Raw genomic sequence first — 57671 nt, 5'->3', positions numbered from 1 at the left:
AGCAGGCGTCGAACTGTGTGATCGCGTTCATCGGCGCAGCGATGGCCCCGGTGCGCTACGCGCAGCAACCGCACACGTTCTCGCGCCGGCAGGACGACCTGAACGAGGTCCTCGTCCATGTCGGGCTGCGGGTGAACGACGAGGGGCGCGTTGCCAGAGGGCCGGCGGCGGCCACGTTGAGCGAGGCCGCCCGGCACGCCAGTTCGCTGCGGTCGGAGCTGCGCCGACGCTCCACGCATCCGGAGGTGCTGCGCTACTGCACGCTGGAGATCTTGGCCAAGAACTCTTTTCACGCCAGCCTGGAGGCGGTCAAATCGGTGGCCGCCCGGCTGCGTCAACTCACCGGCCAGGGCCTGGACGGAGCGCGTCTGGTCGAATCGGTGCTCATGCCCGGCCAGGGCACGGCCCGGGTGGCCATCAACGCAAACGTCACCAGTCCGGAGCTGGATGAACAGAAGGGGCTGGCAAACCTGGTCAAGGGACTGTTCAGCATGTACCGCAACCCTGCCGCGCACGAGCCGCGGCTTCACCGCACGGTCACCGACGAGGAGTTGCTGGAGCTGCTCACCACTCTGTCGATGGTGCACCGACGGCTCGACGGCGCGCACGTCACCCCTTGACGCCGCCTGCGGGCCGCCTCAGCTCGCGCCTACGCGGGGTCGCCGTCGCCGGGCTGCGTGATTCGGCACTCTGCCCGAGACGGACCTCCTCCGTATCGCTACCAGTCGGCCACAGGCCGAAAGGCCAGGGCGTCGGAGGTACGCGCGTACTCCCATGAGTAGAGGTGGTACACCTCCTTGGGCTCATTGAGCTGGTGGTGCGACCGCAGGGAACAGACGATCAGTTCGCTCTCCGCGACCCGGCCCGGCCATTCATCCAAGTGAGGCCGGGCCTCGCCTCGGTGCGGATTTCTCACCATAAGGCCCGTGACCCACTCTGCAGGCGCGTCATCGCAGTCCAGCAGGTCCAGCTCGCTGTGCGAGACGACGAAACCGACGACCTCCAGGGGCACCCTCTGCTCGGGGTGGTGCCGAACGACTGCGGGGCTGTTCAGCGGACGGAAGTAGCTGAATGCTGCGGCGTCGAACTGTTCGAACAGGTGCCGGATCGGCTGGAAGTCCACGGGGACTCCGGGCAGTTGGAACGACAGGTGACAGTCGTAGACCGCCCGGGAACGGTGGCTGGCGATGCTCGCGGTGAGGGTGTAGAAGCCTCCGCCCTGGCAGGTGTCGAAGTAGGCGACCTGCTCGGTGTGGTGAGCGTCCTCCAGGCTCGCTTCGCGCTTCTTCCAGGTACGCAGCGCCTCAACGAACTCCCGGGCCCCGACGCCGTGCCAGGTCGCGCCGGACTGCTGGATGTTCCACTGCGGTCCGGCACTGGTCCAGCCCATCGAGTCCAGCCCGTACAGCAACTCCACGATGCCGTCCTCGTTGTACGGCCTGACCGGGACGTCCAGAGAGACGCCGCTGCCGCTGCCGAACGCCCAGTCCACGTCGGGCAGTTCCGGCACGAAGACGAACTCCCCGAATCCGCCCCCGGACGTGACGTACGGCAGCGGCTTCAGGTCGAGGTCGAGCAGCCGTGCCTCGGCACCCGGCAGGCCGGTGGTCGGCCGGCGCCGGCGCCGGGGCTTGGGGGCAGCGGCGAGGTGCACCCGGCCGTGTGTGATCAGTTCCTCCCGCTTCACCTGCAGGAGGTTGACCAGCGACCTCGGTGTGCTCAGGACCTGCGTCAGTTCGTCTTCGCCGAACAGCAGGATCGGTCCCCGGTCCCGGCGTACCCGCAGGTCCTCCACCGCCGGGTCGGTGAAGCCGTTCACGCTGATGATGACGCCGATGACAGCGGGTGAAGCGGCCCGCTCCATCCGTGACCGGACGGAATCGAAGACGTTGATGTCGGCCGGCTCGTTGTGCCACTTGGCCTCGATCAGATACCAGGTGTCCCCGTAGCGGGCCACCAGGTCCGTCTGGCGCGGTTTCGCGACGGAGGCGTTGCGGTCGACCCTAAAGTGCGCCCGCCTGAACAACTGTTCCAGCAGCACTTCCAGCTGGTAGCCCCGCTTGTGCGCAGACGGCATCGCCCCGAGCTGCTTGAAGTCCGCCAGCAGCGAGGACCCTCCCGCCCTGACGCGTTTCCCTTCACCGGCAGCCATGGGCTCCCTTCCTATCCTGATCCTCGACGATGGGCTCTCTCAGCTCCGCCACGGGGTCGGAGCCGCTCCCGCCGCCATGCCAATTCTCCCGCTTCCGGCCGAGGTCGAGGCCACGCTCAAGGCGGCGGTGGAAGCCAGCTGCTGAGGGACGTGCCCAGTGTTGCTCCCACCGCAACTCGGCGGTCTGTCCGATCCCCTCTGCTGGCTCATCACCGTGAGGGCGAGGGGCAGAATGGTGGCATGGACGACGTGGCGCGGGCATGCACGGCGACTGGCCGCGTACACGGCGGGCGGGGCAGACCGAGCGAACCGGCCAGGTGCGATCGCCGCGGTCAACAAGGTGATGTGGGTGCCGGGTTCGGTACCGCGGTCCCTGTATGCAGGGACCGGGCGGGAGGTGTGGCGTGAGGCCGTGAACGAGGTGCTGCGCGCGCGTGGCCTGCCCGAGGCGGCCGACCACAAGTTCCACATCGCGCCCGAAGGCGGCCTGCCGCCCGGCCGGATCCGTGGACCTGGGCGACCGCGCACGCCGTGTCGAAGGCGAAGTGCTCGGGCACGGTCCACCAGGTGGTCTTCGACCGGGGCAGCATCACCTACCCCGACCATCCCCCGAACAACCTGCAGGACGCGGCCTGCTACCGCTCTCCTCACCTGCGGGCCGTCGATGAGGCCCGTCGAGCAGCAGGCCCTCTGCCGTACTTCCCCCTCGGCCACTTCGCCCAGCCTGTCCGCGTGGTAGCCGCTGGAAGTTCACGGATGGCCCTGGCGCCGGGTAAGCGGCCTGCTCGCCCTGGACATGACGGCCTGGTCCGTGCCGAAGTCGCCTCCGCCGGTCCCAGCGGCGCAGAGTGGACGATCCACTCCGACCTCGACCGCACCGTGCTCCACGCCTGACGGTCATCGGGCCGTTGGCCGTTCAGAGAGGTTTGGGAGCGAATCCCGCCCTTGGCTCTTCATGGGTGGCTGTGTTCCGGGAAATCGGCCCGCACCGCCGCCGACATCTCTATCCTGTTATTGAGCTGGGTGGGAGCGCAATACAGGGCTGGGGCTTGAGGGTGTGGTGGAGGAAAGATTCCCGGAGGGGGCAGATAGCTCCGGCAGTATGGCTGTGGTCATGTCGATGTCCATGTTCCGACTGCCTTCCGCTGTCGATGACGACGAGTCCGAGGACCCTCCAGAGCGCTCCAGTTGGCCTGACCTAGACTTCGCTACGGAGCTGGGTGAGCAGGTCACCAAGAATTTGGCACCGCTTCTGCCCGCGTTGCCAGCTCATTTTGTGGACCTCGACAGCACCGCGCTGAATGACCTCACCGCGCTGGTGCAAGAGGGCGTCAAAGAGGGTCAGCACGCCCTCGTCCACGTCCTCAGTCACGGATTTCTTTTGTCAGGAAGTCAACAAGATCTGCATGTCGTCGCCAAGGACACTTTGAGGCCCGATGAGGGGGACGTCACTCGGAAGGCACTCGACGTCAGGCAGTTCCTCAAAGGTCTACATGGCCACCCAGGGTCCCTCCTGCTGCTTTTGGACGTCTGTCATGGCGGGGCCGGGATCGACTGGACACGGAACATCGAGTACGGCGAGCGGCGGGTGTTCGTGATCGCTGCCTGCCCCCCGCACACTCAAGCGTGGGGCGGCCGCTTCTCGCAGGCCGTGAGCGATGTCCTGGAAAGACTGGCCCAGGGCCACAGTGGTATCGACACGACAGAGAAATATGTTCGGTTGACTTGGTTCAAGGAAGAGGTGCATCGCCGGGTGTTGCGCCTCTGTGAAGAGGAGAAAGCTCCCGTTCAGGAGGTCATTTCCAGCGAGCTGACAGCACCGAATATTCCTTTTCTGCCCAACCGATGGTTTCGTGAGGACCCCGCCGAGGTCTTCGAACTGAAGAGCTACTGGGCCTTGCAGGACTTCATTGGCAGCGTTCATCCCTCACTCGATGTGGATCACTACGTGTCCCGTGCTGCCGGACGGGACATTTCCGAAACCCCCCGAACGGCGTGTCACTTCTCAGGGCGAGAAGAGGAGCTGGAGCGTGTTGGCGACTGGCTCGAGGCAGGGGCCGAAGGCGGGGGAACACTGTGCGTCGTCACCGGGAGCCCAGGCGTGGGCAAGTCCGCGCTGCTGGGTGTGGTGGTCTGCTGTATCCACCCTCAGCTGTCGAAGGTGCTGCAGAGAAACTTCTCACAAGGCGCTGCCCGGGCTCTCAGGCCGGAGCCACGAGAATGGATTGCAGCAGTACATGCGCGGGGAATGACGTTGGGGCTGGTCCTGGACGCCATCGCAGCACAGCTCGGTCTTCAGCCGCCTGCGGAAGGCTGGAGCGCGCAGGGACTCGTGGACGCAGTCGCGGGGCTGTCCGAGGAGCCGCTGATTGTGGTGGACGCCCTCGACGAGGCCACCGAGAGTGAGCAGATCGCGGTGGAGTTGTTGCTGCCGCTGGCCAACCGGGAGTATCCGGATAGCCCGCGTCGGCGGGCTTGCCAGCTGCTGGTAGGCGTCAGACCTTATTGGGACAAGCTCCCTCAGATGGCACAGGCCGTTGAGGACGCGGACCAGATACTCATCGATCTCGACACCAGTCACCGCGGCCGTCTCGAATCGGCCTTGGCCGAGTACGTCGAACTGCTGCTGGGCGACACTGACACCTACCGCACGCGTCGACCGCTGCGGCGCGCGATCGCTCGCGGAGTGGCCCACCGGGTCGAAACAGCCACTGTCGGCGGGGAGTTCCTCAAGGCCCAGCTGTCCGCCCGCTTGATCGCGAAGGCAGGTCCACTCACCGAAGTGGACGTGGAGAGCGCTCTGGCGCGTCTGCCCCTGACATTTGCCGCGCTGCTGGAAGCGCAGCTTGACGACGAGCGAACGCATCCCTTGGCGCGCGCCGTCCTTGCGGCCCTCGCCTTCAGCGCGGGCAACGGCATGCCCGCCAACCTCATTCGGGACGTCGTCGCCGCCTCTCAACCCGAGGGAGCACAGCCGACCGTCGAGGACATCGAGTCAGTCCTGACTCTCATGTCGTTCTACCTGCGCCGTGACGTGGACCCGGTGTACGGCACCACCCTGTACCGGCTCTTTCACCAGGAGCTCGTAGACCGCCTGCGCCAGTTCCCCCGCTCCGTCGACACAGGGGGCGCATCATGAATGCCGATTCCGAAGAGGCCGTCTTCCGTAGCCTCCTGGCCGGTCTGCCGCGCGCCTACGGTGCGCCGCGCTGGGACCTGGCGGACCCCTATCTGCGACGGCACGCTGCCGAGCATGCGGCCCGTGCCGGACCCGAGCTGCTCGTGGAGTTACTCTCGGACCGCGAGTACCTCGTGAATGCCGACGCCTGGTCCGTCGCTTCCGCGTTGTCGCCATTCCGGGACGCCTACCCGCGTATGACACGGCAGATCCTTGACGTGTACTGCGCTTCCATCAGCTGGCATCAGCGCGTCGGCCCACGAGCGAGGCGCCAGATCCTCGCTCTGGACGCCCTTCGGCTGGGTCACCGGGAGTTGGCGGCGAGCATGGAACGCATGCCCGGTGGCGCTCCGCTCCCCTGGCACTGCGTCTGGTCAACGGCCACCAACATCTCCGCTTCCGCAGGCGCGACCATGACCGGTCACGCCGAGTCGATCAACGCCATGACCGTGGTCGATGTCGGCGGCACCCCCATGGCTGTCACCGGCAGCCGGGACCGCACGGCACGCGTCTGGGACCTCACCCAGGGCCGTGCCCGGCACGTCCTGCTGCACACAGCGCCCGTAACCTGCGTGGCCACCGCCGAGGTACACGCCCGACCCATCCTCCTGACAGGCGGAGACCGCCTCTACCAGTGGGATCTCCTCACCGGAAGACCGGTGTCGTCCGTGTCGGTTGGATCCACCCTCAGACAAATCGCCGTTGACCCGTCCGGCCTCGTGGTCCTGGCCACGGCCGGTTACCCGTACATGGCCGACCTGCACGCGCAACCCATGATTCCCCGGCCTGTTCCCGGAGCGGGGCGGGGTGTGAGATTCGTGGCCGTCTGCCGCGAGGGCAGTGACAGGTTCGGACTCTGCGTCAGCGAGGGCAGTTACCTGACCGCGTTCACGCTGCCTCACGGCCGTGTTCTTCATCGAACAGTTCCGCGGCGGGTCGCCGAGAGCGCTGACAGGATCACAGCGGTCTCGGTCAAAGACATCGGTGACCAGACACTCGCGATCCTCGGACATGCGAGTGGCGCCTGCACTGTTGTCCATGCCCGCAGCGGCACCGTCCTGGCTTCACTCACGCACCCTGGCGTCCCGCGAGGGCGACCACCCCGCATGTATCGAGGCTCGGTCGACGCGCTGGCGATCCAGCTGACCGGTTCCGGCTGGATCGCCGCTGCTGGGCATCATGACGGCACCCTGCGCATCTGGGATCTCGGTTCAGGCGAGTCCCTCGGGGAAGTGCCAGCCCACGCCGGACCCATTACGGAGATCGCCATTACCTCCGTGGAAAACCGGTCCATGCTGTTGACGGCCTCCGAAGACGACACGATCCGTTGTTGGGACGTTGAAACGGGCACGCTCATACTCCGAGACGTACTCGCCGGTCACACGAGCGATGTCATCGGCGCCGTGCCGACTACGGTGGAGAACCGCCCCGTTGCGGTGACGGTTTCCAAGGACCTGACCGTACGCACGTGGGACCTGCGCAGCCCGCGGCCACCGGCCGAGTTGGCCGGTCACCCCAACTGGGTGCGGTCGCTTCAGCTCCATCGCATAGCCGGACACCTGTACGCGGTCACCACGTGCCGGGACCCCATCGTGCGCGTCCTCGACGCAGTCAGTGGAAACGTGGCGCTTGAGCTGGAGGAGCCGGAAGGCCGGCCCCTCCAGACTGCCAGCGTGTGCACGGTCGATGGCGCCACACTGATTGCCGCAGGAGGAGAGCAAGGCGCGGTGAATCTCTGGGATTCCGCCACCCGGCGCTTGATCGACAGCGACAGCATCGGCTCCGCACTGATCAACGCCATTGCTGTCCATGTCCACCCCGGTGGAGATCTTCAGATAATTGTCGGCGCCAACGACGGCAGCGTGTCCGTGTGGCATCCCAACACCAGCCGCCCCGTCCGGCTCCTCAGCCCGCCCCGCCGTGACGCAGGCATTGCATCACTGGCCGTAGCGACGATGCCGAGCGGCGCCGTGATCATCACAGGTGACTTCGACGGCACGTATCAGGCACTGTCCCTGGACAGCGGGCGCTTGATGCATCGTCGTGACCACCCCGCCGCCATCAAGGCGATGGCGATCGGCGACATCGCCGGAACCCGCTGCACGGCGGCTGGAGATGACACCGGGCAGATCGTCCTCCGCAACCTCAGCGACGCCACGGTCCTGCGAACGTTGCACGGCCACACCGCGGCCGTACGCTCCGTTGCCTTCTCAAAAGTCGATCACGACGAGGTCCTGATCTCCTGCAGCACCGACGGAACTGTACGGATCTGGGATGCCGCCACTGGAGCCCAGATCCACCGCATCGATCTGCCGGATTTCGTTCAAACCGTCGCCTACCACGACGGCGCCCTAGCCATCGGCTACGGCCGAGAAGTCTCCGTATTCACCCGAGCCAGCTAGTCAACACAACCAGGGAGCAGCCTGTGCCCCGCGTTCTCGCGATCCACGGAGTCAACCAGTACGACCCCGCCCGCACGCCAGAAGCCGCCGCCGCACGGCTCGGCGGAGTCTGGACTCGGGCTCTCAACGACAAGCTGCCCGTCCCGCTGGAGGCCGCAGACATGCGGTTGTTGTACTACGCGGATCTCCTTCAGCCGACCGGCCCCGCTACTCAGAGCTCAGGTGACGATCTGGACCACATGTCGGCCGAAGCATCAGACGCGGTCCGGCGCTGGGGCGAGCTGCACGGAGTCGACCTCAGCCAGGCCCAAGGACGCGCCCTCACTCCCGCGCGCTGGGTCGCGGACGCTGTTGCTCGTCGGAAGGGACTGGACCAGAAGCGCGTCCGCAAGTTCGTGGCCGACCACTTTCCGGAACTCGTCAGCTACTTGCACTCCCCGGCCCGTGACGCCGTACAGCAGCGCTTGGCAGACGCCATCACTGCCGAGAAACCACGAGTGCTGATCGCACATTCGCTCGGTTCTGTTGTGGCCTACGACACGCTTTGGCGGCACGCCCAGGAGGTCGATGTGCTAGTCACCATCGGATCGCCACTGGCCATGCCAGACATCGTCTTCCCTCACCTCCAGCACACGCCGAAGAACGACAAGGGAAGCCGCCCTCAAGGCGTGACTCACTGGATCAACATTGCAGACCCAGGGGACCTGGTTGCCATCCCACAACCGCTGACGCACCGATTCGACAACGTGACATCCAACCTGTCGGCGGGCATCGGGGCGTTCAGTTTCCACCAGGCGGTCAGCTACCTCAAATGCTCCACCACCGCGAAGGCACTGACTCCCTTCCTCTCGTAGCCACCACGGTCGTACTGGGCCCCTCTCTGAGGTCGGCTGCGTCCGCAGCACCCGGCTGGGTGGTCATAGGACCGGCTCACTCTCGGGTCTGGAGGACGAGGCCTCCGAAGAGCTGCCGGGCCAGGGCGTCCGGGGCGATTTGGGTGGCGGGAGCGGTGGCCTGGTTGCCTTTGCCAAGGCGCAGCACCAGGGTGGCTTTATCGACGCCTCACGACAGCAGTTGTTGACGTCTGCGGGAGGCGCCTGCCGCGCTGGGATGTCGTTGTTGAGGAGCACGGGAGGCACCCGTCGGCACCCGGCAACGGAGCGGTACAGGCGGCCACCGGCGCCCGTAGCCAGCGCTTTTCCCCCGAGCACGAGACAGGCGGTCGACGGCGTCTCGCCGGTCACCACCGAGCTGCTGTCCGAAGCCGTGCACATTCGGCGCGGGCAGCGCCTCCCTATCTGCCAGAGAAGCGCTGCTCTTTCGTCATCGACAGAGCCACTGCTCGTTGGTCCTGAGTGTCTGAGGCATCGCCCCTCCTTCCAGAAACGCACTGCATGGTCGCGCCAAAGCACAGGAGGACGTCGAGGTGCACCCTGGCCATCCTGCATCTGGCTTCCACAGCGTGCGCTGGGGTGCCGAGCGCCGCTTTGGGCCGGTCAGGCCAGCTGCGGGCGGTCGTGTCAGGCGCCGATGCCGATGTAGGAGACGTAGGTGTAGGCGCCCCAGTCGGAGTCGAGTTCGGCGATGATGTCGTCCCAGAGGTCTTCCATGGTGTCCAGGTCGCTGGCGACGAGGGCGTCGACGGCGTCGTCCCAGATGTAGCGGACCTGCCGGTGCTGGATCCTCAGGTTGTCGCGGCGGCGTGGCTCGTCGACGGTGGTCTGGTTGACGGGGTGGATCTCGATGCGGGTGCCGCGGCCGTTGCGGTTGAGGTGTTGCTTGAGGGCGCCGGGGTTGGTGAGCACGTTGTGGGCTCGTAGGTTCCAGTAGGCGGTGTCGATCGCTTCGAGGTTGGCTGGGCGTGGGCGTTGAGTGCCGCGGGTCCAGGCGCGGATCGTTGTGGGGGTGGCGTGGATGCCGGCGTCGGCCAGGGCTTGGGGGCCGCCTTTGGTGGTGGTGAGGTAGCGCATGCGGGCTTTCAGGCCGCGGCGGGTGCTGACTGGGGATTTGATTCCGCCGTCGATGATCATGCGTTCGAGGGCGTCTTCGAGGGCGCGGGCGAGGGCGACTTTTCCGTGGACGTTTCCGGGGTCGCGGTCTGCGCCGTAGTTGCCGAAGTTCTTCCATCCGTCGGTCGACATCTATCGGACGCTCTTCCTGGGCAGGGGGTACTGGTCTTTTTGTTTCATCTGGGTGGTGAGGCGGCCTTCGGTGAATACGGTGCGCCAGTCGCCGGCTACGTGGATTTCGTCGGTGCCGCGGACGCGGACGACGGTCAGGCCGTTGCTGTGGGCCCGGTGGGATTTGTACCAGAGGTTGGCGAATGCCTGGGAGCGGATGATGTGCATCCAGTCAGGTCGGCGGATGTCGCGGTTGACGCTTGATTCTCCGATGGTGGAGGTGAATTTTGAGTACATGGATTTAATGTATTCAACGGTCACCGTGTCATCGGCCTTGATGGCGTTTGTGCGGGCCTCGGTCAGGACGCGGCGGAATTTTTCCAGGAGGCCTTCGCTGGTGCCGGAGGTCCAGCGCTCGGTGATGTGTGGAGCCTCGCACAGGCCGAGGCGGGCGCAGCGGATGAGGAGGCGGATGGTGGCGTCGTCGAGGAGGACGGGGCCGTCTTCGCGGCGGTTGCCGATCGGGTCGGGCAGGTTGGGGTGGTGCCAGGTGGGGCGGGTGGGGAGGTGGTAGATGCCGGAGCGTTTGGGGTCGAAGCCTCCATTGGGGTCGTGGATCAGGGTGCCGATGGGCAGGTGAGTCTTGAAGGCGGACAGGAAGCTGGCGTTGGTGTCGAGGGCGTTGACGGTGATCGGGGGGTGGGCGCCGTCTTGGAGGGCTTCCGTGAGGTGGGTGTTGGTCCAGTTGTGGCGGCCTTCCCAGATTTCGTCGGCGCCGTCCTTGGTTTTCTTTCGGAGGAATTCGAGGGTTTCCGGGTAGACGGTGTGTTCGTAATTTCCGCCGACGCGGGTTGCCTCGAACAAGGTCATTGCGTTCGGTACTGCCTTTTTCACCAGGGCTTCGGTTGCGGCGGTGACGTCACCGTCGTGGTCGTGGAGGGCTTCGTCGACGGCGCGGGTGATCATGCCGGTGAAGTAGCTGTAGTCCCGGTTTGCGTAGCCGCCTTCGCGCGGGGGTGGGGCGGTGCGGCGGGGTGATGGCCTGGGTGTGGCGGCGGTGTGGGTTGTCGGGGCAGGCTCGGCGGGCGTGGGGTCCGGGGGCGGGTTGGTGAGGGCTTGGAGGGGCGCCTGCAGGGTCTGTGCGGGGGGAGGCGGAGTCGCGGCCGAGGGGGTTGGGGGTGGTGTCTGTGGCGCTGGGGTGGTGGGGCTGGCGTAGGGGGTGGGCGGGTCGGTGATGCGGGCGTGGGCGAGGTCGGCGTGGAGAGTGAGGGTGGTCTGCGGGCCGAGGTCACGTTCGGTGATGGTGGCGTGGATCTGGTCGGCGTCGCGGGTCAAAGTAATGGTGATGTCGAGGCTGAGTGCGGCGATCAGCTGGGGGTCGTCGGAGTCGACGGCGGCGAGGACGGGGAGTTCGTGGGTGCGGGCCAGGTGGGCCAGGGCCTGGGCGGCGTCGGTGATCTGGAGCGGGCCAGACAGCGGCAGCCGGGGGTCTTCGGTGGTCTGCAAGCGGTCGACCACGACGAGGGCTAGGCCCGGCAGATGCGGGACGCTCTCGGTGATCGCGTCGGTGGTCAGGTCGGATCCGTCGTCGATGTACAGCGGGGCTGCGGCCAGGTGGTGGTGGAGGGCTGCGGTGTCGTCCTGTTCGGTGGGGGTAAGGCGGCCGGCTCGCAGGCGGCGGTAGTCGACTGGCAAGTGCGCGGCAACGATTCGGGCGGCGATGTCCGCGCGGGTGAGTCCGGAGGCGGCGTACAGGACGGGTTGGTGCTGGTCGAGGGCGCTGGTGCGTGCGGCGGCGGTGGCGATCAGGCTGGATCCGGCGCCTGGGGCGGCGGCAACGAGGTAGAAGCGGCCGGGCTGGAGGCCACCGAGGGCGTCGTCCAGGGTGCGAATACCGGTCGACAGGCCCATCAGGGGTGTGGGTGTGGTGGTTTCACCGGTGGGGACGGTGGTCGGGAGGACGGTGTCCAGGGCTTGCGCGAGTGCGGCCAGCCGTCGCGGAGTGAGCGGCGCAGTGATGGCTGGTGGGCCGCTGGCCGGGATGGCGGTCTCGTAGCCGGTACCGGGCGTCGCGGGAGTGGGGGCCGGCGGGCCCTGCTCAGGTGGGGCCGAGGGGGGTACAGGGAGGGCGGTCGACGGTGTGACCGTGTGCTGGAGTGCCAGAGGGCCGGGTGTGGGGGTGGCCGGGGTTGGAGCGGTAGCAGCTGGCAAGCCGGTGGGGATGGTCGGCGGGGCCGGGATGATGCCGGGTGAGGCGGGGGGTGCACTGGCAGACGCAGGAGTGTCTTGGGCTGCTGGCGTCGGTTCCGGGTGTGGTTCCGAGGGCGCGGTGGGTGCAGTGGCCGCTTCGGCAGGTGGAGTTGTCGGCGCGGGTGCGAGGTCTCTGGCGGTCTCGGCCTCGGCTGCTGTGGTCGGAAGGGGGTTCTGGACCGCTTGCTGGCCCGCAGGGGGCGTGGTGGTGGAGTCCGGGGCTGCTGTTGCAGCCAGAGCCGCTGTGTCGGGTGCGGGCTCGGTTTGAGGTGCGGGCGGGGCGGAGGTGCCGTCCGCGGCTGCGGGGAGCAGTACGGCAACGGGGGTGTTGTGGCGGCACAGCACCTGGGGGTGGCCCTCCGCGCCGTGCTGGATCAGGTCCCCCAGCGTTTTGCGGGCGCCCGCGAAGCTATGGGTGGGGGCTTGGGTGAGGTCCCAGCCCAGTTCGGTTGCGTGGGCGGGGGTGGTGAGCAGTGCATGGTGCGGGCCGCGAGTCAGGGGTGTGGGTTGCCCTTCGATGGCGGCGTTGATCAGCTGCTTGAGTGTGCTGCGGGCCTCGTGCAGGGTCGCCGGGCCGGTGCGCGGCAGGGAGTGTGGTGTTTCCGCTTCAGGGGCGGTGGAGGTTGTTTCCGGCTTGGTCAATGGGTCCTCAACTGACTCGGGTTGGCTGTCCTCGCTGTGTCGGCGGCTGGCGTCTTCGGAGGCTGTCTTGGCCGCTGCAGACCGGGTGGGAGGTGTCGGGAAACTCAGGGGCCAGTTGCCCGCCCAGCGCGGAGCCTGGTCGGACGGCTCCGTTGAGGCTGCAGGCGGGGCAGTGTGGGCGGGGTTGTCCGGCACGGCAGCGCCGGAAGACGCCTCACCGGCGGTGTGGGATGAACGCGAGGAGGACACCCGGGGACTCCAAGGGCAGAAGCGGCAAGCGGGTTGTGAGAGGAAGAGGAACGTCGGGCAGTCGGCTCGGCAGCGTCCGCCGGTAGGTGCGGAACAACCGGACCGCCAAAAATGTAACGCTGCTACCCAGTCTAGCTGACGGTACATAACATTGGCCGGAGTTATGTAACGCCGGGGTGGGAGTCGCGGGTGATCACGCCCGATCCTGCCCGGGAGGATCGGTGGCGCTGGGCGGAAGACGGTAGGCCGGTAGAGCTGTCAGGCGTGATCGGCAACCTGTCCCGTGGAGGTGGTGCGCTCTGCCAAGGCCTTCAGCTGGGCTCGGAAGGCGGCCTGCTCAGCGGCCCGTGCTTGCCTCTGGGCCTCGTCCTCCGGCTCGTCGTCGCCCTCGGGTTCGTCGTAGTCCTCGTACAGCCAGTCGTCCGAGGTCTGCTGCTGGAACGCCCTCTCGCGCATCCGTTCCTCGTAGTCCTCGTACGTCTCGTCCGAATGGATCTGCCCGGTACGGCGCTTGATCTCCTCGTCGCGCTCGCGGCGTTCGAGGTACTCCTGCACGGCCGGGTCGTCGTCCGCGCACGCGTACCCTCCCTCTCGCCAGGGCGGCTGGGGCGGTCGCCGGCGGTCCTCGATGCGGTCGAGGACCGCTTGCCACTGGGCGGCGTCCGCGACGCCCACGTCGAAGGCTTTCAGGAGCGCGGACAGCTGCTCTCGGCTGGGCAGGACCGTCCCGTTGAGGATCAGGTGGGCTGTCGAACGCCTCAGGCGCAGCCGCGTCAGTTCCTGACCCAGAGAGGCGGGGGTGCGGACCTGCCGGGTCCGTCGGCCGCGACCGGCCAGGTGCGGGCGGGCCTTCTCGATCGCAGCTGCCTTCCACAGGCTCAGGGCTGTCGCTTCCCGCCTCTGCGTGGAGTGGCTGCCGGGGTCGCCGGCAGCGCGGGCGTAGGCGAGAACGGTCTCGAGCGGGGGCAGGTGGGTGCCGCGGGCGGCCTGGCTGAGGGTGGAGGCTCCGCGGTACCCGGGCGCGCCCGGTGGGCCGGTGTGCTCGGACAAGGTGGCGTAGGTGGTACGGGTCTCGTCCTTGAGCTGGCGTAGGTAGACGGCCAGGGCCCGCAGCCGGGGGCTGGTGCCGGCGGCGACAGGTTTGGTGGGGCGGCCCATGTCACCGGCTGCGGCGGGAGGGTTTGGCGACATCGCTGGAGCGGCGGCCGGTGATCAGGTCGGCCACTGCGGCGGCCACCACGACCAGCGCGGCCGGGACGGGCCGGTTACCGGCGGCCAGTCCGGCCGATGCCAGGACGACCACGACGATGACCACGACCTCGGGGATGCCCAGCCGACTCGGCTGGGTGCGGGCAGGGAGGTGGCTGGCGCAGAACGCCGGCGGCTCGGGGCTGGCGGCGGGCAGGGGAAGGGCGGACATGAGCAGCTCCAGGAAGGTAGGGGTGAGGTCCCCAACCTGGTTAATTCGGGAAGGGATTGGTGCGAGGCGTATCCCGCCGTCGATGCCTCAAGGTTCCCTCGCCGACGCTCCCAAGGCCAGCCTGATCGGCGCCCGTTCAGGCTGACGTGTTCACCGTCGTGAAACGCAGGTACGTCGTTCGTACCTGCTCAGACCACCTGGAAAATCGGGTTGACCCGAAACCGTCCAGTGCCTGCATCGTCCCCTGGTACAGCTGGCCGAGAGGTGTGTGAAGCGAAATTCCCGACTCCGGACACGAGGTCGAGTGGGCGACAAGGGCGTCTGGTTCCCCTTCTTCGGCCGGCAGCAGTCGGCCGGGGTGGGTGACGGAGAGCGGAGTACATATCCGCTTTCGGGGTGCAGAGGAGAGTGTGGCTGCGACAATGAAGTACCGCAGGGGGCGGGTGGGGCAACTTCGCTGTAGGTGAGGGTGCAGGCCTCTTTTTTGTGTGAAGGGGGAACGTGGGGGCGTGGTTTGAGCGCATGGCGGCTGTCCCTGGCCTTGCCTTTGCCGGGAGCCCGGGTGTCATGCGGGAGGCGCTGCCGGGCGCAGGGGTTCGTCCGGACGAGTCGTACGGCTCGCCGATGTGGCCGACCGCCGAGGGGAGTACGTCTGCGACACCGGCCAGCCGGCATGTGCCGTTCGACGCGCGCGGCGCTGAGCTGATCGCCCGTGTCTGGGAGGCGCTGGAGCTTCCGGGCTCAGCCAGGGACTACCACTTTGTTCTGCAGAGCGCGGTCGATCGGCTGTGGAGTACACGTCGTGCGGAGCCTGGGGCCCTCGCCGCGCTTGAGGTGTTCGCCCTGCTGGACTTGGAGTTGATGGAAGCAATCCCGCACGCGGTGTCCTTCGACACCACTGATGCTCCGGCGGCGTTTGTGCGGGTGTCCTCGGTGCCACGGTTGATCGGCCTGCTGGAACGCGAAGGCGCCTTCACGGAAGCACTTGGGCTGGCGCGGCGGTTGGCCCGTTTCGGGCAGGGCGAGGATGTGGCGGCCCGGCTGTCGGAGAAGGCTCAGGCTCTGGTTGCCGAGGCTGCGGCACAGGGTGGATCGTCATGAGTGCGGGTCTGGAGCGACTGATCCCGGCTGCCTCCTACTTGGAGGAGGCGTTCTTGCGGTGGGTGCTCACGCCGGCCGTGGACGCGTCGATCGTTGCGCGGGTGCACAGTCAGCACCCGGTCACCGTCAACGAGCGCGCTTACCGGCTGGACTACCTGATCGCAGGTGAGGCGCTGCAGTTGGCCGTCGAGCTCGACGGGTTCGCCTTTCACAGTGACCGGGCCGCGTTCACCTACGACCGGCTGCGACAGAACGATCTGGCCGCGACCGGTCTGACGGTGCTGCGGTTCTCCTACGATGCGGTGCGGGCGGACACGGCGCGCTGTGTGGCCCAGTTGCAGGCGATGCTGAGGCAGGATCCGCTCCTGGCGCCGCTGGTGACAGCCATGCCGCGTATCGAGATCCCGGACATGGCCGGCGATCCGATGCGGGCGGCCGATCCGCCTGGCGGTGCCGAACTGCCTTCAGGCGGGGCGTACTTCGCCGGTGTGCGGGCCAGGGTGGACCGGGCGCCGTTGCGGGAGTGCCAGAACGAGGCGTTGGCCGCGTTGGCGAACTACTACGCCTCCGGCGGCCGGCACGCGGCTGCGGTGATGGCGGTGGGGTCGGGCAAGACGGCCCTGGGGGTGGCGGCCGCGTTGTCGTTCAGCCGACGGCGGGCGCTGGTAGTAACCCCGGGCTCGGTCATCCGCGGCACCTTCGCCAAGGCCCTCGATGCGGGGATGCCGGGCAACGTCCTGTATGGGCTGGCGGGCGGGCCGCTGCTGCCCGGCGCTCGCCCGCCGGCCACGCTCGTCCTGGACGCGGACGACGGGCAGATCAGCCAGGTCAGCCGTGAGCGGCTCCTGGACGCGGACATCCTGGTCACCAACTTCCATGCGCTGGGCACGGGTGACAGTGACAGAGACCTGCTGGCCAAGCTGGAGCCGGAGGACATCGACTTCATCGTCGTCGACGAGGCGCACATCGCGGCCAGCGCCTCCTACCAGCGGCTGTTCGCCCACTTCCAGGGTGCGCGCACACTGCTGATGTCGGCGTGCTTCCAGCGTTTGGACGGCAAGCCGATCGACGCCGATGTCGTCTACCGCTACCGGCTGGTCGACTCCGTCGCGGACGGGTCGGCGAAGAACCTGCGGGTGCACCGGTTCGCCCCCGAGGTGGCGTCGACGGTGTATGAGGCGGTGTGGCCGGACGGGCGGCGCGAGCAGATCGTGGGCCGTGATGCTTTGCTGGCCACGCTGGGCGACGAGCGGAAGATGGCACGCATCACCGCACAGTCCGAGGCGCCGATCCGCCAGGTGATGGCCGTGACGCGGGCGTGTCTGGATGCGCAGGCCAAGCTGCTTGCACCCGTCAAGCCGAGGGTGCTGTTCGCAGCGATGGGCCAGGCGCATGCTGAACAGATCGCGCGGATCGCCGAAGAGTACGAAATCCCCAGTGCCACGCTGCACCACAGCATGCCCGCCTCCGCGATCGCCTCCACCCGGCGGCGCTTCGAGTCCGACGCCGGGGATCTGCAGGGCATCGTGCAGCTGCGGATGCTCGGCCAGGGCTACGACTTCCCGCCCATCACCGTGGTCGTGCCGCTGCGCCCCTATGGCAGCTTCGGCGAGTTCTACCAGTTCGTCGGCCGCGGTGTCCGCGTCCTGCGCCATCCCGGACCGGCCGCCGACCAGCAGTACCTGGACGTGGTCTGCCATGCCGAACTCGGCCTGGAGGAGCGTCTGGAGGCCATGTGTGCGGACAACGACATGGATCCCGCTGTGCTCCTGGATGTCCCGCTGATCGACGCCACCACCATGGAAGGGGATCTCCCCGGCCCCGGCGCCGCGGAGGGGGCCGGTGGGGGTCTGGGCGGGGTGGACGCGTTCGTGCTGTACGAGCGGGGACGCGTCGAGCAGCGCGTGGTGCACCAGCTGGACCGTGTGGAGGCCCGAAGGACGGAGCGGGAGATGCAGCTGATGGCCCAGCGCTACGCCGTCTATGCGCAGAACACCGCTGCGCCGGTGCCGTTTGAGCAGTTCGTCCAGTACATGCGGAGGCTGACCGGTGGCCAGTGACCCGACACGCTGGTGGCAGCCGACCGTGGAATGTAGTCCCGAGCAGGCGCTCGCCGTGGAGCGGGCGGCCGGGCAGCAGCAACGGTTCGCCGACATCGACGCCCTGGCGGCCAGACTGCTGGCCGCAGGGCTCGCCGGACGGCCGGTGGCCACCGTCGTCCCCGGCCGAGGACGCCACACGCCGGACACCGCCAAGGTGACGGCCCTCACCCGGGAAGAGGAAGTCTTCTGCGCCAACGCCTTCGGGGTCCAGGAGCAGCAGCGGTTCGGAGCGTGGTACCTGCCCCAGAAACTCTCGGTCAAGGCAGGGGCAGTCAATCTGCCGTATCTGCTGCGGGAACGCCCTGGCCACGCTCTGACGCTGGCCGCCGATGACACCGCCCGCCTCACCGCTGTGGAGGACTGGGACACGGTGCTGCTGTGGGCGCTGCTGGTGCCGCTGTTCGAGACACTGCTTCAGCCCATCCGTCTGCGGGCGGCAGGAGAGATCTTCCCTCGCACAGAACAGCAGCGGTTCTGGACACTCATCGAGGAGCGTTACCGGCTGCTGGGCATCGACGAGAGCGCGCTGGAAGCCTTCCGCTTCGGCGGCGGCTGGCACCAGCTGGACCGTGCGGGACAGCAGCAGGCCCGCCTTCGTTTGCTGGACACCCTTGCCGCCGCCGACCTCGTGCAGATTGCCGCACGTCACCGGATCCAGCGGTTGCAAGGGCTGATGGCTGGTTTCGCCAAGAAGGCCAAGACGGGAACAGCCCTGGCGCGCCGGGTGCTCACCAAAGAGCTGCAGCCGGTCGTCTCCGCATACTTCGGGGGCGACTGGCTGGCTGTGCTGGACTACCTTCAGGCTCCCCCTCACTCGGATGAGGAGATCATCACCGCTCTGCCCGAGCCGCGTCTGTACGTCGGCATGGCCACGCAGACGGCCGGCATGGCTGCCGAGGCGGGCATCGCGGAAGACGAGGTCCATGCGATGCTCGCGGCCTTCCTCGGCGGCGGCAGTTCTCTGTCTCCGGTGGAGGAGCGGGCTGCGGCCCTGCGCGGCTGGTGGGCAGGCTTCGACCAGGCGCATGCCGACCAGTCACGGGGAATGCCGTCGTTGTGGGGGCTGGTCGATCAGGATCTGATGAGTCTGAACCAGACCGAGCAGGGGCTGACCCCCCAGTTGTACCGGCAGCATCTGCCCGCCGATGTCCTCGAACGGGTGGGGCAGCTGTGGGAGACGGTGACGCTTGCGCGGTATCCCGGCAGCATCGTCAGCAACCCGCGCCCGCACCAGACCATGGCCGAAGCTCTCGGTCCCGCGGCCGAGTTCTGGCACGGCGTGGGCCTGACCGCCTGGTTCGTGTGCGAAGGCCCCTACTCCCGCACCACCTTGGACCGCGTCGACCGCTACTACAGCAGGCCGCTGGCCGCCCTGCGCGCGGCCGGATGCCCGGTCGACACCGCCTTCTTCCGCGAACTGCAAGCCGCCGAACAACTCCTGGGGCCGGAGGAGGAAATCACCGACAGCGAGGACAGTACGGTCGAGACCCCGTACGGGCAGATGACGTTCACCTCCAGCATGAGTCACGGCGCCCGTCGGGACGGCTTCGAGCGGGTACGGGACCTCATCACACGGCACCGGCGGGCCTGGGCGGAGCAGTATCTCGGTGCCTTCGTGGAGGGCCGCTGGCGCTCCGAGTTGGAGGAGGTCGCCCACCAGCATCACCGTATCGTCGCCGCCAAGGGGCGTCCCCCCACGCTGCCCCAGTTCGCCCGGTTCGCTACCACGGCAGCCAACCACTGGACGGGCGGCGACCTGGGGGCGCTGTACACGGCCATCGGCGAGCCGGCGTCTTCCCCGCAGGAGCGGCCTACCCGCCTACTGACTGAGGACGGCTACGACTTCGCCCGCCGGGTGTACCAGGAGCTGGGCGGCAAGCCCGTCGACCACGACACCTGGGTGAACAGCCCGGAGGAGACCCAACGGCAGTGGCAGCTCAGCCGCCTGGCCACCGAAAGCCTGCGCCACCTCCAGCTACAGGAAGCACTCGGGCGGCCGCCGACCGCCAAGGAGTTCGGCGCTCAGCGGCTGACCTGGCCCTGGCCTGGCGAGGAAACCGAAGGCTGGCCCGTCCTCCAGCATGTCATCGCGGCTCTTACGGGTACCAGCCTGCCGCCGATCGCACCCCCCTCCCCCGCCGTCCCGGCCCGCAACGGGAAAAACCCTGCTGGGCAGTTGCTGGCCAAGGGTGCCAACACGGCCGTGGCCACGGAGCCGACGACGGTCCGCATCACCTGTACCGGCGCACCCGTCGACGTCTCCGCTGTACTCCTCACCCGCAACGGCGGGGTACGCAACGACCACGACCTCGTCTTCCACAACCACCCCAGTCACGACGGGGTCAGTGTCGGAGGAGACACCGTCACCGCCGATCTGAATCTCATCCCCGACGACATCACCTCCATCGCCGTCATCGTCAGCATCGACCTCGAGGCCCAGCCCGCCGCAGTCTTCGACCAGCACACCCAGTGGCACGCAGACATCACCCAGTCTTCCGGCGCCCAACTGGCCTTCGCGCCGGGGCCGTTCTCCTCAGGCGAGACCGTCACCGTCGCAGTGGAGCTCTACCGCCACACGGCCGGATGGAAGGCCCGCGCTGTCGGGCAGGGCTACAACACCGGCCTCGCGGGCCTGGCCACCGACTACGGCATCAACGTCGAAGCCTGACGCCCCCTGTCTGGTACGCGAAGCCGTCGACGACCAGGTAAGTGCGGCCGGCGTCGTCGATCTCGCGTGCGAGAGCCGCTGCTGGTGCCCAACCTTCCAGGTGTTCCCGGGTCAGCTGGATCTTGCACACACGATCTCCCCTTGGGTTTCCGTTCCGTCCCGGTACGTCAGGGAGGTTAGGGTGACCGCGACGCGCACCATGGGGGGTGCCAAGTGAGCAAGGCACGCTGGAGGTGAGCATGGGGCTGCGCCCGACACACCTTGGCTACGCCTACCAGGACCTGCTCACCGCGCTGCGGCTGGTGGACCTGGCGGTGGGACGTGCGAATTCCCTGCTGGTCGACACGAAGATGTTCACCGGGGACCGATTCGATGACATCACGTGCGAGTGGGGCACCGGCAGCCGCGAGCGGCTGCAGATCAAGCACACGGATCACGACCGCGCGTTGTCGCTGGAGAGTTTCACGAAGGACAAGCGAGGCCTACGCCTGGATCTGCTCTTCTCCTCCATGGACCACGACTTCACCTCGGATCCGGGTGCCTCGCACCGCCTCGTGGTACGCGACACGGAGCCGGAGGATCCCGAGCTGACCCGGGTGCTGCGCCCGATCCACGCGGGCACCGATCCCGGGCCTGCACTGCACGGCTTGAGCAGCAAACGGTTCCGTTTCGACGCCGCTGCGCTGCGTGCACACGCTCCGTGGAAGGAGATGCTCGCCCAGGTCAGTGATGACCTGCTCAACTGCGCTTGCGCATCCCTGGTAGTCGACACGGATCTTCCGGCGTGTTCGCTCAACATTCGCGAGCCCGGTCCAGCCGAGGCGGCCTTGCTGCACCGCATCACCGAAGAACTCGGTGCCGGACGGCCGCCGAACCGGCACCGCACGCCCGAGGAGGTGGCGCTGGCCCTGATCGAGGCGGCCAAAGCGGCGCGCAGCCGGGCGGGGACCGTGATGGTCGAGGACCTGCTTCCTCGTCTGAGTCTGGAAGTCGACTTCGGAGCGGTCCGTGAGGGGCACCCCGTGGACCGTGCCACCGAGGTGAGACGTCCTACGGTGCTCACGGGCGTGGTCGCGGCCGTGAAGGACGCTGCTCAGCAGGGGGGTGTCGTGGTGGTCACCGGTGCTCCCGGTATCGGCAAGTCGTGGTTGTGTGAGCAGCTCGGGGATGCGCTGCGGGAGACCTGGCTGGCGGTGCGGCATCACTGCTGGCTCGGCGCTGCGGACATCGACCGTGAGCAGCGTGTGCTGACCGAGGTCGTGATCGGCAGCCTGCTGAAGCAGCTGGGGACGGCCGTTCCGGAGGCGCTGGCGCAGGTCAGGCCACGCTACGCGGCCACGCCGGAGACGCTCACGGCCGCGGTCACTGCCGCGCGCGGCCTGGCACCGGACCGGCCGATCGCGCTGATCGTGGACGGTATCGACCATGTCAGCCGGGTTCTTGGATCCACCACCGGCAGCGCCTTTCGTCCGCGGGTGGACCCGGCGGCCTCTCTGATCGCGGACCTCTCCGCCCTGGAACTGCCGCACGGTGTCGTGCTCGTCCTGGCCAGTCAGCCCGGCCCTCACCTCGAGGCCGTCGACGCCGGTGCCTCCCGTCTCACCGTTGCCCCGCTCAACTGCGCCGAACTGCATGCTCTGGCGGACCGTCTGGGCGTGTTGACGGCCCTGGCGTCCTCCCCTGTCGGTGAGGGGCTTGATCCCGCTGCGCGGGCGGAGGCCGCGGTCGCACTGATCGAGGAGCGCTCTCGAGGCAACGCCCTGTACGCCACGTATTTGTGCCGACAGGCCGTTGGTCCTGCCCCGGGCCTGGGAGCGGCGCCGGCGCCGGATGGTGCCGACGATCCTCTGGAGAGGTTGCGGACGGTGCCGTCGTCGGCGCACGACCTCGACGACTACTACGCCTATCTGCTGGCCGGTCTGACCCCCGGGCAGCGTTCTGCTGTCAGCATGCTTGCGGTCTGCGACTTCGCTGTGACCGCATCGGAGCTCGAGGAGATCTTCCCGCTGCCCGGAATGCAGCTCGGTGCCGCGCTGACCAGCGTGGCGCCGATCGTCGCGCAGCAGCCGGGCATCGGCGGACTGAAGATCCATCATGAGAGTTTCAGCCGCTTCATCCGGCGGATCGACGGTGACCACGGGTGGGTCGACCAGGTACGGGTCCGGGCTGCCGAGTGGCTCTCCGAGCGGGGGTTCTACACGGACCCTCGCGCCTTCCGGCACCTGCCCGAACTTCTGTCCGCTCTGGGCCGCGACGACGAACTCGCTCTGCTGATCGGGCCCGATTTCCTCTCCCGCGCAATCGCCGGGCTGCAGCCCCCGCAGGCCGTCGTCCACACCCTGACCGTGGCCGCACGGCGGGCGGCGGCACGCAACGACTGGCCCACGCTGGTGCGTTGTATCGAACTGACCCGGGCGCGGGCGACCTACGAGGACGAGGGCCTGCCGGGCTCCCTGGTGCCGTATGCGGATGTGCTGGTGGCGCTGTCAGGAGCCGACCGCGTGGCGGCAAGCCTGATGTACGAGGGTGTGACCACGATGGCGGCGCGGTGGGGCCTGCAGCTGTGTGCGGCGGTCGACCGGGCAGGTTACGCCGCCCCATGGGAGGCGTACCTGACGGCCTGGGACGAGGCACGCAAGGATGAGAGTACCCACTACGGTTCCGACAGCGACGAGTCCCTCTTCCTTGCGGAGTTGCGCGGACGGATCCGGCTGCCGGACCGCGATACCGACCGCTCTGCCCCCGAACGCCCGCTCGCGCGGCGGGTGGCTGAATTCCTTGACCAGGAGAACCCGCCGCCGTTCGAGCCTGCGCTCGATGTGCTGCTGGACTGTCTCGGTTTCGTTCCGCTGGTGGAGAGCGTCGAGCTCATCGACCGTTCCGACCGGCGCACCGCACTTCTGCTGTATCTGGCCGATGCCCGCGACAGCGCCGGCGGCGAACTGCCGTCGGCGCGCACGCTGGCCACGGCGGCCTGGGCGAGCGGCCCGTGCGACCCGCGGCGTCTGCTCCGTCATGGTCTGGCAGCGGCGGACCTGGCCGAGGAGGTCTTTTCCGGAGACATCAGCGCTGTTCTCACTGAGGCAACTCGCGAGGTGCTGACCGACCGTGCCAGCGGCCTGTCGGAGCCGGTGAGCAGGTGGCTGGCACTGCTCACGGTGGCGCACGCAGCCGATCCGCAGGCGCCCGTCCGGCTGCTCCCCCTTCTGGACGGCGAAGGTTTCTACCGTGCCTGGCTGCGCTTCGCTCTCGCCACTGTCGGCCTGCACCGTGATGTCGGGGCGGGCACCCTCCCGGCCGAAACCGCGTCCGCCACCGTGCGGGTGGCACTCGAGCAACTGGCCCAGCACGCGCACGCGTTCACGGGCCGGCCGCGGGCCTGCGATCTTGCGGACATCCACCGGCAGGTGCGGCAAGTGCTGCACGACGGCGTCGCGCTGCTGCAGGGCAACGACGTCGCGCTGGGCATCACCTCCCTGCAGACCGTCAGCCGCGGCACCACCACCTCCCTCATGGGCATGGCCGGAACCGGACCTCTGGTCACCACGGAGCTGCTGTCCCTGCTCACGGCGAGCGTCGGCCAGGCCGGGGCCGATGTCGTGCGCGAGCTCATGGGCACGCTGCGCACGGCGCAAGCCGAGCGCCGTGCGCTGTACGCGGAGGACACCGACTTCGAGCTTGAGATAGCCCGCGTGAGTCTCGCCTGCGACGATCCACACGAGGCACAACGCTGCTGGGAACGCGCCGCCCGCGACCTGGGCGCCTACGGCAGCCACAAGGACATCACGATCGAGGAGCTGCTCGATCCGCTGCCCCAGCTGGTGCAAGCCGATCTTGCCCAGGCGCGTGTGCGGCTGTCGCGTACGCAGCCTCTTGTCTATCTCGTCGCGGACCGTACCGACGGGCGGGGGACGGCGGGAACGCCTGCCGAATGGTGGCGCTTGCTGACGCGCCTGGATCCGCAGGCTGCCGCGCAGTTGGGCGCCGAGGTGCTGCTGACCGAGCCCGGCCTGCCCGATGGCCGGGTGGACGCGGCCCACCACCAGCTGCTGGCCACCCAGGCGGACGCGGCCGATCCCGTCGTCCTGGCCGCGCTCCGCATCGCGGCAGGGTCCGGCGGCCGCAGCATCGACCAGGACATCGCCCTGCTTACGCGGCTCGCCGACCTGCCCGCCGACGACGCGGCACACACACTGCGTCTCCTGCCGGTGCTGGCCAACGCGATCACTTCCACCTACGACGACCAGACCCTGTTCGCCGTGTCGCAGAATGCCGGAGCCGAGCCCACCGCTGCGCTGCGCACGGCGGCACAGCGCTGTGGCGGCGAAGGCGGCCCGCCCTGGACGCCCCGTCCCGTGCCCACCAACAATTCCCGCAACTGGTCGGGCCCCGAGAAGCGCCCCACCACAGGCGCCTACCTGCACGCTCAGCAGCGCCCGACGCTGCCGGAAGGTGCCGCCGGCGTACTTGCCGCAGTCCGCGACCGCAACAGCAAGGCATACGACGCCCCCCTGGGCCCGCGGTGGTCAAGGGACGCCCTGGCCAACGCGGTCGGCTGGCGGCTTCTCGAGATCCTCGACGGCCAGGGGACCGACGCCGCCATCCAGCTCCTGCACCGGATCGCCGACGAGATGACCCCCTCCAACCCCCTTGAGCTATTGGCCGACCTCGCCTCGGGACTCCAGCTACGCCAGGACACCGACCCCTATGTCCTGGGCCCCCTCGCCGCCACGGCGGGCATGCTTGCCTACACCAAGACGCGCGGCGGCGGCGGTTGGCGCTCCTTCGCCGGCAACGACCGGCTGGATCTGTGGCGGCAGGCGCATGCCGCAGACGCCGACACCGCAGCCCACAATCTCGCAGACCAGGTGGTCCACGCCGTCGCCGAGGGGTCCTACCACCGCACGATCGGCATCAGCCTGGCCCTGGTCTCAGCGTTCGCCGTTCAGCCCCCGCACGCTTCGCCCCCGGCTGCCAGCGCCCTCGCCTGCTGGGACGCGGCGTACGAGGTCATCGCCCACCGCCTGCCGGGCCGCGCCCGCCTCGACCACGGTGCCTACCTCCCGGTGCCCGAGCAGACGACCCAGCACGACATCGACACCGCGCTGTGCCGGCTTGCATTGGCCACGCTCGCCCTGCCCGAACGCGGCGACAAACGCCGCGCCTTGATCGCAGCTACGGTTCTCCTGGCCGGCCGCCCCGGCCCGGCCCAGGCCGCACTCGCACACGTCCTCTCCTTCAGCCTTGGTGCCGGCCCCCTGACCTGGCTCCTGACCGTCCTGCACAGCCACCTGCCTGACGGGCCCCTGGATGCTGCCCTTCTCAACCAGCTCGTAACGCTGTGCCGCAGTGACATGCTGTCCGTCCGCGCCGAGGCCTCCGCCGTCCTAGCGCGCGCCGGCCACCCGCCGCCCTCCCCGCCGGCGACTGCGGCCCATCCGGCACTCGTATGCGCCGTTTCCACCCTGCCCGACCCCGAGGAGAGGGCATGAACGACCCGCGGCGATATGCGGCCGGCCTCATCGACAGCTATCTGGGTGATCGCCTCGAGGCCGCCGGCAATCCAGCCGGGCTTCGTGAGACCGTCATCGACCTCGTAGCCGATGCCATGCCCGAGGTCGAAACGCTGATGGGCACTCAGCTGAACCTGCTGGCCAATGGACACCGCAGCCAACTTCCCGATGCCTACCTCGCCGACCATGCCGCCGCCGAAGACGCTCTGCAGCACGCCGCCGCCGGTCTGCGCGCCGCACTCGCCCAAGCCGGGCACCTCGGCAATGGCCAAAACTTCGAACGCCGCGCGGCCGCGCGGCTGCGTGACGACCCCCGGGCAGCCCTGCAGGCCGAACTCACCCGCGTTCCCCGCCCCCTGACCCGTCCCGAGGCGCTGGTGTGCTCGCTCGATCCAGCCCCCTGGTTCAGCGACAGTCATCAAGCGGACGAGCCATGGCCGACGCCCGGTTTCGCTTCGCTCACAGGCCTGCGCACGCTGCCGGGCGGCGCCGCAGCCCTTGCTCGTGTGGACGACGGCCCCCATGCAGGCTGGGTACAGATCGGGTTCTTCGAGCGGCAGCGCACCCCTGCACGCCGCCATCCAGATCGGCCCGCCCGCCAACTACAGATCATCGTCGGCCTGGAGGCCCTCAACGGCGATCCACCGTCCGACACGCTGCCCGTCTCCCAAGCCCCCCGGCAGCTGTGGACCCGCCCCTGGCGGCAGCTGGGACTCGGCTTCCCCCAGGCCGAGCTGGCGGCCGCGCACATCAGCGCCGCGGATCAGGCGCTCATGGCGCTCACCGCCGCTGGCAGCACCAGCATGGTCGACGCGCCCCGCCGCCGAAGCGGCCTCGGTCTGCCTCCTTACATACTTGCCCCCGCCGCCAGCGTCGTGGCCGCGCTCGATCTTGAACCCACGAACGGCATCTGCGGTTTCAGCCTCAGTGACACCGTCGGTGAAGCACTGATCTGTCGTCAGTGGCACGGTCACCTTGTCCACGACGGAAGCTATGAACCTCTGCTACCCGTGGTCGCAGGAGCGGACCTGCTCATCCGTCCTGACCTGTTCACCCGCCTGCACGACATGATCAGTGCCTCCCGCTGCCGAACAGGCATCAGCATCCACCACATGTCAGCAGACGACGACACCCACGACGACGGGGACTGAGTGCGTTGTGGCAAAACGGATCTCATTCGAAGCATGCGGCGCGGGTGGTCATTCGGACAGAGACGCCGGTGTGGTCGTAGGCATGAGGAACGGGCCCCTTGGCTTCATCCTCCCGAAGAACGATCCCTTCATGGCCTGGGCCCAGCGCCGCCGTCTACAAGGACGCCAAGCGCCCGGCCGCCGCCAAGCTGTACCTGAACTGGTGGCTGTACAAGCAGACCCAGTCCAACTTCTACATGTGGTCTGTCCGCACCGAAGTCACGCCCCAAGCCGGCTACTGCCCCATCTGGGACTACCCAACGCCCACCTCCAGGGTTTCGAGCGGTTCATATCCGACCGCGCCCTCGTCGAACGCTTCCGACAGCAGCTGCCCCTGTACGTCGGCGAGGTCATCGGAGTGCCGTCTCCGGGCTGGCCGGGACTGCGCCCCGGACGCTGGTGACATCTGCCCAGTTCTTCGGCCCGCCTCGTCAGACAGCATCTCTGGACATGCGTCCACCGTGGTCACCCCTGGGTGTGACGGCTCCGGGCACCGGACTTTGCCCGGGCGTGAACGGTGTGGTCGGCCAGGTGGGCGAGGACTGCGTGGTTGGCCTCCCAGCCGTCGGCAACCCTGGAGGCGGCTCCGGGGTATGCGGGGTCGTTGGAGGGGTGGGCGTCGAGGAGTTCGGCGATGCCGGCGCGTGCGACGACGATGCAGGCGTGCCGGTGTCGTGAGGTGAGGACGCACAGGCGACCGGCTTCCAGGTGGAAGGCGGAGGCATCGCTGCGGCCGGAGAGGGGGTGCAGGACGATGGTGACGCTGAATTCGCATCCCTGGAGTCGGTTGGCAGTGTCGACGGTGATGCCGTGGAGGTTTGGGTACTGGCGGGTCAGGAGCGTACGGATGTGGTGGGCCTGATTGTGGTGGGCGGTGCCGATGGCGATGTCGCCGGGGTGGAGGCGGTGGCCGCGGGGGTTTTTCTCGCAGGTGGTGACGGTGCGGCGGATCAGCAGTCGCTCGGCGATGTCGAGGACGGCGTGGAAGGCTTCGGCGTCGATCTGTTGGGTGATGCGGGCGGGTAGTTCGAGCAGTGCCCATCCGGTTCGGGCGGCGTTCTCGATGGCCGTGTCGGCAGGGGTACGCATGCCGGTGGCCATAAAGGTGAGGGTGCGGTCGGTTTCGGTGCTTCCGGCGTGGAAGGGCGTGAGGGGGTAGAAGGCGTCGCTGATCAGGGGAACGGCTGAGGGCGGCAGGCGCCAGGACACCGGCAGGAAGTGGACGGGCAGGTCACGGTTGTTGGCGAGCAGGACGGCGACTGCGTTGTTCGTGGGGTCGTAAGGCAGGCCTGCGAAGCGGTGAGTTTTGACCGTGGAGAAAGGGTCGAGTTGGCCGGGGTCTCCGACGAAGAGTGCCTGGTCGAAGATGCCGGCGGTCCACAGAAGCATGTCGGAGCGCATCTGGTAGGCCTCGTCGATGATCGCCCATGGCCACCGGCGGTCGGTGACCGTGGCCCATTTCATGGCGGTTGCCACGATGACGTCGGCCGTTTTTTCGAGGTCTTCGATGCGGGTGCCGATACGGATGGCGGTTTGGGCCTGCAGATCGGCAGCGACGGTGTGGTCTGTTGCGGTAAGCCGGGCAATTTGCAGGTGGGGGTGGTACTCGGAGAATCGCCGCACGAGGTGGTCGACCTGGCTGTTGGTCTGGGCAATGACAATGCAGGGGCCGCTGGAGTGTGCGAGAACGTCGGCGGCGTGGGCAACCAGGGTGGATTTTCCGGCGCCGGGTGGGGAGTCCACGACGAGTCCGCGGTGAGTGAGGGCGGGTAGTTGATCCAGGACGGCGCGGGCGGCTGTGTCCATCTGCTGCCGCGGCGTGAACCGGTGCGGGGGTGTCACTCTTCCTCCTCGCCCTCGTCGGGGTGTTCGGGAGGCGGCCCGCCGTGGGTCCAGGGTGTCTGGTCCCGTGAGGGGAACTCCGGCATCCGGTAATGATCCGGTGCGATGGTGAAGACGAGGAAGGCGCCGGCTTCGGGCAGGACGGCATGGTTGGGTCGGGCCACAGAACCCATGCCTGCAGTGATTTCGAGTCCGACGAGGGTCTCCCCACCGGCCGGCGTGACCTCGCAGATCTTGTAGCGGGCGTTGGGGTGGGTGTGGCAGGCCAGAAGTCGGCCGGGTTCCATGTGCACGGGGTCGGTGGTGGTCCCGGTGAGCCGGGGGCGCCATTGTGCGCGTCCGGTGGGTCCGCGGAGGGTGTGTTCCGGGTCGATCGCGGTGACGGTGGTGCCGATGGCTTCGCCGGTGGTGCGCAGTTCCGCCCGCACGAAGGGGTCGTCGGCGGCGCATTCGGCGGCGAAGGCGGCTGCTGCGTGTTCCATGTGGGCCAGGCGGACGGCGGCGGCGACGGCTTGGTCGCGGGCGGGGCGGGGGCGCCCGTCCTGGGTCAGATGGAGGCATTCGTCGGTGAACGCGGTGCGTTCGTGGATCCAGCGGCGTGTGCTGCCCTTGGCTTCGGGGATGGCCTGCAGGAGCCCGTAGGCCTGCCACATCGAATCCCAGGTGGGTTGCAGGTAGGCGGCCAGCAGGCGGTCGATTTCTTGCAGAGTGCGGGTCTGATCCCGCCCGCGGGCCCGGGCGCGGCCGTGGGCGTCGAACAGGGGTGCCAGCTGCTCGTTGTCGAAAGCGGCGTCGGTTACCGGCCCCGCCGACCGGTGGGTGGCCGGGTCTTCTGCCCTGTGTGCGGCGTCGCGTCCCGAGGCTGCGTGGCGGGGCGGGTCGATCCAGGCCAGCAGAGTCGCGAGGTCCTCGTCCTCCAGGGGGCTCTGGCCGGTGACCCAGTGCATGCCGAGGAAGCCGGTCATGGGGATGAGTGCGGGTGAGCCGGGGAGGTCGGCGCGGTCGGTGAGGTAGGTGAGCCAGTGCCCCAGGCGTTGGACGGCCCGGGAGGTGGGATCGTGGTCGTCGACTCTGCCAAATCGCAGGTTGTCGCCGAGGTCTTTGAGGTGCTGCACGGTCTGGAGGTTGGGGACGAGGATCTGCGGGGCGTCGGTGCAGCGCTGGCGTGCCGGCTTGGTGGCGGTGGCGGGCAGGTGTTCGCGGTGCTGCTGGCAGGCGTCGATGTACGCGGTGACGGCGCCGGCCAGGGTAGTGAGCATGGGCGTGGTGCTTCCTGAGGGCGGTGCGACCAGGAGCTGGGGGCGGTAGGGGTCGGTGCCCAGCATGACCGCCAGCGGTCGTGCGGCGGGCCCGGTTCGCCTCAGCGCCAGCAGCATCAGCGGCTGGTCGCTGAGGTGGAGGTGGCGCAGATGGCTGGTGCGCAGGGCGTTGCCGGTGTCGGCGGCACGCATCCGCAGGAGTGAGGTGAGCAGGCTCATGCGGGGCCTGTCTGAAGCTCTTCGTGAATGCGCTGTGCGTGGCGCAGGGCTTGGGTGATGTCTCGCTGGTCCCGTGCCGGGTGCAGCCGTCCGTCGGTGAGAGCCAGGGCGGTGGACAGAGTGTCGATGCCGCCCAGGTCGTCGCGGACCGCGGTGCCCAGAGTCTCGATCTTGCTCTGGTTGCGGGCTTCGTTGCGGCAGTGGAAGGCCAGGTCGCAGTGGCGGCGGCAGCCCGGGTTGTAGCGGGCCCGCACGGTGGCGAGTGCGGAGAGGAGTTCACCGCGGGGCCGGGCCGGTTTCTCGTCGGATCCGGGGGCCAGGTCGAAGGTGGTCCCGGGAGGAAGCTTGTCCAGCAGTTCGGGCAGGCGCCGGAGTCTGGCGAGGTGGCGGCTCAAGGACTTGACCTGCTGGTAGGCGTTGTAAGGCGTGGCGGTGGGCTGGAGGGAGAAGTTGCGCGGGTTGATCAGAATCACGGTGTCGGACACCCGGTCTTCCGGGAGGCCGTCGGCGGCGAGGAGTTCCCGCAGGGCCAGGATGTAGGCCGCTCCCTGGGTCAGGGCTGCGGTGACCTTGGCGGGGTCGGGCTGTCCGTGGATGACGGGGAAGGATTTGATCTCGACGATGTGGAAGGTGCCGTCCTGCTGGAAGGCGATGACGTCGGGCTCGAGGTAGGCCTGGTGGCCGGCGACGGTCAGGCGCAGTACGGGGTGGTCGAGCAGCGTGCGGGGGTCGTTCGACCTGCGGTGTGCTGCGCTGAGGATGCGGGAGCGGGAGCGGGAGCGGCGCAGCTGCAGGCGGGACTTGTCGTCATCGCTGCCGACACTGTTGACGTCTTCGTAGGAGACCTCGGGAAGGGTCAGGCCCAGAGCTTGGCGCAGCAGCGGCAGCAGTGGTGCTCCGGCCTGGGCGGTGACCTGGTGTTCGAAGGCGAGGCCGTAGTCGAGGGCGAGCTGGGATTTTCTCAGCGGCTGCGGCAGGCCCAGATGGGCGGCGAGGGCGGCTTTGTCGATGCCGGCTGCGTCGATCAGGGAGCGGCGGTCGCAGCCCGGGTTAGCGGTCAGTGCTGCCAGGGTGCGTGCATTGTGCGCGATGGGCGGCGCGGTTCCGCGTAAAACGCCCAGGCGTGTGTCGAGCGAGCTCACTGTTTTCCTTGGGGAGACAGGGCACAGCCGTGCAAAGTCGGGTCTATGAAGTACGGCGCAGGCGGGTGGTGTTGCGCAGGATGTTGCCGAAGATCTGCTCTGCGTCGCCGAGTTGGCGGCGTGCGCGACGTGCTGCTTCGGCGCGGGTGTCGGCGTCGTCGTCGGCGTGGATCTCCAGTTCTGCGGTGGCGGCGCGGCGCAGCGCGGCCAGGTCGAGCGGGCCCCGGGTGGTGTTGCCGTGGATGTTGCGGCTGTAGTGCAGCAGGAGCTGCTGGGCGGGTGGCGGCAGTTCGGTTTCGCTGCCGAGGTGTTCGGCGGCGTCCGCGAGGCGCAGGGCCGAGGTGAGGAAGTGGACGCGCTGGGTGAGGGGTCCCACGACGCGTTGCTCCAGCGGCCAGGTGCTCAGGGCGAGCAGCGCGCGGGCCGGTGAGAGCAGATCGGCGGTCAGTGCGGGGCAGATGTAGTAGGCGCGGCCGTAGGGGGCGGAGCGGAAGGAGCGTTCCTCGTCGCGGCGCAGGGTGGTCAGGCGTGCGGTGTTCAGGGGGCCGGAGAAGAACGCCTGGTGGACCTGGCTGAGCAGTTTGGGCGAGGCGGGGGCGGCGAGGAGGGTCAGGGCCTGGTGGACCTGGTCGCGTACGGGCAGGCCGCTGTGGCTGGGTTCGGCGGGGGCGGGCTCCGGGTGGGCTCTTTCCGGGCCATCGCTGATTCCGCACAGAACGTTCCAGGCGCGTTGGGCGCGCGTCAACTCTTCGCCCAGGAGGTTCACTTGGGCGGTGTCGCGTTCTGTGAGCGCCTGCCGGATCGCTTCCTGCAGGTGTTGCATGCGTTTCTCTAGAGCGACCAGATGCTCGTCCATACCCGCATGCTAACAGTTGCTCGTGATGCCCAGTTTTTCTCCTGTGATTTTCGTGTAAGGTCCCGGGCTCGTAAGGCACCACCGGTGTCCTCCTACGCCTCGCCTCCAGAAAGGCGCACGAAGGCATGAGCAGACTGCTCCACACTTCCGACTGGCATTTGGGTCACACCTTGTCCGGGCATCCACGCGAAGAGGACTTCGACGCCGTCTTAGCCGAGATCGTGGCCATCGCCCAGGAGAGCCGGCCGGACCTGATCATCCACAGCGGCGATCTGTTCCACTCCTCCCGCCCCACGGTCCGGGACCTGATGCGCGCCATGCACAGCCTGGGCGAACTCGCCGCCGTCGCCCCCACCGTGGTCGTGGCCGGCAACCACGACTCCCCCGCGTACTTCAAGTTCCTCAACTACGTAAGCGGCCTGGCCTGGGGCCGTCGCCTGTCCTTCATCCATGAACTCCGCCCGGGGCACGACGGGGGCATCCTCACCTTTGACGCCTGCGGTGGCGAGCAGAGGATCCGGCTGGCGGCCATCCCCTTCGTGCATCCGAACCGGTTCTGGCAGCACTCTGCGCCGGACACCTCGTACGCCGACTACGCCGCCGGGATGCGCGCGGTGCAGGCGGAGCTGGTGGAGGCCCTGCACGAGGGGTACGACCCGGGCCGGGACATTCTGCTGTTCGCGGCCCACGTGCAGATCGCAGGTGCCAGGAGTTCCCCGAGCGAACGGGTCGTGGATGAGGCCTTCGAGACCGATCCCGGGGACATTCCCGTGGTGTCGTACGCCGCTCTCGGGCACATTCATCACCCCCAGAGCGTAGAGGGGCTCAAGTTCACCGCCCGCTATGCGGGCAGCCCGCTCCCCATGGACTTCGGTGAAGCCGGCGAAGCCAAGAGTGTGGTGATCGTCGATGCCGAGCCCGGGCGGCCGGTCCGGGCCTTGCCCCGCCGCCTCACCAGCGGCCGGCGGCTGGCCAATTTCACCGGGACCCTCGATGAATTGAAGGCTGCGGCCGATCAGTACGACGGGGCCTTCCTCAAGGCGGTGATCACGGGTGAGGAGCCCGGGGTGCCTCTTGGCCAAAGGATCGCCGAGATCGTTCCCGACGCGATCCTCATCAACCCGGCACCCGCGCGGGAGGCAGTCGACGGTGCCGTCCTGGACGGCGATGTCGGCGACGAGCCGAATCTCCCCGACGCGTTCCACGCCTACCTGGCGCAGGAGGGATTGAGCAGCGAGGCCGCGGAAGCCACCGTCACCGCCTTCGTCCATCTGCTCAACGAACTCGACGACGAGACGCCGGCGCCGGTCCCTGCCGAGGAACTGCTGCGCACCGCGCTGGACGACATCTGGACGGCGGCACCGTGAAGCCTTTGCGACTCACCCTCACCGGGGTGCGCAGTTACCCCGGAACCTGCACGATCGACTTCACCGGCAAGCGCCTGTTCGCCGTCCTGGGACCCACCGGTGTGGGGAAGTCCTCCCTCCTCGAAGCGATCATCTTCGCCCTGTACGGGGAATGCTCGTGGGCGAAGAACGGCAAGGACGTTCGCGAGCTGATCAGCAAGGGCTGTCCCAGCATGCACGTGACGTTCGAGTTCTCGGCGAACGGCCGCGCGTGGAGTGTGCGCCGCACCCTGTATGCGGACAGCAAGACACGACCGAAGGCCGTGCTTGAGCCCCTGGCCGAAGGCGCCGCCGACCTGCGGGTCGACAACAAGGACGCGGTAACGAAGGCAGTCACCCAGATCATCGGGCTGGACTGGGACGGCTTTGTCAGCACGGTTCTGCTGCGTCAGGGAAAGTTCGACACCCTCCTCAGGGCCCCGAGCGCCATCCGTGCCGACATCCTGCGTCACATCTTCGGCATCAACGAACTCCAGCGCGTACGCAAGTTGGCCGGCACACGGCTGGAACATCTGAACACGCAGATCACGGCTGCCACCCGGGAACGTGCCCGTCTCCTGGACGATCCCGCTGCTGCCGCCTCCCAGGCGGCGGCGGACATGGAGCGCTCCCGCATCATCGCGGCCCGCCGGCGTGAACGGCTGGACGCTCTGCGCGCGGCCCAGAGCCGGGCCATCGGGCACAAGCATCGCAAGGCCGCTGTGGACAAGGCGTCACGGCTGCTGCGTGAGCGCGCTGTCGCGGATGCGCGAATCACGATGGCTTCACTGGCGCGCACGAAGGAGAAACTCGATGCCGAAGCGACCGCCCAGGAGGCGACCGGACGCGCCCTGAGCCTGAAACTGGATGCGGCGCAGGCGGCACTGGACGTGGCCGCGCAGGCTGGTGACACCTCCCGGTCCCTTTCCAGCGCGTTCACCGTCCTCTCCCGCCTGCCGGACCGTGCAAGTGGCCTGGCCACCATGACGCAGCAGCTGAAGGAGGAACGTGAGCAGCACAACGAGCATGAACATCAGCACCTGCAGGCACGACAGAAGCTGACGGAGCGCGAGCAGGGCAAGGCGGCTCTCGTCAAGGCTGCCGAGCAAGCCGAGCACACCGTGGCCGAGGCGCGCACGCTCACCGACCAGGTCCAGGAGGCCGTCCGGGCGGCGCTGCAGGAAGCCAGCGCCGCGGCCGCGCACCTGCGGTCACAGCGCATGGCGCTTGCAACCGTTCAGGAGCAGGCCAAGGCCGGGGCCGGCCTGGAGGACAACCTGGAGGCGCTGCGCAGCGCCGTGGAAGAAGCCCAGGACACTTTTGCTGCGCTGCAGCACGGTGACGCGGCCCATGCGGCAGGTTCCCATCTGATGCCAGGGGACGCCTGCACGGTCTGTACCCGGCCTGTCCCGGGCGACTTCACTCCTCCCTCACCGCTGGACAGCAAGGCGCTCGGCCAGGCCCAACGTGAGGTCACCAAGCGCACGAGGGCCGTCGGCAAGGCGGTGGAGGCCAAAGCGGAAGCAGCCGCACAGCTGAGAGGGTCCGAGCGAACGGCCGAAAAGCACCGGCGCGCGCACCTGGCCGCCGACAAGGGCACAACTGCGGCACTGCTCCAAGTGCAGGAACTGGTAGACGCGGCCCGGCCTGCCTGCGCTCCTGCGACGGCCACCGTCCTAGACGCCCTGACCGGGCAGGCGACCGCGCAGGCGGGTGCCCTCGCTGAGGGCGAACCAGCTGGCCGGGCGCAGATCACCCGTATGGTCAAGGCACTCGTCCAGCCGCTGCGTGACGCGGAGCGCGAAGCCCTCGCGGCCCATACTCGTGCCCGGGAAGAGCTGGCGGCAACGCAGGCCGAGAACGAGGCATCGGGGGCCGCCCTCAAGCGCCAGCGCAGCCGCTTGCAGCGGGAACGCAAACGCCTGGACAAGACCCAGCTGCAGTACGACACCGAGCTGCAGACCCTGCTCGCGGAGGTCGCCGGACTCCCGGCCTCCATCCGGCCCGCCCAGCCCTCCGAGCAGGAACTCCCCCTGCCGCAGGACATCGAATCCGCACAGGAAGCGGCCAGCCAGCGCCTGGCACGGCTCGAACAGACCACCCAGGACCGCGACCACATCCGGCAGTCCCTCACCCTGCACACCGAGAGCCAGCAGGCTCTGGACGCACGCGGGCGGCGCGACGTCGAAGCCCCTGCAGGCCGTCTCATCAAACAACTGGAGCGCTGGGCAGACGCGGCCGCCGATGCCGCCAGTCTTCTCGGTGGGGAGACCTTTACCGAGCTGCCGCCCGCCCCGGACGGAGCCGACCTGCAGGCCGTCGACGCCTACGGCCTGGCCCTCACCTCGCTGGATGCACAGCTGTCCGGTGCACTCGAGCAGAGCGCACAGCAGGCCGATGAGGGAATCAGCGCATTCGAGAAGGAGCTCACCCGCCAGGCTGGAGCCGACGCCGACGCCATCGACGACAGTCCTGGTTTTTTGGTGCCGCCGAAGAGCAATCTGCTCGCCCCCGGTGTTCTGGACCCGCTCAGCCGCAAGACAAGCCAAGCGGAGGCCGCGCATGACAAGACCAAGACCGATCTGCGGATCGCGCAGTCGCAAATCCCCTACGCCGACGCGCTTCAGGCTGCCCTCGAAGCGGGAAATGAGCAGGCCGCGAAATGGAGGAGCGTGAGCGATCAGCTCACCGACGCGAGGTTCCTGACCTATCTCACCGACCGGCGCACCCGTTCGCTGCTCAGTCACGGCAGCAGGATCCTCAAGCAAATCTCCGCGGGCAACTACGCCTTCGCTGAGAACTTCCAGATCACGGACCTCGCCACGAACCTCACACGTGACCCGAAGACTCTCTCCGGCGGGGAGACCTTCCAGACCTCTCTCGCGCTGGCCCTGGCGCTCGTGGAACTCCATAGCCGCAGCAACAACAGCAAGGTGGAGAGCCTGTTTCTGGACGAAGGGTTCGGCTCGCTTGACTCCGATCGCCTCGACGCCACCCTTGCCGTCCTGGGCAGCAGCGTGACCAGTGACAAAACAGTCGTGGTCATCAGCCACCTGTACCCGGTGGCCGAGGCGGTCAACGACGTGCTGTTCGTCGAGAAGACCGACCAGGGCTCTACCGCCGCCTGGCTCACGCCGCAACAACGCGACTCGCTCGTCCGCGAAGGCATCCGGCAGTTGCTGGAACACCTCTGAGCCACCGGAGGTCTGCCAACAGCGTTGCCCAAAGACCCCCGCAGGTGTCAGGGACGTGCCTGACACCTGAGGCTAGGGCTGCCGAGCCGTCGGCCGCGGCCTCACCCGACGGCGGCGCAGCACGACGCCCGGTCGGGCCGCGGACTCCATGGACCGGCGCGCGAGTGCTCCACCGGCTTTCGGCACATCGGTGGGCGCTCCGCTCCGGGGTGAGATCTCTGATGCTCGCGTGCGGAGCGGACCAAAACGCAAAGGCTCAGGAGCACGGGCGTGCGGCTCCGCCGAGCCACCACCCATGGCATGACGCTGCGTCAGGGCCTTGGACGACGACCGGGGATCGCCGGTGCCCCTCCCTCTCGGACACTGCCAAAACCAATGGGCATACAGGACTTCTGGCCTTTCCAACCTTCGTATCCACGTTAAGGAGCAGACCGCATGAGTGACTCCCCTGCCGGCACACCGTGCGCGGGCCAACCGGTTCTCACCGCTCGTTCAGTACGGCAGGCTGCGGTGCCGCGGTTGCTGACCCTGGACCAGCACGGCGAGCTGACCAGCGCACACGTGCGTCTGGTCGCCACGGCCGTAGGCCGCTCGGAGCGCACGGTGTGGCGGTGGGTCACCAAGGCGCGTATTGCCGGTCACGCCGACATGGCATGCCGAACACGGTTCACCGTCACCCCAGAGTTCCGGCGGCTGCTTCTGCTGTGGGGAGGCAACGCCTCCGCCGTGCACCGCGAGCTGCAGGAGCGGGCCCTGGCTGATCCCCGGCTGCCTGCAGCACCTTCGCTCTCGACGATTCACCGGGCGTTGCGACGAGATCTGACGCCTGGGGACCGGGCCGGGCTCGCCCATGGAGAGGCCGCCCGGCGGGCCTTCGATGTGTTCGGCAAGCGCCCGGCCACGCACCGAAACGCCGCTTGGGAAGGCGATCACAAGTGCGTGCCCGTGCACGTGCTGCTCGAGGACCAACTTGTGCAGCCCTGGGTGACCTGGTTCATCGACTGTGCCACCAAGGTCATCGTGGGCGTGGCCGTCACGCCCCACGCTCCCAGCAGAGATGCGGTCCTGGCGGCTCTGCGGATGGCCTTGGACCGGGCCGAACCCTTCGGCCCGGCCGGCGGGCTGCCCGGCCTGGTCCGCGTGGACCGCGGCAAAGAATTTCTGTGTCCCGCGGTGACCTTGGCCCTGGGTGCCTTCGCCGTGCCTGTCATCGATCTCCCGCCCTACAACCCTCATCTGAAGGGCACCATCGAGGCCCTCAACGGTGCGGTCGAGGACATGCTGTTCGTCTCCATGCCGCGCTACGTCCACCGGCAGACGCTGCTCAACGGGCGCACCGCGGAACTGGACGAGCCCGCGCTCACCTTCGAGGCGTTCGTGGAGCTGCTGCTGAAGTGGGTGCACTGGTGGAACACCGAGCACCAGCCCAGGAAGCTGCGCGGCCGCACCCCGATGGAGGCATGGCAGTGCGACCCCACACCGCTGTACGACGTTCCCGCCGAACAGCTGGCCCGTTTCGGGCTCGAGGACGACGGACGCACGCGCACCATCACCACGCAGGGAGTGCAGTGGCGCAACCGCCACTACATCGCCCCCTGGATGGTGGGCCGGAGCGGCGAACGGGTCACGATGCGTCACCTTCCCCACCATGACGCGACCATCGAGGTCTTCGACCTCCGCGGGGCGCATCTGGGCAGCGCGGGCCTGGCCGAGGCGGCCAGCGAGGACCAGATCCGCGACGTACGCAAAGCCCGTACCGCCAAGGCGCGGCGGCTTCGCGCGGACATGAAGGCCGCCGAACGGCTGCGCCGTGAGCGCTTCAAGGCCGTCACGGCACCCATCCCGCCCCAGCGCCTGGGCGCACTGACCGAGGCGGAAGCCGAAGCAGAGCTCTCCGTATCGGCCGCCCCGGACCTGCGGCGGGCCAATCCCGATTACATCCCGCATCAGGCCGTCCCGGACGGCTGGGCACGCCCGGTCCCGGCAGGCACCGAGGAGATTACAGAGAACACTCCCGAGGAGAGCGCGTGAGCGGCGACATGGACTACGGCAGGCTTCCCCCGGCGGACGACGACCACTTCCACCATCTCAATGCGCACCTGGTCGCCACTGATGCGCTCATGGCCACCCTGGACAACATTGAGGCGACGATCGAGGCCAAAGCCATGATGGTGGCTTACGGGGCGGCCGGTTTCGGCAAGACGATGTCGGTGAACTCCGCGCTGCGCAAGGTCGCTCCCGACATCACCTACCGCCTGGAGCTGCGCTCCGGGCCGACGCCCCGCGACATCCGCCACGGCCTGTTCCATGCCCTGGGGCTGCCCGGCGAGCCGCCGACCCGGCCGATCGAATTCGACACCCTCCTGAAAGAGACCCTGTCGCAGACGTTCCGCGTGCTGGTCTGCGACGAGGCCCAGTGGATGGGCCGCAGTTCGTTCGAGTACTGGCGCCACCTGTGGGACGACCGCAAAACCAACATGGCGGTGATCTTCGCCGGAGGGGACAACTGCTACAAGATCCTCAAGCGCGAACCGATGCTGGCGTCACGGATCTTCATCTGGCAGAAGTTCCGGCGCATGCCTGAAGACGAGGTCGTCGCCACGCTGCCAGCGTTTCACTCCCTGTGGGCCAGCGTTGACCCGCAGCTGATCCGCACCATCGACCGGGATGCGGCGCACGGCAACTTCCGCAACTGGACCAACATCACCAAACACATGCTCAACGGCATGACGAAGAAGGAACTGACCGAGGTCAACCAGAACCTCGTCAACTGGGTCTACAGCAAACTGGGCGCCATGTGAGCGACGGCCGCAATACACCGCGGGGCGGCGAGCGCAACCATGCCGACACCGACGAGCGCCACACGACCGGCCCGGCACCGCGCCGCCCGGCCCAGGTCTGGCGGCAGCCGGCCGGAACGCAAGCGAGGTTGAGGACACTCGCCTGCAACGATGTGGCACTTGTGCTGGACGAGCGGGACGACCTGTTCTACACACGGGCGGCGCTGCACGCCCACCGCCCCGAGGAAGGCCGCATCACGGTGCAACCGACACCTGCAGCCGGCAGTCCGGCCGCGCTGGCCCACGACATGCTGTACGCGCTGGGCAAGCGGTTGGCCCCCGGGCCCAACACCCCCGACGCGTGGCTGGACTCGGCGAGCGCAGCGTGGCTCGCCGCTGCTGCCTGGGGTATCGCGACCGGAGTGCGGCACGTCATGGTCCCCCGCACTCATCTGCTGACCAGTCGGAGGATCGACCAGCTGCTCGCCTGGCGCGCGTTGACCGGAACTCAGCTAACCCTGCTGTGGCAGATGGGTCAGCACGGGCTGCCGCCCGTGCTGGCCCAGGTGGAGCGCCGTATCCGCGGCCGGAACCAATTCGAGGCCCTCCTCACCGAGCCGGGGCCGATCCCCGCACGCCCGTCCTTCCCTCCCTCCCCCGCGGCCATGACGAGACCGGCAGCGAGACTTGCGAGGCTCCCACCCGCCCGACCGCAGGCCGCTCGGCTGGCGTCATTGGGTCCGGGGCGGCGGCCTCACCCCTGTACCAGCGCAACGGCGACAGGTCAACTGATCCAAGCCTCTCCCCCCGTCGTGATCACATCCGAGGACGCCGCCGCTCTGGCCGCCCTCGCACACCCGCTCATCGCCGGAGCGCTGAGTGTGCTGGCCTTCACCCAAGCCCGCCTGGGAAGCCTGCGCTTCACCCGCGACCTCGACATCACCGCCGACGTCTCCGTCGTCAAACTCCACGAGGCCAGCCATCGAAACTGCCCTCTCTACGCCGTCCCCCTCTGGGCACGCCCTCTGCTGGCCGGTGCACGCGCCCACCACCGCCTGGCAGCCCACCCGCCCGGGGACAGCATGTTCGACTCCCTGATGCTCACCGAAGCACGACACGTGCGCGCACACGCTCAAGCGCTCTCTCGACCTGGTCTGCCCCTGTCCGTCGGTATCCCAGCCCCGTGAGGTGCCCTGGTGCGCGTCCGCGTCCGCGTCCAGGGCAGCGTCTGTCTGTCTGGCGCCGCCTGCGTGCGCGTACGAGGAGCGTCGAACTGGCGTGGCGCATCGAGGGCTTCTCCCGTCACGCGATCGTGCTACTGCCGTGCGGCCGGGCCGGACGAATGGGGACGCGCTTTCAACCGCGCGTCTGACGGATTAGGCGGTTCCCGACCCATGCGCACGCCGTCGACGGGGAGCTGTCGCACACGCTTGCCGAGCTCATCGCGTCCGGCGCTCTCATGTCCGAGGAGCGGGCCACCTCGTCCCGCATCCTGCTGCTGTGCCGCCTGGGGACTGCCTCAACGGCTGAACCTCCACTGGCGGCAACCCAGTTGCGGGGCAGGGCATCCGCTCACGGTTCGCGATAGGTCAGGGTCTGTGCGTCGAGGTCGAGGTCGAGGTGGCCGCCGCCGTGTTTGCGCAGCTGTTGCCAGGCGGCGTAGCCGGTCGTGATGGCTTTCTCCCAGTCGGCGGCCCGCAGCACGCTCACCTCGAGGTGGGCGGTCATGTGGTCAATGGTGATGAGGAGTTCGTGGTCGATGTGGCGGATGTTTTCGAGGTAGTGGTGGCGGCTGGCGTAGGTGAAGACGAGGGCGCTGATGCCTTCTTCGATGGCGATGGCACGGCCGCCGTCTTCGGCTTCGTCGGTGGCGGGCAGGCTGCGGCGTTTGCGGCCGAGCAGGAATCGGGTGACGGGTGACCAGCCCAGGACGGCGGCGTGGGCGAGGTGGAAGGCGTCGTGGAAGCGGTAGTCGTCTTCGATGTGGCTGGCGCTGGTGAGGGGATCTCCGGCCGGGTCGCCGTCTTCGCGGGTGACGACGATGACGTTGCGGCCGTCGGGCTGGGGTGTGGGAGTGAAGGTGACTGTGGTGCGACGCGGCAGTTGTTCATCAGGCGGGAAGTGGGTGTCGAAGCGGGGGCGTTCGGTATCGGGGGTGGTACGCCAGCGGTCCTTGGTTTTCTCCAGACTGGCGGCGGCTATGTCTTCGAGGTCGAGGTCGAGGCGTTGGGCCACAGCGGCGATGTACCACAGGACATCGCCGAGTTCCTCGCGCAGTTGCTGTTTGGACGGGGTGGCGTGGGCGCCGTCGCGCAGCCGCTTCTTGTAGGCGGTGGCTACGGATCCTGCTTCGCCTACGAGTCCCAGCAGGGGGACGAGAACGGGGTCGGTGCCCTCGGCGGGCGGCTGAAGGGTTTTGAGGGCTGCTTGCTGATAGCGGGCGAGATGCACGCACACTCCCATCCAATGAAGGATCTTCACACAGGTCTGTCGGAATTTCCGACAGTGCTTTACGGTAGGTCACGCCGGGCCGGTTGTCCGGGAGTTGAGCGAAGGGGCCGGAAACAGCGCATGCCGTCGCAGAGCGTCCAGGAAATCGTCGACATCGTCATCGACTTGCTGGCCGTCCACCAGAACCGGCCGGCCGAAGAGGTGCACGAGGAACTGGCCGCCCGGGGGCAGGAGTTGCCCGTCGATTCGGTTCTGGTCATGGAGATTTTGGCCCGCGTCGAGGAGCGGTTCGGCGTGTCCGTTCCGGCCGATGCCGAGGCGGGGCGCTCACTGCGCTCGGTATGGGCGTTCGCCGAGACCGTGTACGACACGATGCAGTCGAGGGAGCACGAGAAATGAACAGCCCAGCACAGTCCGACGCCAAGGCCGACCCTGTCGTCGATGCAGAGCAGCGTGCCCATCTGGGTCGGCGGCTGAAGGGCACGAGGGAGTATCTGGGGCTGTCCCAGCAGCAGGTCGCTGAGCAGACCGGCATCGTGCGCTCGGCGATCAGCGATATCGAACGCGGAGTGCGCAGGGTGGAAGTGATGGAGCTCAAGAAGCTCGCCCGCCTGTACCGGCTGTCGGTGTCGTATTTCCTCGACGAGGACGAGGCGGCCGATGCCGGGGAGCATGCGCTGGCCGGCCTGCCGCGTACCCACAAGCCCCTGAGCGAGGGCGACCGCATCGAGGTCGCGAAGTTCATCCAGTATCTCCATGCCAAGCGCGACGCGGAGGAGCAGGAAGCCTCCCCGACGCGACGGCCGGGACCGGCTGAGTGAGCTGGAGCGACGCCCACGGGACAGCGATGATCGCGGCCGCTCAAGCGCACGAGCAGCTCGCGGTCCCCTGGGACGACGGATACATCGACGTCTTTAAGGCGCTGTACGCCGAGGAACTGGAGGTGATCGGCAAGCCGCTCGGCGGCCTTCTGGGCCTGTATGTGGACGCGGCGGACGGGGGGCCGGCCTGCCTGCTCAACACCGGGCTTGATGAGGTGAACATGCGGCACACCGCTGCGCACGAGCTGGGCCATCACCGTCTGGGACACGGCACGAGTTACGACCACCAGGAACAGGCGGTGGGACGGTGGGGTGAGGGGTGGGCCCAGGAGGAAAAGGACGCCGAGGCGTTCGCCTCGTGGTTTCTGATTCCCCGACCCGCCGCTCGCGCCGCGCTGGCCCGCTGCGGCCTGGACAGGCCCAGGACACCCCAGGAGGTCTACCGGATGGCCCGCTGGCTGGGCGCCCCCTACGCCACCACCGTCCGCCACCTGGTGCGACTGAAGATGATCAGCCGGGCGACCGAGTCACTGTGGCTCAGGTCCTCCCCCGGCACGCTCAAAGCCGCACTCGTCGGCGACCTCCCCCTAGCCCCCCGGGCTCACGTGCACGTGCTCACCCTCGCCGCCCACCGGGCCACCGTGCACGCCCAGCCCGGCGACTGCCTGCTGTTGAACATCCCCAGCAGCCACTTCGATCACGTGCCCACCGGCCTGACCAGCACGCCGCCCGACGTCGCGGGGCAGCTCCTGATGCCGGGCCCAGACGATGATTCCTCGCCCGTCCGGGCCGTATGGGTCGACGAAGAGCTGGAGGACCCGGGCACGCTGTCCGCCGCCGTGCCAGGCTCCCCGGCTCCCTTCACCGTGCGGGTACAGCGTGCCCCCGACCGGCGGGGCTCGGACCACTACCGCCGCTGAAACGCCCGCGCGACACCTCCATATCTCCCGCCCGCCGATCAAGGAGTGAGCTGTTGCAGACCTTCACCGTCGAGGCCGCCGACGTCTCCAGCGCGTGGCTCCAGGCCTGTTCGCGACTCGCCGAGCTGCCCGGATCGCGGGCCTTTCACACCGTGGTGCGCATCGCAGAACCGCTGCGGGAAGATCCGCACCTGCGCGCGGAACTCGACCGGCGGCGCGCGATACGAACCCAGCCGCTGTACCCGATCGATGCCGTCGTCAATACGCTCTTTCCCGTCCAACTCGCCGCGACGTGCGACACCCATGAACAACTCGCCGAGCGCTACCGGGCGCTGTACCCGCGGCTGCGCAAGGTCAGGCGCAATGCCCACGGCACCTACTTCGGCCGGCTCATCGCCTACCCCGGCGCCGAGGCGAAATCCGACCCGGTCGACCAGCTCGCCCGCGTCATCAAACGCATGGACGCACTGCGCACGACCGCCCGGTGGGGCGCCGTGTACGAAGCGGGAACCGCCCACGTCCTTGATACCGAGGAACCAGCCGGCGACGACCCACTGGAGACCGCCGCCGACGCCGAGGCGGTGATCAGAGCGGCCGCACTGGACACCCAGCCACGGGACTTCCCCTGCCTGAGCCACTGCTCCTTCCAGCTCGACTCCACCACCAACAGCGTGCATCTGGCCGCCTACTACCGCAGCCACTACATGTTCGATCGGGCCTACGGCAACTACCTGGCCCTCGGCCACCTGTGCGCCTGGGTCGCCCGGCAGGCACACCTGACGCCCGGCACCTTGACCGTCATGGCCGGGAGCGCCCGCCTGGACTGCACCAAGACGGAACTGAACCTGATCCGGGCCGACATGGCCAGCACCCCGCTGTTCCGCCTCGGCGCGTGAAAGCCGGCCCCTCCTTGCCCCGGCGCGAACGCGCGCCGGGGCAAGGAGGGGCCGGCCGCGCTCAGACGTTCAGGTCCCACTTCGGCGGAAACCAGGCCCGCAGCGGGGCAGCATCGTGCCGGTAGGCCTGCTTGATACGGCTGCGTCCGCTGATCCCCTCGATCTCGGGGTGCGCGACCCGGGCGTACTTGTCGACCTCGCAGAACAGGTTCTGGCAGTCGATCAGTTGCAGCGGCCTTCCCTTCAGCCCGCCGAAGGACAGGCCGAGGCGGGTGAAGTGGTCCTGCTGCGTCTCGGCCATATAGTGGATGATCTCGGCTTCGATGCCGTCGGCCCCGCGGCCGAAGCACTTGCGGATCCCGTCCCGCGCCCCGGGACCGGGCACGACGAAGTCCATTTCGGAGAAAGCCAGTTGCGGAGCGTAGGCAAGGTCGACGGTGTACTGGTAGGCCAGGAACGGGCCGAGCGCCGGGTAGCCGAGCAGCACCTCGTAGGCCTCGCGCATCGTGGCGGCACCCGCGACCCGTCCGGGTGCACCCGTGGTCATCATCATCTCCAACAACCGCAGGTGGTTACGGTGCTTGCGCCCCTCCCCCAGCTGTGGCGGCGGCACGATGTAGGCCGCCGAATACAGTCGCTCGCCCTTCGCGAATGCCGCTGACAGCACCCGGTCATAGGCCCGGTAGTCGTAACTCCCCCAGCACACCTCACCGAGCTCCCGGGTCAGCAGCTGCCAGGTGGACTCCTTGTTGAAAAGCTTGAACAGCAAGGTGCGGAAGAAGACCTCGTCCCAGTCCTTGGGGCCCTGATAGATCACGTCGCCGATCAGCGTCTGGCTGACACGGTCGGCCGCGCGGTAGCAGTTCGTGAAGCGGTACTGGGTCAGGATCGGGTCATCGGTCCACGGTTGGGACCGCCCCGCCAGACGCGCCTCGTACACCGCCTGCCGGGCCGAGGCGAAACGCCAGTAGGTGTCGAACACCGCTGTCGGCTGCAGTACCCGGCCCGCGACACGCACCACCGCAGACGCCACGTCGCTCTGCCCGGAGGCCTGACGGTCTTGCAGCAGCGTCACCATGCCCGCAATATATATTCGTTATATGTTGCCTGTCACCGAGGGGGAGCCGTGGAATTGCTGTGCCATCAGCAGCGCCGCATGACGTCGGTGACGTGGCCTGCGGGCGTCGATGACAGGCTGAACATCCTGGTCCGCGCAGCTGCGGCGGCCGGTGAACACACTTTCAGGGCCGAATTGTTGGCCGCCATGGTGACCACGATCGAAACCGATCCCGAAAAGCTGACCGAATTGATTCACCGCTACCGCCGTCTGCCGGCCAACGCACTCGACGAGGACAACAACCGGGACGATCTCCCCGAGGTACGCGCACCCGGCCCGCACCGCTCGACGGCCTAACGAACACCCGCCCGCGGAGACACCCCGAATCCCCCAGAGTGACAGTCCGACAAGGTCTTCGGCTGGAGAGTAGCTGGGAAGCGCGTTGAACTCGTCGTGCGATCTCGGTGAGGGCGGACGCGGGATGGAACCGGTGCGGTGTTGTGGTCGCTCGCGAGGCCATGGGCATCGTTTACGGATCGTGGACTTCAGCGCCGGACGCGCCCTGGGCGCAATCCCGACAACCAGGAGCAGCGCGACTGCCCTGATCAGCCGGAGTCTGCTGTAGGGGTGCCTGTCAGGTTGGAAACGCTGTCGGCCTCGCGAACTGCCCGGTACTGGCCGGTCGCAGGTACGGAGAGCGTCCTGCGACTACGCCCGTGTCTGCGCCGCAGGCGCGACACTGAACGCCGTCAGGCGCTGCCACCGGATTGTTCCGACATCGGTCGGTGGGAGTGAGTTCCGTTAGGCACCAGTGGTGGCCTTTATGCAACAGAGCTCGCCGCCATGTCTGCTGCTGGCGATGGTTGTCATGCCTGGAGCGGCTGATGGCTACGTCCAGGATGCGTGTCCTACAGGCAGAGCGGGGTGTTTAGAAGAGGGCGGGGCGACACGAGAGGAGCGCACATGTCGCACGGGTACGGCGGCGGACCTGACTGGCCGATGATCCAGGCCAGACGGCGAGCAGAACAAGAAGCGAACTCAGCCCGCGCAGAGACTGCGGGCCACAGGGCGTCGGCCGATCGGTGGGAAGCGGCGTTCGAGGCACTGGCCCGCCGGATCCGCTCGGCGGTGGGCCGCACCGGCACGGAACACCGCGAAGGCGGCCAGTGCGGATGCGCGTCATGCTGGGATCCGCTGATCGCCCGGCTCGCGCAGGAGACGCGGGGTGGAGAATCTCCGGGCGGCAGTACCAACACCTGGACGTTCTCATTCTCTGACCTGTTCGGCGGCGCAGCCCCGCAGCGGCGCCCCTGATCTCTGGTTCAGGCTGGGACGGCAGGTGTGATGTGCAAGGCGTTCAGGGATTGTCGGGGTGTCGCGGGCAGGACTTCGAACCATGCCTGGCCGTCGCCCAGATAGCGGTGCGCGGATCTCCAGTAACGCCAGCCCAGGTCGACAAAACACTCGATGGTCTCATCGGTTGCCCCGTGAGCCAGGTACCGATGGTGGACCTCTACACGGTCCAGTGCCTGGCCGGCGTTCTGCAAGTGGGCGAGCGCGGCACCGGCGGCGCGGCGCAGTGGACTGTTTAGGGCCCATCGGTCGTCCATGTGTTCCGCTGCGATGGTCGACTGCGGCTGTGCGTCGGGCAGGGGGAACACGGCCACGGTGGCTTTGCCCTCGGTACACCAGCGGTGCAGGTCGATGCGTACCGGACGCGGGAGCAGGTCAGCGATTGTCTCGTAGGCGGGCAGGACATGGTCTCGGGCTGCACGGCCTGCGGTTGGGTCGAGCGCGATCGCGGCCAGGCGCTGTCGGGCGAGAATGACCGGCTCGCCGTGCTGCCACAACTGGAGCATTTCGATGCCCTCGTTCTCCAGAGGCCGGCGTTGCTGGAACTGAAAGCTGACACCGCGGCGCCCGCCCCGCAGGGCTTGGCGCATAGAGGTGTAGCCGTCGCGGCTGCTGAACAGGGCGTTGAGGGATTGCTGGGTCCAGCGCTCGTCGGTGGTGTGGTCCACAACCACGTCGATGTCGCCGACCTCCAGGGCTCCGCGGATGTAGGAGCCGAAGAGGTGTATCTCGGTGACCAGGTTCAGGGGCCAGGTGTTCTGTTCCAGGCGGTCGAGCATCTCGTGCAGGATTGCGGTCGCCCGCTCACGCTTCATCTGAGCCCCCCGCTCTTGACGTGGCCGGTCAACCACAGAGAGCCACGACATTAGTCCCAGGCACTGACAGATTCAGGCGATCCGTCCATGACCGATGGGATGTGGGTGCTGGCCCTGTGGGGTGCCGCGCCGCTGGGCGAGCTCCGGATGGCGATGGCCGCCGCCAGCCGCTCCGACGGATGCGCACCCGCTGCATGGTCCTAACCGCTCGCAGTCGGGACTGTGGGGTCGGCGGGTTCTCCGTGCGTGACGGCCCGCAGAAGACGGTGGTGCGGCACAGGCGCTGTCCGTCTGGCCGGTGGTGAACGGTGGTTCGTTCTCGTGTGGGGAGCTGGCAAAGACGGCCGCTGCACCTGCGAGGGCGGGCGGGCGGATCGGCCTGGTCGTGGACGCGGCGTGCCGGAGTCAGGCCAGGCTGACGAGCGTCCGTGGCAGCTCCGCCAGCGTGTGCGGTGCTCTCCCACCCGATGCGGTGAGCTCCTCTCCGGACTCGGTTCCCCTGCGCCGGTCTCTCCGTTGTCCTGCTGGCATGCAGGCACGAGAGGAGCGCAGATGGCGCGGGATCTGTACATCAAGCGGGTACGCCTCGATTCCACGGGCGGGGTGCGTGAGCTGGACTTCGACCATCCGGTGGTGTGTATCCACGGCCCGATCGACACCGGCAAGACGACTCTTGTCGAGTGCCTCGGTTACGTCCTGGGGCTGCTGGTGGAATGGCGCCAGGTCCCCTCCGAGCGCCTGACATCGGTGACGGTCTACTTGCGGATCGAGGGCATGGACATCGCGCTGCGCCGCTCCGTGATCACAGATCTCAAGACGGTGGAACTGCTCAACCCCTTCGACGGACAGGTCGATGAACTGCTCACCGTCGAGCCCGAGGAGGGCAGTGCACGGCGGGTGGTTGGGGAGGTACTCCTGGAGCTGCTGGGGCTGTCGGACCTGTTCGCCCCGCCCACCGCGGTCGCCCTGCTGGGCGACGGTGCCCGGCTGACATTCGCGCAGCTGTACGCGCTGTGCCACCTCTCGCAGGACACCATCGACGGGACCGAAAGTGTGCGGGGAAAGGCCAACACCGCGCAGTCCTACAAGACCGTTGTCGAGTTGGTCCTTGGCCTCATCGACGCCGAGATGCGCGTACTGGAAGCCCGCCGGGATGCCCTGACACAGACTGCGGGCGAGCTCAAACAGCGCACTGAGACGATCGCGGAGTTCCTCACCGGCAGCGCGGCAGAACTGGAGGAAGAACTCACCCGCTCGCGCCGGGAGGAGAAGGAGGCGCTCACCGCGCTGGAAGAGGTCAAGGGCCGGGCGCGGGCCGCTACCTCGCACCTTGATCCGCTGCGTCGGCGTGTGGCGGACCTCGAGGGCACCTTGTCCCGGGCCCGCGAAGCGGAGGGGGCCGGCGCCGGGGAACTCAAGGCGGCCCAGAAAGATCTGGCCCGTGCCCAGCAGCCTCCCTCGGCCCGGCCGGGTGTGCGCTGCCCTGCGTGCTCCGGCTCCCTGGCGGACCGCACGACGACGGCGGAGGGGTGCTGCTGGCTGTGCCAGTGCGAGCTCGATCCGGCGGCACGCACCGAGGCGCTGCGGGCCGCCGAGGTAGCGCTGATCGCAACCGAGCAGCGCTCGGTTGCGGCCGTCAAGGCCGTGGGCGAGGCCCAGGACGCACTGAGCCAGGCCCGCGCGGAGCTGGAGGAACGCACCCGCCTGGAAGTCAGCCCGCTGTCCGGGCAGATCGAACAGCTCTCGGCGGTGCACGCCGGCGCCCGCACCCGAAGCAGCATGCTGGAGCGTCAGCTGGATCCGCACCGGCGGCTGGTGGACCTCCAGCAGGCGCTGCGTACGGCGGCGGAGGAACTGCGCGGAGTGCGGGAGGACATCAAGGCACGCAAGAAGCTGCTGGCGGGACGGCAGGTGACGCTCGGCGAGGTCGAGGAGCAGTTCCGGGGGATCATCGACGGACTGAACCTGCCGAACCAGCCCGGGGCGCGGATCGATGCCAACTCGCTGCTGCCCAAGGTGAGGACGGGAAAGCTGACCAAGGTCGGCCACGGGGTACGCACCGCCATCAATGTCGCCTACCGCATGACGTTCCTGAGTTACGCGCTGCTGACCGGCGCCACCGACCTTCCCTCGCTGCTGATCATCGACTCGCCGCGGAAGAACGTCGGGTACGGGGACCAGGACCAGGAGCTCATCGGCCGGCTCTATACGCACTTCCTCGAGCACATCTCCAACTCCCGCGCCCATCAGGTCATCATCGTCGACAACGACCTCCCCTCACTGCCCGCCCAGCTGCGCCGGCACATGCACACCATCGAATTGACCAGGGACAACCCGTTGGTCCCCTGAACGGGTCTGTGCAGCGGTTGGTGGTGGAGGCCAACGCTTTCGGGCGCGGATCCTCTGGAGTGGCGTTCAAGGCCAAGCGAGGATCCGCGCTCAAATGAGACGCTCCAACTGACCGGGACCGGTGCGCGGTCGGCACTCAGAGGATGTGCGTCAGAGCCGGACCGGCCCCCTTGCGCGTGGCGGGTGGGGCTCGTGACCCGGTGGGCGGTGTCAGTGGCCCTCGCTAGGGTCAGCGGCTGTGATCAGAGAGAACTATCCGCGGGCTCATGGGCATTTGGAGAAGGCGCAGCAGGCGAAGGCGGCGACGGCGACGCTTTGGGCCACGCTGCTCGATGACGGGCTTGTCGAGGAGAGCGTCGTCACGCATCCGGACGGTTCGGGGGTGATCAGTGCGTGGCTGGCGTGGCCCGCCGGACGCCAGCAAGAGGTGACCGAGCTGTTTCGTGCATGCGTGCAGGAGCTGTGGGCGTGCCTGGATGCGTTAGTGGAGGAGTCGGTCGAAGCGTTCAGCGTTCTGCAGAGGGTACGGCGACCAGAACGCAGCCGCTTCTTTCCGGTCGCCGATTCGCCAGAAGGGTTCCAGGCACTGTTGGCAGAGTCCTGCATGGACGGGACGCTGCGTTCTCATGTGGCGATGGTGCAGGACTGTCAGCCCTTCCAGCGCGACGACAGCAACGAAGTCATCGACCGGCTGAGGACGTCGCTGGGCTACCTGGTGGAGTGGGAAGCAGCCCTTACTTCCGGCGCGATGATGGGCGCGTGGGCCACCCCCGTCGAGCCGCAGGTTCACGCGGCTACACCCGCTGTACTGCAACGTGTGGAGGCAGAACCGCCGGGTGGCCTGGACGAGGAGCGGGTCCTGGCTCGCTACCAACTGAGTGCGTTCCAGCAGGGCTGCGCCGTGGAAGCGCAAGCAGGTACCTATGTCGACTTGTGTTTCGTTGAGGGTTTCACTCCCACCGACGTCGAGGACACCTTCGATCGCCGACTGACACAGGTCGTAGACGCGGTGACCAGGTTCGCCGTCTCGTTCGCCTGGCTGTCCAGCAAGGCCCCCGGCAGCAGAAGGGTGCTGTCTGGCCCGGGGTCTGGCAAACGAGACACCTGGATGGAAGCGGCACGTTCGTCCCGGTGCTGGTCGTCCGGAGAACTCACCGCGCTGGCATCCTCGGACATCGGTCTGGGGCGGGTGGAGGGAGCCGACACGCTCACGCTGATGGTGAGCACCGCGAGTGGGGTGTACGAGCGGGTCATTCCGAACGCGACGCCTCTGCGCGGCCATGAGCGCCGAGGCTTGGCGGCGGAAGTGGCTGTGCAGGCTGCCGCCGCGACGTGGGGTTTGCCGGACTTCGTGATGCTTCCCAGTGTGGAACGCAAGGGCCGCGGAGTCAGGGAGATCAGCGATGGGCTGCTGGTCGTCGGGAAACGTGGCGTGGTGGTGCAGATCAAGGCTCGCGAAGGTGAGCCCGGCACACGCGAGAAAGAGTCGTCCTGGGTTCTCAAGCAGCTCGCGGCGGCGAGCAAGCAGATCCACGGCACCATACGGCGGCTGAAGATGCAGAGTGTGCAGATGACGAACGGGCGGGGGCGTACCGTCCGCATTGACAGCCCGGCTGTCGCCTGGGTCGGAGTGACGATCATCGAGCACCCCGATCCCCCTGCAGAGGTGCCGGTCACCCGCGAGTCGGGGGTGACGCCGGTGATTGCTCTGCTGCGCCGCGACTGGGAGTTCTTGTTCGACCAGCTACGTTCCACCCACGCCGTGGTCGCGTACCTGCACCGGGTCGGCGGCTCGGCGGCTGTTCTGGGCGACGAGCCGGAGCGCTATTACGAGCTAGCGGCTGCGGACGCCGCAGCAGTTCCGGGACCTGTAGATCCAGCCTGGGAACGGCGCGGAGGGCGGCCGTACAGTGTGCCGCTCCTGCCTGCCGCACCGGCGGGCAGTGATGACGACGAAGCGCACACCATGGTGCGCATCATGCTTGAGGACGTTGCCAACAGTCTGACCGGGCCTGACGAATGGGAGCCCTGGCAGACCGTGCTTGCCTCTCTGGACAGTCTTCCCGTCGGGCATCGCACGAACCTGGGCCGTTTCCTGCTCGATGCCCTCTCCGCAGTCACCACCGTCGATGCAGGCACCACCGCATGGCGGATGCGCACGTTCATCGCTGGTCCCGGCCAGGACCAGCTGGGGTTCGCTGCCTGCTCCGCCCTGACCGATCACACTCGCGCCGCGTTCTCCGCTTGGCTGCAGGTGCGCCACCACGAACGGGGGGAGGGTGCGGACCTTGACCCTCTCAGATCGGTGGGAGTGCTCCTCACACCCCGGACGGACGGCTACCGCGAGTGGGATACCACCGTGCAGGTCATCAGCGGTGACCCGGAGCTCTCGGACGTCGACCTTCGCCTCTACCGGGACCTGTGGAATACGGGTCAGGACCGCCAGTAACAGCTGACGGCCCGTGGCCGGCAGCTGCGGCGACCACAGCACGGTCAGGTTCGGCTCGGGAGCCGGTCCCAGGTTGTACAGGGTCCGCAGGAAACGGAAGGAGGTGCGGGTGAACAGCGGGCGGCCCTCAAGGCCGATGCCGCCAATGAACTCCATCACCCACGTCGGATCGCCGGAGAACAGCGCGTCGTACTCCGGGGGGGGGCAGGAAGCGCACGATCGGCAGTTTGATCAGGAAGTCGTCGATCAGCTCCTGTGCGCGGGTCTCGTCGAGGATCCCCTCTTCGAGAGCGCGCTGGAGGTAGACGTCGAGGAAGGTGGAAGTGCGGCCCAGCGACATGGCGGCGCCGTTCTATCCTTCACGGCGGCCGGGTAGCCGAGGTAGAGCCACTGCACGGCCTCGTGGTCGGTGGCGGCCGACCGGGAGACGTCACAGCCGTAGGCGGCGGCTATCTCGATCAGCCCCCAAGAACCCTGATAACACTGGCGATACTCGTCCCGCCCACGGAGAGCGGGGAGTGCCGCACAGGACACCGCAGCAGCCTCTGCGGTCCCGGCCAACCGGGACGTTCGGCCCTGGGATGGCGTGTTGTACGTGCTTTCGGTCGGCGACGGCTCCCAGCCGAATTGGGGACCTCTTCGGAATCCGCCTGCCGCGGCAGCAGGCGAACGGCGCGCGGTAACAACATGCCCCCGGCCGCCGATGGTGCCGATGCCTCGGCGCCAAACGCCTGCTACGGACTGGGGTCTTCGTCATGGGGAACGGGCCTTCGCCAGGTGCCGGCGCGGACCGGAGATATGGGCTGCCCTCAGGCCTGTCCTGTGCCCTGTGACGGGAGCCGCTATGGCTGTCACATCAGGACGTGGTCGGTATCTCTCTTGTTATCGTGCCGTTCCTCAGCACCCCGATCGGGAGCGTGCGGTCCCGGTGCTTCCTGGCGGATGGCGGCCTCGCCGGCGGGCCGGTGTGGGCGTTCCCTGTCGCCATCTGTTGAGCGGCGAGAGCCAGAACCTCCCGAGAACAGGCCGGGGTTGTCGGGGTGCTCGGTGATCCAGATTAGGCCTGCGGGGTCGAGGTGGTGGCGGGCACGGGTGACGGCGACGTAGGCCAGGCGTGCTTCGTCGGGGTTGACAGGGGCGGGGACGGGGCGGCCGGTGGCGTCGCGTTCGCTTGTGTCGGGGGGCGGGGTGAAGTCGGAGGCGATCCGTACGCGGGGCCATTCGCGGCCTTTGGCTTTGTGGGCGGTGGAGACCGTGACCTGGGCGTGGGGTTCGGGGACGAGGCGCTCGACGGCGTCCAGGAGGGCGTCGGGTCCGTGATCAGCGATGAGGTTGGCGAAGGGTTGGAGGTCGGCGCCGGCGGGGTCGAGTTCGGCGTAGTCGCGCAGTTCGTTCCAGGTGGTGAAGAGGACCAGTTCGGGGTGGTGGGTGCGGCGCCCCTGGATGAGGTCGCGGGCGGCTCCTGCCAGGGCGCGCAGGGCGTCTCCTCCGCCGGCCAGGGCGGTGGGGATGCCTGCGTTATGGAGGGTGAGGATTTCCGTGACGGCGCCGATGTTGGTGCGGCACAGGATGGCGTCCGGGTGGCGAAGGTGGGGGCCGACGGTGGTGGGAAGGTCGGTGCTTCCGGTCAGTTGGATGGGGGCGTCGGCGAGGGCGAGCCAGCGGTTGGCCTCGGCGGCGAGTGCGGGGCCGAAGCGGAAGGAGCGGGTGAGGGTCAGGTGGTGGCCGGCTCCGCCGGTCATGACGTCGCGGGCGCCGCGCCAGCCGTAGATGGCCTGGGCGGAGTCGCCGACCATGACGATCTGGGTGTGCCCGCTCTGGGCGAGGACGATCTGTTCGAGGACGGGGTTGGTGTCCTGGGCCTCGTCGAGGAGAAGGAAGTCGCCTGGCAGGACCGGTTCGCTCAGGGCCCACATCTTCAGGTAGTGGTCGTGCTCGAAGCGCACCGCGCCGCCCGCGGGACTCTGCAGGTCGTCCCATGCCTTTGCGGCGTAGGGCAGGAGCAGGTCGGCGAGTTCGCCCTGGGCGTCGCTGTCGTCGATGCCGCGCAGTGCGGGGACGTGGTGGGGGGCGAGTTCGGCTTCCGCGGACTGGCAGTAGCGGGTGACGGTGCGCAGCACGGTGTTGGCGAGGGTGGCGGGCAGCAGGTCGCGGTCGTTAATGCGGGCGGGTGTGTTCAGGCCGAGGTCCGCGCCGACTTTCCAGCCGGGTCTGCGGGGGCTGTTGAGGCGCTCGCGGTAGCGGTGGCCGAGGGCGGCGTAGGCCAGGGAGTGGGCGGTCTTGCACTGGACGGTGGCAGGGAAGCGCGAGGCGGCGTCCAGGGCGATGGCGCGGTTGAAGGCGAGGTAGCGGCTGCGGCGGGCGGGTGTGGCTTCGGCGAGGAGGGCGAGGGTGGAGGTCTTGCCGGTGCCGGCGCCAGCCTGGATGACGAGGTGCTCGCCGCGGGTGAACGCCTCGATGGCGGCGGCCTGTTCCTCGGTGGGGACGAAAGGCATGAAGGGGTCTCTCCGAAAGTCGCGGCAGCACGTACCGGGGCACAGGTGTGCCCCGCGGTCCTGCCTTGGAGGGCAGGTGCCGGAGTGAAAAGTGCCAGCCGCCACGCGGATCACGGGAGTACGCGCCGTCAGGGCCCGTCGATGGGGTGACAGGAAAGGAACACCAACACGGCATCCGGGCATGCGTACGGGAGGGATATCCCGATCAGGTGAGAGCCGCAGGCAGGGTTCAGTGTTCGGGGCTCGGGGGTTCGTGGCCGGTGCACAACGGATCCAGGAGCTCACCCAAAGGCATGCCGAGGGCGTGGGCGAGGGCGTGCCAGGTGGCGAGGGTGCCGATGGTGCGGCCCTGTTCGATCTCGATGAGGGTGCGCCTCGAGAGGCCGGTGCGGGCGGCGAGTTCGTCGTAGCTCCAGCCGTGCCGGGCGCGCAGCCGTGCCAGGGACTGCCGCAGTGCCGTGGGGTCGGGCTCCGGCGGCGGGAAGATCGTCACCTGTCCATCCGACGGTGCAGACCCCTGCCCCCACAGCGCAGACCTCTGCCCTATTTGCGCGGATCCGGGTGAACCCCGACAGGGCACAGGTCTGCACTACGGTGACCGCGCCATGAACCCGGCGCGCGAACGGCGCCGCAATCAATCCGAACCCGACCCTGGCAGGAGGGAATTGATGCCCGCTCCCCCGCGCGCGTGGACCATCACGATCAGCAGCACGACCGGGCGGCCCCTCCTCACCTGCAGCGCCTGCCCCTCCCCCATCCCCATGCCCGGAGCCCTGCCGGCACGTCAGGTCCGCCGTCACCTCGCCCGCCACCTCACCGAGTCGCTACTGCCCGCACACCTGCGGACCTGCCGGTGCCGCGAAACCGCCTGCGCATGGCACCGCCGCCAACAACCCTGCTCCGGGCCACTCCAACTCCTGCTCATCCGCGCATCGGAAGGCCGCACCTGGCACCTCGCCGACACCTGCACCGCCTGCGCCGGCGCCATCCCCCACGCCGCCACCGTCCCCGAACCCCCGCCACCCCCGGCCACCCGTCTTGTGCCGGAACTCCCCGCTGCCGCATCCGCGCCAGAGGCCCTTGGCGGGCACCACGAATGGGTCGAAGCCCTATGAGCTCGTGGCTGCTCGCCGTGCCCCGGCACGCGCCCGCGCTGCGAGAGTCCCGGCCACATGGTGTGGAGGGGGCACGGTCGGACCAGGCGAGTCTCCTGGAACGGTCCGCTGTTTTCCCCGGGGGGGACACGCTCGACACCAGCCCAGGGACGGCACCACACCGGCCCAAAGCCTTGCCAGGCTGCGACCCGCCATGCGTTAGCGGCGCTGATGGCGCCCTGTACGGTGGCCGCTTGCGCGACAGTCAGCCCATGGCCCTACAAGGAATCGGTGCGGTCGCAGCCGCGGGCGTCACCCTGGCCACCATCCCCGCACTCCTCATCACCGGCCGGCGACAGACCCGTGCCGCACTGCAGGCTGCGCAGGGGCAGGGTCACCTTCCCGGCAGCAGGAACAGTCGCACTCGAACCGGTAGCAGATGGCGCACACCGTGGCCGAAGGCACAACACCACTTGGGTCGCGTTCACCAGGGCCAGAAAAGTCCCACACGGTGCCTATCCGAATCACGACCCCGACAGCACTCGTCCTGCGCATCCTGCTGCAAGACACGACGCCCCGAAAGGGGTGTATCGGGAGAGCATTTGCCCGGCCCGCCGGCGCCTCTGCGGCGTCCGTCCGCTTCAATTCGCGCTGCCCGCCGCCTTGGGTATGCCGACGTCGCCTTCAATGGCGGGAGGCTTTCAATGGCGGGAGGCCTGCAACGGCAGGGTGAGCAGTGGATCGCCAAGCCTGTGGCCCGGCCGCTTCGGCGTCGGCGACTGCTCATCCTCTCCATCCCAGCGGTCGATGGGCAGGAGAAACGTCGGACAGCTGGCCACCTCAGTGCGCCCGGACCGCTCCCGCCCGACGGACGCGGCGCACCGAGCGCCGGCTTCCCATGTGGCCACCCCGCCGCCGATGGCCGACGGGGACGGCGGCCGCAGCGACTTGAGCCGCAAAGGGCGGCATCGCACCGCGATGTTCGCCCACGCCGGACATGACCGCGTGTCCGTAGCACGGCGGGGCGGTATACGTGGCCTTTTCGCCCCGTGCGCATCCAGGCGGCGCGCTGCGCACGGCTATCGATGCGCGCTGGGAAATCTGACGACTAGAGTGACGCGAGGAGCAGCATGTACGGGACCCCACACGGATGTTGATCTGCGATGAGCAGGCCGGGTGGGAGTGAGAACTGCAAGGACGGCACCGGTTGAAACTAGTGTCCTGCGCCTGAAATCCTGGCAATATATTTCGATAACGAGTTCAGGATTTCATCGGCGCTCTTGGTCCATGTGAACGGCTTGGGGTCC

General features: G+C 68.3%; 35 protein-coding genes and 1 pseudogene (1 of these 36 running past the window's edge). 21 read left to right on the top strand and 15 right to left on the bottom strand.

The features are described 5' to 3' along the window. Positions 1–620: the 3' portion of a TIGR02391 family protein gene (locus AB0J21_RS32880; protein ID WP_363149831.1), read on the top strand. Its footprint begins 193 nt before the window's first position; 620 of the gene's 813 nt are visible here — the last part of the coding sequence; the start codon falls outside the window, past its left edge; it ends in the stop codon at positions 618–620. Positions 621–718: 98 nt separating this feature from the next. Here the strand turns inward: AB0J21_RS32880 and AB0J21_RS32875 are convergent, their stop codons facing one another. Beyond that, the gene (locus AB0J21_RS32875; protein WP_363149830.1) at positions 719–2152 is read right to left on the bottom strand and encodes a restriction endonuclease; all 1434 of its coding nucleotides are present in this window, start codon (positions 2150–2152) and stop codon (positions 719–721) included. Positions 2153–3266: 1114 nt separating this feature from the next. On the opposite strand from AB0J21_RS32875, the gene AB0J21_RS32870 reads away from it, so the two are divergent. The 3 genes from AB0J21_RS32870 to AB0J21_RS32860 are packed head-to-tail and all read left to right on the top strand — an operon-like array spanning position 3267 to position 8586. After that, entirely contained in the window at positions 3267–5291 is a 2025-nt protein-coding gene (locus AB0J21_RS32870) for an ATP-binding protein (protein WP_363149829.1), read from the top strand. After that, positions 5288–7732, top strand: a complete 2445-nt coding sequence (locus AB0J21_RS32865; protein WP_363149828.1) for a WD40 repeat domain-containing protein — start codon at positions 5288–5290, stop codon at positions 7730–7732. Before AB0J21_RS32870 ends, AB0J21_RS32865 begins: the two co-directional genes overlap by 4 nt. A 23-nt stretch (positions 7733–7755) precedes the next feature. Further along, complete coding sequence (locus AB0J21_RS32860) at positions 7756–8586, top strand: hypothetical protein (RefSeq protein ID WP_363149827.1); 831 nt, start codon at positions 7756–7758, stop codon at positions 8584–8586. A 666-nt stretch (positions 8587–9252) separates the two neighbouring features. Here AB0J21_RS32860 and AB0J21_RS32855 read toward each other — a convergent pair. From AB0J21_RS32855 to AB0J21_RS32840, 4 genes are all read right to left on the bottom strand, one after another. Then, the gene (locus AB0J21_RS32855; protein ID WP_363149826.1) at positions 9253–9873 is read right to left on the bottom strand and encodes a hypothetical protein; all 621 of its coding nucleotides are present in this window, start codon (positions 9871–9873) and stop codon (positions 9253–9255) included. Continuing rightward, entirely contained in the window at positions 9874–11763 is a 1890-nt protein-coding gene (locus AB0J21_RS32850; RefSeq protein WP_363149825.1) for a DnaB-like helicase C-terminal domain-containing protein, read from the bottom strand. It lies immediately after the preceding gene. 1488 nt (positions 11764–13251) lie between these two features. Beyond that, positions 13252–14184 (bottom strand): hypothetical protein, encoded by a 933-nt coding sequence (locus AB0J21_RS32845; protein ID WP_363149824.1) that lies wholly within the window; start codon positions 14182–14184, stop codon positions 13252–13254. Beyond that, complete coding sequence (locus AB0J21_RS32840) at positions 14153–14413, bottom strand: hypothetical protein (protein WP_363149823.1); 261 nt, start codon at positions 14411–14413, stop codon at positions 14153–14155. Before AB0J21_RS32840 ends, AB0J21_RS32845 begins: the two co-directional genes overlap by 32 nt. Before the next feature lie 567 nt (positions 14414–14980). Between AB0J21_RS32840 and AB0J21_RS32835 the strand changes: the two genes are divergently transcribed. The 5 genes from AB0J21_RS32835 to AB0J21_RS32815 all read left to right on the top strand — a co-directional run bounded on the left by AB0J21_RS32835 (position 14981) and on the right by AB0J21_RS32815 (position 26948). Next, positions 14981–15514 carry a hypothetical protein gene (locus tag AB0J21_RS32835; protein WP_363149822.1) on the top strand — a complete coding sequence of 178 codons (534 nt, stop codon included), beginning with the start codon at positions 14981–14983 and terminating at the stop codon, positions 15512–15514. Beyond that, positions 15511–17574: a DEAD/DEAH box helicase family protein gene (locus tag AB0J21_RS32830; RefSeq protein ID WP_363149821.1), complete on the top strand. Its 2064-nt coding sequence runs from the start codon at positions 15511–15513 to the stop codon at positions 17572–17574. The genes AB0J21_RS32835 and AB0J21_RS32830 overlap by 4 nt, the downstream gene beginning before the upstream one ends. Beyond that, positions 17564–20284 carry a TerD family protein gene (locus tag AB0J21_RS32825; RefSeq protein ID WP_363149820.1) on the top strand — a complete coding sequence of 907 codons (2721 nt, stop codon included), beginning with the start codon at positions 17564–17566 and terminating at the stop codon, positions 20282–20284. Before AB0J21_RS32830 ends, AB0J21_RS32825 begins: the two co-directional genes overlap by 11 nt. A 239-nt stretch (positions 20285–20523) precedes the next feature. Then, a complete protein-coding gene (locus AB0J21_RS32820; protein WP_363149819.1) occupies positions 20524–25776 on the top strand; it encodes an AAA family ATPase in 5253 nt (1750 codons plus the stop codon). Next, a complete protein-coding gene (locus tag AB0J21_RS32815) occupies positions 25773–26948 on the top strand; it encodes a hypothetical protein (RefSeq protein ID WP_363149818.1) in 1176 nt (391 codons plus the stop codon). The genes AB0J21_RS32820 and AB0J21_RS32815 overlap by 4 nt, the downstream gene beginning before the upstream one ends. 504 nt (positions 26949–27452) lie before the next feature. Here AB0J21_RS32815 and AB0J21_RS32810 read toward each other — a convergent pair. From AB0J21_RS32810 to AB0J21_RS32795, 4 genes are read right to left on the bottom strand one after another with little or no spacing between them, the layout of a single operon-like run. Then, entirely contained in the window at positions 27453–28829 is a 1377-nt protein-coding gene (locus AB0J21_RS32810; RefSeq protein WP_363149817.1) for an AAA domain-containing protein, read from the bottom strand. Further along, a complete protein-coding gene (locus tag AB0J21_RS32805; protein ID WP_363149816.1) occupies positions 28826–30307 on the bottom strand; it encodes a hypothetical protein in 1482 nt (493 codons plus the stop codon). Before AB0J21_RS32805 ends, AB0J21_RS32810 begins: the two co-directional genes overlap by 4 nt. After that, entirely contained in the window at positions 30304–31449 is a 1146-nt protein-coding gene (locus tag AB0J21_RS32800) for a hypothetical protein (RefSeq protein WP_363149815.1), read from the bottom strand. The genes AB0J21_RS32805 and AB0J21_RS32800 overlap by 4 nt, the downstream gene beginning before the upstream one ends. A 43-nt stretch (positions 31450–31492) precedes the next feature. Next, positions 31493–32305, bottom strand: a complete 813-nt coding sequence (locus AB0J21_RS32795) for a hypothetical protein (RefSeq protein ID WP_363149814.1) — start codon at positions 32303–32305, stop codon at positions 31493–31495. A 125-nt stretch (positions 32306–32430) separates the two neighbouring features. Between AB0J21_RS32795 and AB0J21_RS32790 the strand changes: the two genes are divergently transcribed. The 5 genes from AB0J21_RS32790 (at position 32431) to AB0J21_RS32770 (ending at position 40851) form a co-directional block, all read left to right on the top strand. Then, entirely contained in the window at positions 32431–33672 is a 1242-nt protein-coding gene (locus tag AB0J21_RS32790) for an exonuclease SbcCD subunit D (RefSeq protein WP_363149813.1), read from the top strand. Beyond that, complete coding sequence (locus AB0J21_RS32785) at positions 33669–36884, top strand: SMC family ATPase (RefSeq protein WP_363149812.1); 3216 nt, start codon at positions 33669–33671, stop codon at positions 36882–36884. The genes AB0J21_RS32790 and AB0J21_RS32785 overlap by 4 nt, the downstream gene beginning before the upstream one ends. 435 nt (positions 36885–37319) lie before the next feature. Then, on the top strand, positions 37320–38915 hold the full coding sequence (locus tag AB0J21_RS32780; RefSeq protein ID WP_363149811.1) for a Mu transposase C-terminal domain-containing protein: 1596 nt from the start codon (positions 37320–37322) through the stop codon (positions 38913–38915). Then, positions 38912–39685, top strand: coding sequence for an ATP-binding protein (locus AB0J21_RS32775; RefSeq protein WP_363149810.1), 774 nt, complete (start codon positions 38912–38914; stop codon positions 39683–39685). The genes AB0J21_RS32780 and AB0J21_RS32775 overlap by 4 nt, the downstream gene beginning before the upstream one ends. After that, a complete protein-coding gene (locus tag AB0J21_RS32770) occupies positions 39682–40851 on the top strand; it encodes a hypothetical protein (RefSeq protein ID WP_363149809.1) in 1170 nt (389 codons plus the stop codon). The genes AB0J21_RS32775 and AB0J21_RS32770 overlap by 4 nt, the downstream gene beginning before the upstream one ends. A gap of 385 nt (positions 40852–41236) precedes the next feature. Here AB0J21_RS32770 and AB0J21_RS32765 read toward each other — a convergent pair whose 3' ends face one another. Next, positions 41237–42115 (bottom strand): nucleoside triphosphate pyrophosphohydrolase family protein, encoded by an 879-nt coding sequence (locus AB0J21_RS32765; RefSeq protein ID WP_363149808.1) that lies wholly within the window; start codon positions 42113–42115, stop codon positions 41237–41239. Between the two features lie 120 nt (positions 42116–42235). Between AB0J21_RS32765 and AB0J21_RS32760 the strand changes: the two genes are divergently transcribed. The 4 genes from AB0J21_RS32760 to AB0J21_RS32745 are packed head-to-tail and all read left to right on the top strand — an operon-like array spanning position 42236 to position 44752. Next, positions 42236–42514, top strand: a complete 279-nt coding sequence (locus AB0J21_RS32760) for an acyl carrier protein (RefSeq protein WP_363149807.1) — start codon at positions 42236–42238, stop codon at positions 42512–42514. Then, a complete protein-coding gene (locus AB0J21_RS32755; RefSeq protein WP_363149806.1) occupies positions 42511–42936 on the top strand; it encodes a helix-turn-helix domain-containing protein in 426 nt (141 codons plus the stop codon). Before AB0J21_RS32760 ends, AB0J21_RS32755 begins: the two co-directional genes overlap by 4 nt. Then, positions 42933–43856 carry an ImmA/IrrE family metallo-endopeptidase gene (locus tag AB0J21_RS32750; RefSeq protein ID WP_363149805.1) on the top strand — a complete coding sequence of 308 codons (924 nt, stop codon included), beginning with the start codon at positions 42933–42935 and terminating at the stop codon, positions 43854–43856. The genes AB0J21_RS32755 and AB0J21_RS32750 overlap by 4 nt, the downstream gene beginning before the upstream one ends. A gap of 53 nt (positions 43857–43909) precedes the next feature. Next, positions 43910–44752, top strand: a complete 843-nt coding sequence (locus tag AB0J21_RS32745; protein WP_363149804.1) for a hypothetical protein — start codon at positions 43910–43912, stop codon at positions 44750–44752. Between the two features lie 61 nt (positions 44753–44813). Here AB0J21_RS32745 and AB0J21_RS32740 read toward each other — a convergent pair whose 3' ends face one another. Then, complete coding sequence (locus AB0J21_RS32740; RefSeq protein WP_363149803.1) at positions 44814–45830, bottom strand: nucleotide kinase domain-containing protein; 1017 nt, start codon at positions 45828–45830, stop codon at positions 44814–44816. A gap of 48 nt (positions 45831–45878) precedes the next feature. Between AB0J21_RS32740 and AB0J21_RS32735 the strand changes: the two genes are divergently transcribed. Beyond that, positions 45879–46166, top strand: coding sequence for a hypothetical protein (locus AB0J21_RS32735; RefSeq protein WP_363149802.1), 288 nt, complete (start codon positions 45879–45881; stop codon positions 46164–46166). A gap of 965 nt (positions 46167–47131) precedes the next feature. On the opposite strand, the gene AB0J21_RS32730 is transcribed toward AB0J21_RS32735, so the two are convergent. Continuing rightward, positions 47132–47977, bottom strand: a complete 846-nt coding sequence (locus AB0J21_RS32730) for a hypothetical protein (RefSeq protein WP_363149801.1) — start codon at positions 47975–47977, stop codon at positions 47132–47134. Between the two features lie 552 nt (positions 47978–48529). Here AB0J21_RS32730 and AB0J21_RS32725 point away from each other — a divergent pair. After that, the gene (locus AB0J21_RS32725; RefSeq protein WP_363149800.1) at positions 48530–50326 is read left to right on the top strand and encodes an AAA family ATPase; all 1797 of its coding nucleotides are present in this window, start codon (positions 48530–48532) and stop codon (positions 50324–50326) included. A gap of 238 nt (positions 50327–50564) precedes the next feature. Next, positions 50565–52775, top strand: coding sequence for a hypothetical protein (locus AB0J21_RS32720; RefSeq protein WP_363149799.1), 2211 nt, complete (start codon positions 50565–50567; stop codon positions 52773–52775). 15 nt (positions 52776–52790) lie between these two features. Here the strand turns inward: AB0J21_RS32720 and AB0J21_RS32715 are convergent. From AB0J21_RS32715 to AB0J21_RS32705, 3 genes and pseudogenes are all read right to left on the bottom strand, one after another. Then, positions 52791–53228: pseudogene (locus tag AB0J21_RS32715) on the bottom strand (pyruvate formate lyase family protein); the annotation flags it as partial. Between the two features lie 398 nt (positions 53229–53626). Then, positions 53627–55270 (bottom strand): UvrD-helicase domain-containing protein, encoded by a 1644-nt coding sequence (locus tag AB0J21_RS32710; RefSeq protein ID WP_363149798.1) that lies wholly within the window; start codon positions 55268–55270, stop codon positions 53627–53629. Between the two features lie 229 nt (positions 55271–55499). Continuing rightward, a complete protein-coding gene (locus AB0J21_RS32705; RefSeq protein ID WP_363149797.1) occupies positions 55500–55763 on the bottom strand; it encodes a helix-turn-helix transcriptional regulator in 264 nt (87 codons plus the stop codon). Between the last annotated feature and the right edge of the window lie 1908 nt (positions 55764–57671).

The sequence above is a fragment of the Streptomyces sp. NPDC049954 genome (assembly GCF_040656295.1).
Taxonomy (GTDB): Bacteria; Actinomycetota; Actinomycetes; order Streptomycetales; family Streptomycetaceae; genus Streptomyces.
This window is presented reverse-complemented; position numbering and strand designations above follow the sequence as displayed.

What these genes read in the sequence shown, in the direction of transcription:
- AB0J21_RS32875 (WP_363149830.1), bottom strand. Translation starts at nt 2,152, where the DNA reads ATGGCTGCCGGTGAAGGGAAACGCGTCAGGGCGGGAGGGTCCTCGCTG.
- AB0J21_RS32870 (WP_363149829.1), top strand. Translation starts at nt 3,267, where the DNA reads ATGTCGATGTCCATGTTCCGACTGCCTTCCGCTGTCGATGACGACGAG.
- AB0J21_RS32865 (WP_363149828.1), top strand. Translation starts at nt 5,288, where the DNA reads ATGAATGCCGATTCCGAAGAGGCCGTCTTCCGTAGCCTCCTGGCCGGT.
- AB0J21_RS32855 (WP_363149826.1), bottom strand. Translation starts at nt 9,873, where the DNA reads ATGTCGACCGACGGATGGAAGAACTTCGGCAACTACGGCGCAGACCGC.
- AB0J21_RS32850 (WP_363149825.1), bottom strand. Translation starts at nt 11,763, where the DNA reads ATGGGCCTGTCGACCGGTATTCGCACCCTGGACGACGCCCTCGGTGGC.
- AB0J21_RS32845 (WP_363149824.1), bottom strand. Translation starts at nt 14,184, where the DNA reads ATGTCGCCAAACCCTCCCGCCGCAGCCGGTGACATGGGCCGCCCCACC.
- AB0J21_RS32840 (WP_363149823.1), bottom strand. Translation starts at nt 14,413, where the DNA reads ATGTCCGCCCTTCCCCTGCCCGCCGCCAGCCCCGAGCCGCCGGCGTTC.
- AB0J21_RS32835 (WP_363149822.1), top strand. Translation starts at nt 14,981, where the DNA reads ATGCGGGAGGCGCTGCCGGGCGCAGGGGTTCGTCCGGACGAGTCGTAC.
- AB0J21_RS32830 (WP_363149821.1), top strand. Translation starts at nt 15,511, where the DNA reads ATGAGTGCGGGTCTGGAGCGACTGATCCCGGCTGCCTCCTACTTGGAG.
- AB0J21_RS32820 (WP_363149819.1), top strand. Translation starts at nt 20,524, where the DNA reads ATGGGGCTGCGCCCGACACACCTTGGCTACGCCTACCAGGACCTGCTC.
- AB0J21_RS32815 (WP_363149818.1), top strand. Translation starts at nt 25,773, where the DNA reads ATGAACGACCCGCGGCGATATGCGGCCGGCCTCATCGACAGCTATCTG.
- AB0J21_RS32805 (WP_363149816.1), bottom strand. Translation starts at nt 30,307, where the DNA reads ATGAGCCTGCTCACCTCACTCCTGCGGATGCGTGCCGCCGACACCGGC.
- AB0J21_RS32795 (WP_363149814.1), bottom strand. Translation starts at nt 32,305, where the DNA reads ATGGACGAGCATCTGGTCGCTCTAGAGAAACGCATGCAACACCTGCAG.
- AB0J21_RS32790 (WP_363149813.1), top strand. Translation starts at nt 32,431, where the DNA reads ATGAGCAGACTGCTCCACACTTCCGACTGGCATTTGGGTCACACCTTG.
- AB0J21_RS32780 (WP_363149811.1), top strand. Translation starts at nt 37,320, where the DNA reads ATGAGTGACTCCCCTGCCGGCACACCGTGCGCGGGCCAACCGGTTCTC.
- AB0J21_RS32760 (WP_363149807.1), top strand. Translation starts at nt 42,236, where the DNA reads ATGCCGTCGCAGAGCGTCCAGGAAATCGTCGACATCGTCATCGACTTG.
- AB0J21_RS32755 (WP_363149806.1), top strand. Translation starts at nt 42,511, where the DNA reads ATGAACAGCCCAGCACAGTCCGACGCCAAGGCCGACCCTGTCGTCGAT.
- AB0J21_RS32740 (WP_363149803.1), bottom strand. Translation starts at nt 45,830, where the DNA reads ATGGTGACGCTGCTGCAAGACCGTCAGGCCTCCGGGCAGAGCGACGTG.
- AB0J21_RS32730 (WP_363149801.1), bottom strand. Translation starts at nt 47,977, where the DNA reads ATGAAGCGTGAGCGGGCGACCGCAATCCTGCACGAGATGCTCGACCGC.
- AB0J21_RS32725 (WP_363149800.1), top strand. Translation starts at nt 48,530, where the DNA reads ATGGCGCGGGATCTGTACATCAAGCGGGTACGCCTCGATTCCACGGGC.
- AB0J21_RS32710 (WP_363149798.1), bottom strand. Translation starts at nt 55,270, where the DNA reads ATGCCTTTCGTCCCCACCGAGGAACAGGCCGCCGCCATCGAGGCGTTC.